Raw genomic sequence first — 53,723 nt, 5'->3', positions numbered from 1 at the left:
AACATTGACTTTTCTTCTCTATGAACAACGCAAGGAGGCCGCCCTTATCAAGGGCGGCAAAGCTTGGCATCATATGAGAAAGAAAATCTTCATAAACTTCTCTTTATCAATTAAACACCGAAATGTCAATGACTTAACGGTAAGATTGGGGGATGCTACCCCCCCCTACCCTACTCAGGTTCAGGACCTGTGTCTAATCCCAATGAAGGTAAGACGTCATGCCTGTTGGTTAAGAGTAACTTGATAAACTCTAGTCTAATTTCCAGGGTTTTGCGAATAGCACCATCGTACGGTCCAAACTTGAGCAAATCAGCAGCGACAACATCCAGTCGATTTCTAATTTGATCGAGAGCCACCTGCTCGTCACTTGCCGGACCGTCGTAGTCTTCTCCTAGCCTGACTTCGTCTTGCCTTAAATCAGCAGCAAAAATAGATGTCATCACCGCCGAAAAAGCTTCGCACTGGCTATAAGTGATAAAATCACGATCAAAGTCTGTTTCTTTAGGATCTGGATCATAGATTACGTTGTCTGTCCAACCTAAGTCCTTGGGGCAGATCGCATAAAAACACCAGGGTCCTGTTTTGACCCCGTCTGGATTTACATCAAAAAACTCTGGCTGAAGCGCATCCACCTGGAAGCGCTCGAAGAGCAACCAAAAACCGTAATCAACGTAATCAGCGTCGTTGATTGCTTCACTTAGTTTCATTTTTTTATTCTTCATTGTTTAAATCCTTTTTTATTTGGTTTTTAAATTCTTGAATTTCTTCTTCCGTGTGTTCATTATCCATCACCTTAAGGATTAATTTCAAATGCTCTCGAAAAATTCCCAATGCCTTTAAGTCTTCTTTACTAAAACTGATAACAGAGGCTACGAGAAGATTCATTACCTTCTTAAAATTTGGAAGTATGCTCTTTGGCAACTCATCAGTAGAGCGTGTATCAATTTTTGAATCTTCACCCTCCAATATAGACATAAAACTGGTTTGTCGCGGATCGACTTGAATTTTTCGCGCTTCGTCAATCCTCAAGAGATTCTCAATTTCATCTATGAATTTATCTTCGCCAGAGATAAACTTTTTGAGTATACGGTTTGTTGTTTTTTTATCAAATTTATTGTCAACCAAAAACTTAATAAATTTTAGTAATGTATTTTTTTTCATTAAAAATTTTCCTTTTAAAGTTAATAAATAATAAATAACATAAAATAAATAATAGTCAATAATTAATTTAAATATTCAAGGAAAATAAATTAAATTTTTAATATTTTTTTAATATTTCAAACAATTAACTCGAAATTAATTTTTATGTTTTATACTAACAATATCAATTTACGATCAAAAGTCACATTTCAGCAAGCCATTCAAGGCACGACTTTTTTAAAAACAAAGGAAAGATATGAAGAAACAAGAAACAAGAGACATTAAAATTCGATTTACGATCGAAGAGTATCAGGAGGTTTGGAAACGGAAGGAAGCGCATCAACTGTCATTTACTGATTACGCACGCATTACAATGCTCGGCAGAGATGCTGCGCGGAAATTTCCGGATCGCAAAGTGCTCGGAGCGATCTTGACGGAACTGGGTAAGCTAAGTTTCAGCATGCAGCAGGTCGCCGCGCTATATCTTTCGGATCCCGCGTCACAGCACCTGTCGCTGAAAGACTTCGAACGCGTGCAGCATAATATAGAAACTATACGCGACTATATAGCGAAGGCGGTACGGCTGTGATCCTTAAACAAACGCGCGTACGTGTGGGAGGCGCCGGGAACCTTCTCGCTCATATTACAAGTCAGCACGGTAACGAGCACGTCGAAATCCTGCATGGGCACCCAAACCTACCATTATCAGGCGATATCATAGCGCGGATGAACAACAGGAAATATGGCAATAGGCATGTCATTATCAGCCCTGAGTTTGATTTAAGTTCAGAGCAATTACATTTTGCCCTCACCCTAATTTTTAGAGAGCTAGACCCAAAACATAGGAGAGCTGATAATTATTTACTCATCAAACACGAAAAGAGCCGCCATGATAAAGAACATGAAGCAGCTCACTTTCACATCATTCTCAATGAAACTACACTTTCCGGTCATCAGCTTGATCACAGGATGTCCTTTTTAAAAAATGAGAAGATTGCTCGCCTCTGCGAACTAAAATTTGGACATCCGGTTATAAAAGGACGGCACAACAAGGCAGTTGTCCGTCAGTTACAAAGTGAGGGGTTTCACTCGGAAGCGGGGTCACTTGTCGACCTCACTAAAGGACCGCCAGCCCGAGCGGCCTTTAGCAGTAAGCAACTACGCACTGCAGAGCGCTTGGGTGTTGATCTGCCAAATATCTATTATCAGATTTCGAGGGCGCCAGATGCAGATGAATTACAACAAACGCTTCTCAAAATTTCAAAGATGAGCGGTATATCATTTAAACAATTATCCACCCCCAACGTATTACTATTACAATATGAAGGGCAAACAATCGTAAACATATTTAAATTTATTAAAAACTTGGAGATACAAAATGACTACATCAAAAAAAATGGAACAGCGCAATTTAGATTTTCAGCGCATCACAATCAAAACTCTGGCACAAATTCACGAACAAATTTGTGAGTTAAACGCCCTCAGCTCTAAAGATCAAACAGATCATCCGATCACGAGTGTTCTTAATAATCTATTACGCCTCGAAGCTGCGGAAATCGACACACAAGAAAAGATTATTGAACTTCTTAAAGCTCATCAAAATCTGCTCGTCGAAAATGAGAAGGACAATCAAAGAATAAAAAAATCCATGTACTACCTAGGCATCGCGCTAAAACAGTTTTCTGATAAACTAGAGAACTTCATTAGAAATCAAAATTAATAGTGATGAATTTGGCTTTACTATAAAGAGTATGAAGCATCACCGCATCACGAACGGATCGGGAACCGGATCGTCGCTGGTGCGCAGCCAGACAGCCTTGGTTGTGGTATAGTCCAGCGCCGCTTCAATCCCGCCTTCGCGACCATGTCCGCTAAGCCCGTGCCCTCCGAATGGGGTCATGGGGCTGACAGCGCGGTAGGTGTTGACCCAGACAATCCCAGACCGAATGCCACGTATCATGCGGTGGGCGCGGGTAAGGTTTTGGGTAAAGACCCCTGCCCCAAGGCCGAATTTGGTGTCATTCGCTTTTGCGAGAGCCTCGGCCTCTGTATCGAACCCGATAACGGACAGGACAGGACCAAAAAATTCATTGCTGAGGCAAGGTGCGTCTTGGGCGTCCGAACAGTCGATGATTGTTGGCGGGAAATAGTTGCCTTCACGATCGAGTGGCGCACCGCCCGTCAACACCTTTGCTCCACACTCTACAGATTGGCGGATCAGATCGACAGCAGTTTCAATTTGGCGTTTGGAACAGAGCGGGCCTACCTCGGTTTCCATAAGGTCAGGTGCACCAATCACAACGGCTTCGGCCTTTTGTGTGAGACGCGCGAGGAAGGTATCCTTGATTGCGTTATGCACGACCAATCTAGAGCCAGCGACGCAGCTCTGTCCCGTGGCTGCGAAAATACCTGACACTTGCGCATTCACCGCGCTTTCAATGTCCGCATCGTCAAACACGATGAACGGTGATTTCCCACCGAGTTCGAGAGAGGTCGAAGCTAGATTTTCAGCCGAATTCCGCACGATTTGGCGGGCCGTAGATGGACCGCCTGTAAACGCAACGTGCGCTACCTTAGGGTGCGACGTCAGCACTGCACCACATTCAGCACCAAAGCCAGTGATGACGTTCAGAACTCCCTTGGGAAACCCTGCCTGATCGAAGATACGAGCAAACTCCAACAAGGGTGCAGGACCTTCCTCGGACGCTTTGAGTACCACAGTGCAGCCTGCCGCCAATGCGGGGCCGACCTTAACCGCCGACAGGAAGAGTTGCGAATTCCAGGGCACGATTGCGGCGACGACACCTATTGGTTCGCGGCGTAGCCACACCTCCATATCAGGTTTGTCGATAGGCAGGTGCGCGCCTTCGATTTTATCAGCGAGGCCTGCATAATAGCGATAATAATCAGCGACATAGGCAATCTGCGCCGATGTTTCGCGAATGATCTTACCTGTGTCTTTGGTCTCTAGTTCAGCAAGTTTAGGCGCATTTTCTGCAATCAAATCTGCCAGTCGATACAGAAGTTTACCTCGCGCCGTTGCGGTCATCAGTGACCATTCAGGCGAATGGAACGCATCATGTGCAGCCTCGACAGCACGGTTCACGTCCTCGGCGCGCGCTTCGGGCATTGTAGCCCAAACCGAGTTGGTCGCTGGATCGCGGCTTTCGAACCGAGCAGAGCCATCGTCAAACGTACCGCCGATATATTGCTGAAACTGCTGCATGTGTCGTCCTTTAGGAAAATGCTGGCATCACGTCCTGAATGAACCGTTCGAGTGACGCCTTTTTCCGATCAAAACTCATTCCGCTGTCAATCCAGAGCGAGTATTCATCATAGCCCATTTTCTCATATCCTTTGATCCGTGAGATAGCGTCTTCGGCCGTCGCTATAACGTTGTCACGCAGCATGGCCTCGGGAGTGTAGAAGGGGTGGGCCGCGATATCCTCATCCGACAGGGTCTCAATCAGGCCCTGAGACACAGGTCGTTCGTTTTTGAACCATGCCCCGAAATAGCAGTAGAACCTATTGATTTCTTCTGCCGCCTGCTGTGCGTCTGCGGCATCAGATGCAATGTATGTGTGGTTCAACAACATAATTTCTGGTCGAGGAACATCCGGAAACTTCGCGCACGCCGCGTTGAAGGTATCCATCAGTTTGATGATCTCTGCCTCACCCTGCCAGAGCGGTGTAACCTGAACGTGGCAGCCATTCGATACCGCAAATTCATGACTGTTCGGGTCGCGAGCTGCGATCCAGATCGGCGGGCCGTCTTTTTGAACGGGTTTGGGCGACGATGTCGTGGCAGGGAATGAATGGAATTGCCCTTCTTGCGCATAATCCCCTTTCCATAGGCCCTTAATCGCGGGCACCAGTTCACGCATCCGCAAGCCCGCTTCCCACGCATCCATGCCGGGCATCATGCGTTCGTATTCGTAGCTGTAAGCTCCGCGTGCAATTCCAAGGTCGAGCCGTCCATCGACAATCATGTCCGTCATCGCAGCTTCACCAGCGAGGCGGATAGGATGCCAAAACGGTGCGATCACAGTGCCCGTGCCGAGCCGCACATTCTTGGTCTGCCGCGCAAGGTCGATCAGGTTAAGAAAAGGGTTCGGTGAAATGGTGAAATCCATTCCGTGGTGTTCACCCGTCCAGACGGCATGCATCCCACCTTCGTCAGCCATTTTCGCCAGCTCAACAAACTGATCATATAGCTCTCTCTGATCCTGATCAGACGAGACGCGCTCCATATGAACGAATAACGAAAAACGCATTTTATTGTCTCCCGTGGGAAATAGGGCGGACCTCGCCGCTCTTGGTGTCGCCGTAATAAATACCGTAGGTGCCCAGTTGTGCTTCGGCCGCGAAACGGCGGAGCATCGTGACGATAGCAGGGTCGCCAACCTTGGCTAATGTCTCCTCGGTCAATGGGACGAACTCACCCTGTTGAGGGGTGTGTGCATCCGTTTGACAGAGGAAACAGATATGTTGGCGTTTGCGATCGCTGTCATCGAACACAGAATAAAGGAATGATGGTTGTGCTTCGACACCGACGGCGTCAAACAAACCACGTAACGTTGCCGAGGCGCCGTTATCTTTGGCTGCTTTTTCAGGCAGGGTTAACCCACCTGACTCATCATTGATCAAGAGCACCTCACCATCGCGTTCAATGAGCGCAGAAACGATCAGATTACCGCTGTGTTCTAGCGCATCAGCGGCAGTAGACGGCGTGACATAGGCGCCCCGTGCATACCCAAGGCCTGGAGCGGTATTGGCATCAAAGGCTCTTACCTCGCCAATAAGAATAACGTGGTCGCCTGCCTCGACGGTCTTAAACATCGCGCAATCGAACCACGCACTTACATCAGCCAAAATAGGACTGCCGTTTGGGCCATCTCTCCAATCCACATCGGCAAAACGATCCTCGACGCGGCTGGCAAACGTGTTCGACAGGGCGATTTGCGTGTCCGCAAGGATGTTCACAGCAAAGCCATTTGCGCCGATAAACGTGTCATAGTTCTTTGATGAATTCGCGAGGCAGACCAACACCAGTGGTGGGTCGAGCGATACAGAGGTGAAAGAGTTCGCGGTAAAGCCCAATGGCGTCCCGTTTCCGTCCTTCGCAGTCACTACGGTCACGCCTGTCATAAAGGTGCCAAAGGCATTGCGCAGGGCACGAGGATCAATGTCGGTCATTGCAGTTCCTTTTGGCTTACAGGGGCATGGAGCCAATCCAGCAAGTGAGTGTTCACCTCGTCGGCCGCCGTTAAGTTTACCATGTGACGATGCCCACGAATGATTACTGCCCGACCGTTTTTAGCCAGCGCTGCCATCGCACGAGACATCTCAGGGGTCGAATTTTGGTCGCCATCGGCTGTTAGGGCGAGGAACGGGCATTCGATTTCGGAAATCCGATCCGCGTAGGTGGCATCACCGTGAGCGAAAGCTGTATATGCAGTTGCATATCCATCTAGATTAACATCAGACAGCCATCCTGCGACTTGATTTCGTGCAGCCTGATCAACTGCACTGTCACCAAACCAACGATCTAATGGTGTTTTCAGGTCTACTTCGCCATCTCGAAGGGTTGATGCGCGCGCGATGACTGCATTGCGCGCGGTGGAATTACGCTTGAAGACCCCGTTTAGAAGGGCAACGCGGGTCACCCTTGAAGGATGCTCAACCGCAAACCCAGCAGCAATCAGCGCCCCCATAGAATGCCCCACCAGCGCGACAGGACCAAGCCCTAGCTCCTCAATCACTTGGCTGCACCACGCCACATAATCAGTCAACGAACTGCCTTCCGGCAAAGAGTCGCTACCGCCATGACCAGGCATATCAACCGCAATAACGCGATAGTCTTTCGCTAGCGCATCGATCTGTGGCCCCCAAGCGGCAGATTGCATTCCAACGCCGTGGACTAGAACCACAGGATCGCCCGCGCCATGGTCACGCAGCGCAACCGTTCGGCCTGACTTAGACAGCCGCAGGGTTTTCGACGTCATGGCCCAACTCCTTGAGGTCTTGATACCGATCACCGATGCGATGGTGTGGACGACCACCGATGGATGCACCCAGTGCGATCAAAATCTCATCCGCCGCAGGTGCATCGCAGACAGAGGTTTGGATCGTTAGGTAGTGTGACCGACGCCCACCGTCATTTTTATCCATAAGCGGGATCAACAGCGGCGCATTCGCCGGCCCCCGTGTATTGCAGAAAGAGAGATAGGATTTAGCACCAACCGCGTTACGGTAATGGTTCCCGAAATGCAGGGTATGGATCAGTGCCGAAGCGTGTTCGACTTCACCATTCAGACCAACAATGGCGGATTTACCGTATCCTTCGACACGCTCACCGCCCCCAGCGGCCTCAATAATCATCTTTGTCAGCATTTCACCCAAGCCGGGCGCGCAATCGCGGATCGCTGGGGATAAATCCTCAACAAATCCCTGCCCTGCCCATGGGTTCCGTATGACAGCCATTGCCGCGATCAGGGTCAAAGGCTGCTCTGCTGCCTTGCCGCCTTCGATCAGCGTATTTTCGACATAGAGAAGCGTCTTTCTGACTTCAGCTGGCATGGCGGATTCCTTTTTTGGCTGTGTTGGTAAATATATGGTATACCATAATACAATATGTCAATCATATCTTGTGAGAACCTTTCGCGATTGCTAACCTCTCCCTTATGACCGAACCCAAAACCGCACTTCTGAAAGTCGCCAAAGCGCCGCAAACCCTGCGTGATATCGTGCAGGAGCGGATGAGAGAGGCAATAATTTCAGGACATTTCGCACCAGGCGAACGGTTGGTGGAACGTCCTTTATGTGAACAACTCGGCGTAAGTAGAACCGTCATCCGCGAAACGATCCGGTTCCTTGAGGCCGAAGGTTTGGTAGAATTGGTGCCTAATCGCGGACCAACGGTTGCTTCACTCGACTGGGATCAGGCAAGGCAGATCTACGACATTCGTCGCCAACTCGAAGGATCAGCCGCCGCGGCCTGCGCTGAGAGGCACGATACCGACTGCGCCAAGTCATTAGGCGATGCGCTGAAACGCATTGGTGAAACCACACATACTGGTGAATGGCCGGAACTGCGTCGGACGACCACACAGTTTTATGAGATCATTTTTGATGCCGCCGGACACAGTGTTGCGTGGGACATTGTTCAGCGGCTCAACGGACGGATCAGCCGTCTACGTGCCCTCACGCTTTCTACTACAGATCGGCCTGTCTCGGGCCTCTCTCGCATGACCGCAATTTATGAAGCAATCCTAAGCCGCGACCCCGAGGCCGCGCGATCTGCCGTACACAATCATATCGATGACGCGTCGCAAACTGCACAACGCTACCTCAAAGCTGAAACAGGAACAGACAATGCCTAAGGCTTACTGGATTGCCCTCGTCACCGTCACTGATCCTGATGCGTATAAAGGGTATCAGGCCATCGCGCCCGCTGCCTTCAACAAATACGGCGGTCGTTTTATTGTCCGTGGCGGCCCCTCAAGTACTGTCGAGGGGGATGAATGGCAGCGCCATGTCGTGATCGAGTTCGACAACATGGAACTCGCGACGGCTTGTTATCATTCCGCTGAATACCAAGAGGCGCGCGGCCATCGCGATGCAGCCGCCACCGCATCCATCGTGATCGTCGAAGGCATGCCCAGCTAATCCGCAAAGGACACCACCATGACAGCATTCGATGAAGACCTGTTCCTGAAAGGGCTAGAGCAGCGCAAGGCAACTCTTGGCGCAGAATATGTCGAGAAGAACCTCGCAGCCGCAGATGATTTCACCCGCCCATTCCAGGAAGCCATGACCGCGTGGTGCTGGGGCTTTGGCTGGGGCGACGATGTCATCGATGCGAAAACGCGCTCGATGATGAACCTGTCTATGATCGGCGCGTTGGGCAAAATGCACGAATGGGAATTGCACTGTCGGGGCGCTATCAATAATGGCGTCACCAAAGAGGAAATTCGCGCGATTATTCATGTGATTGCTATCTATTGCGGTGTACCTCAGGGGCTTGAATGCTTTCGTGCCGCACGAAAGGTTTTTGACAGCCTTAAGGCGGAATAGAGCCTGATTTCGCGGCTTAGGGTTAGGAACGACAAATATGCTGACGGCGATCTGGACGATCTTTGCCTTGATTTGCTGAGGCTTTGTTCTGGCCCGCAAAGGCTTCCCGTCTGAGGCATTTTGGCCATCGGCGGAGCGTTTGAATTACTACATTCTGTTCCCTGCGCTATTGGTGTCGAACCTCGCCAATGCGCCGATCCGCGACCCGCAGATATTGCGGCTCGGTGCATCAGCTGTCACGACAATCATGATTGGGGCTGCAGTTCTCTTTATATTAGGTGCGCTCCGGCCAACACCGACCGCACGATTTGGCCCCGCGCTCCAAGGTGTACTGCGGTTCAACACCTACCTTGCCCTGTCCATTCTTGCGATGGTGGCTGGGATTCAGAGCCTCGAACGAGCGGCCGTATACCTCGCGATTTCGGTCCCTTCGGTCAATATTCTCGCTATCATTGCGCTAAGCGACGGGGTGGTCTGGCGGTCGCCTATAATGTTGGTCAAGAAGGTTGGCATGAACCCATTGGTTTTGGCCTGCATCACTGGCGCCCTCTTGGCGATCACGAACATTGGGCTGCCCTTCGGGTCGGAACAAGTGCTAAAATTGCTCGCCCAAGGAAGCCTTCCCCTCGGTCTACTGTGCGTCGGGGCAGCGCTCCGTCCCTCAGCCCTCGGTCAAGATATTCTCCCGCTCATAGGCAACGCTCTGGCGCGTCTTGTTCTCATGCCCTGTCTAGCCATAGGTGTCGCCTACATCTTTAACTTATCGAGCGCTGAGACCCTCGTTCTACTGGTGTTCTTCACAGTCCCAACCGCGCCTTCATCGTATGTTTTGACGCGCCAAATGGGAGGGGATGGAACATTCATGGCGGGAATTGTGACGTTGCAGACGGTTGGCGCGTTGATCACGATCCCAGTGGTGCTTCACCTTTATGGCGCGTCCTAATCAGAACCAAACACCACTCCCCATTATCCGCCTGATCATCGCAGGCTGCCCTGACACGCCAAGACGCGCAAAGATCACTTTTGACGTGCTGCGGGCTGTTTCTTCGGTCCAGCCTAACACCTCAGCCGCGCTGCGCAGGGTATGACCATCACAGAGTTGCGCCAACAATCGCGCTTCGCTGCGGCTCAATCCGAAGTGCCCTGCAATTCTATCATTCGACAATGCGCTGGCGGTTAATACATTGCGAAGAAACCCAACCACCTTAGGTCCGTCGGATTGATCCTGACGCGAAAGCACCAGTTCAGCATTGGGCAACTGTACCTTAACAGGCTCATCACTGACCAACGCCGTCGCAAATCCAGAACGAAACCCCTGAGCCGCGTCGGCATCGCGAAGTTCTAAACGCCGCCGGTCCATAATTCGAAGTCCTTCTCGGTCACTCCAATCCTGCGCCGCTACGGATAGCGACTGCACAACACCCGACCGATCAAATACGATCCAACCCGCACCGAGCCGCCCTGCAATCGTGTCAGATAGCCCAGCTTCCGCGCGTTCGTCGCCTAGCATCATCGACATTTGCGCTGCCTGTCCCAAGAATGGAGTGAGGGCGGAGAGAAGCTGACCATCTGCGCTGCGAAAATCTTTGCGATGCGCCCCACGATGAAGCCAGACCGTCACATGCGACGCCGCATCAATCCGAGCCTTTACCACCCGCAGGAAACCCTTGGTCCAGTCGGTCAGAGGTAGACCATCTTGGGCATAGACACGGTCAATCCGAAGCCGTCCGCGAAGGGGTGCATCAATAACAGGACAATCACCACGCGTCCAAAGCTCTCCGCTTTCTCTATCAATACAAAGCCCCGCACCATCCGCCTGTGTGATGGTGCAAAACTGATCCAGGAACATCGCCCAAGGTTGCTCACCCTTTGCCGCTGCGTCGGCAAAGAGCGATTTAGTCAGCTCTGTCTGGTCATCAAAACGGGCCATAACATTAGTTACCCCCCATTTGGGAGGTACGCCAGTACAATCTTACGTTTATCGCTGATCAAAACTTGCACCAAAGCGATTCGAGTATGACCCAAAAGACTTTGACCCACCTACAGCGCCTTGAAGCTGAAAGCATTCACATCCTTCGCGAAGTTGTCGCGGAAGCTGAAAACCCCGTAATGCTCTATTCTGTCGGCAAAGACTCTGCCGTCATGCTGCATTTGGCTAAGAAGGCATTTTACCCTGCCCCGCCGCCGTTCCCGCTTTTGCACGTAGATACCACTTGGAAATTCCGTGACATGTACGCGCTGCGCGACAAAGCCGCGAAAGACGCAGGCATGGAGCTGCTGGTTTACCAAAATCCCGAAGCGGCTGAGCGTGGCATCAACCCGTTCGACCACGGCGGACTTCATACCGATATGTGGAAGACCGAGGGTCTTAAACAGGCCTTGGATAAATACGGTTTCGACGTTGCTTTTGGTGGCGCACGCCGTGACGAAGAGAAATCCCGCGCCAAAGAGCGTGTATTCTCTTTCCGCTCGGCCAACCACCGTTGGGACCCGAAAAGCCAACGTCCGGAACTTTGGCGCCTCTACAATGCGCGCAAAGCCAAAGGCGAAAGCGTCCGCGTGTTTCCGATTTCTAACTGGACCGAGTTGGACATCTGGCAATACATCCACCTTGAGGGGATCGAGATTGTTCCGCTCTACTTCTCGGCACCGCGCCCGACCGTCGAACGCGATGGCCTAACCATCATGGTGGACGATGATCGCTTCCCGCTGCGTGATGGCGAGACCCCTGTGATGAAATCCGTAAGGTTCCGTACACTGGGTTGTTATCCACTGACTGGCGCAGTTGAGAGCACCGCAACCACCCTATCCGAAGTTATTCAAGAAATGCTTCTGACGACGACATCCGAACGTCAGGGCCGCGCGATCGACCACGATCAAGCTGCTTCGATGGAGAAGAAAAAGCAGGAAGGCTACTTCTAAGCCCCTGCCCGTCAGTCCGTTTCAACACATTTCACACCCCAAAGGTGACCCGCTATGACGACCGAACCTATTTATAAAACAGACGCGCTTATTGCCGAAAACATTGATGCCTATCTTGAGGCGCACCAGCACAAAACCATGCTGCGTTTCATCACCTGTGGCTCTGTTGACGATGGTAAATCCACGCTGATTGGACGCCTGCTCTATGACAGCAAGATGATCTTTGAAGATCAGCTTGCAACGCTTGAAGCAGACAGCAAACGCGTGGGCACCCAAGGCGGCGAGATTGACTTTGCCCTCCTCGTCGACGGCCTCGCAGCGGAGCGCGAACAAGGCATCACAATCGACGTTGCCTATCGTTTTTTTGCTACTGAAAAGCGCAAGTTCATCGTAGCCGACACCCCGGGGCACGAACAATACACACGCAACATGGTCACCGGCGCATCCACAGCCGACCTCGCCGTTATTTTGATCGACGCGCGCAAAGGCGTTCTGACCCAGACTCGTCGCCATAGCTATCTGGTGAACCTGATCGGCATTCGGCACGTCGTTCTTGCCGTGAACAAGATGGATCTTATCGGTTACGACAAAGCGACCTTTGACAACATCGTCGCGGAATACGGCGAATTCGCACGTTCTATCGGTATCGAAGACTTTACGGCCATTCCGATCTCTGGCTTCAAAGGCGACAACATTACTGAGCCGAGCGAGTTCACCCCATGGTATTCGGGCCCTGCCCTGCTGCCATTCCTTGAATCCGTTGAGGTGGACGTTACCGCGGATCAAGAGCAACCCTTCCGCCTTCCAGTTCAGTGGGTAAACCGCCCGAACCTCGATTTCCGCGGGTTTGCAGGCATGATCGCGAGCGGCACCGTCCGCCCTGGGGATCAGGTGCGCGTTTTGCCGTCGGGCAAGACATCCACCGTTTCGCGGGTCGTGAGCCTTGAGGGTGATCGTGATCTGGCAGTTGCAGGTGAATCCGTGACCATCACGCTGGCCGATGAAATTGACTGTTCTCGTGGTCAGGTGATCGTGGCAGCGCAAGCGCCATTGGAAGTCGCTGACCAGTTTGAATCCACCCTCGTTTGGATGGGCGAGACAGAGATGGTCCCGGGTCGTGCCTATTGGCTCAAGATAGGCACTCAGACCGTTTCGGCGACCATTCATCAGCCGAAATACGAGGTAAATATCAATACCCAAGAGCATCTGGCGACAAAAACGCTGGACCTAAACGCGATTGGTGTGGCGAACATCACCACTGACCGAGAAATCCCATTTGCAGCATATGCAGATAACCGCGACCTCGGCGGGTTCATTTTAATCGACAAGATCACAAATCATACCGTTGCGGCTGGCATGATCCACTTTGCGCTGCGTCGTGCACAGAACATTCATTGGCAAGCAACTGACATTGGTCGTGATCACCACGCCTCAATGAAGCACCAGAAACCTGCCGTCCTTTGGCTGACGGGTCTGTCAGGGTCGGGCAAATCGACAATCGCAAACATCGTTGAAAAGAAACTCGCACGGATGAACCGTCACACGTTCCTCTTGGATGGTGACAACGTACGCCACGGCCTGAACAAAGACCTCGGCTTTACTGAAGCGGACCGTATCGAAAACATCCGCCGCGTGGGTGAAGTGGCCAAACTCATGACTGACGCGGGTCTGATCGTCATCACTGCATTTATCTCTCCGTTCCGATCAGAGCGCGACATGGTGCGTGGCATGATGCAGCCGGGCGAGTTCGTTGAAGTGTTCGTTGATACCCCGCTCGAAGTGGCTGAAGCACGCGACGTCAAAGGCCTCTACGCCAAGGCTCGTTCTGGCCAGCTGAAGAACTTCACGGGCATCGATAGCCCATATGAAGCACCTGAAAATGCCGAAATGCGGATCGATACAACGCAGATGACCCCCGAAGAGGCCGCTGATCTCATCATCGCGCGTTTGATCCCGTAAGCAGATCACAAATACTAACAAAAAAGGGCGGCCCGAACGAGCCGCCCTTTCTGTTTGGGAGGACGAGAGATTATTCCGACAGAGTGAAAGGTGCGGAGTATTTGTCTACATTCTCCGGAGTGATCATGAGGCAGTCGAAAAGCTGTTTTTCTTCAGCAACCAGACGCTCGCCGGTCTTGATGAAGTGGTCAGCTTGGCGCACTGCTTCCGCGGAGAAGATAGCAACTGGCTGAAGAACCGAGTATGCCAGCTCGCCCGAACGGATTGCATCTGCTGCGTCCGGCGAACCGTCGAAGCCACCCACAACCACGCCATCCATACGACCTGCTTCTTTCAGAGCAGCGATCGCACCAAGAGCCATTTCGTCGTTACCAGCGATAACAGCATTGATCGTGTCATTTGCCTGGATGAGCGACTGCATTTTGGTGTAGCCCATGGTGCGGTCCCAGTTTGCAACTTCTTCAGCCAGCTTTACCATGTCAGGATACTGCGAAATTACAGTTTCGTAACCGTTCGAACGGGTCGCTGCGTTGTTGTCAGCCGGGTGGCCGAAGAACTCAACGTAGTTGCCTTCGCCGCCAGTCAGATCAACCCATTGCATCGCGCCGAGTGCCGCACCCTGTGCGTTGTTGGAAACCAGCTGAGCGATTGCAAGGCCGGATTCGTTGATTTCAGCGTTGACGAGGAAGACCGGGATACCAGCGTCGATTGCTTTCCGAACAGCGCCGATGGAACCGTCAGCGTTTGCAGGGTCAAGGATGATTGCAGCTGCTTGGTTGGTGATCGCGGTGTCGATCAGAGTGCTTTCGGTGTTGGTGTCACCTTTATGCGCCGCAACGGTTGCTTCGTAGCCGAGGCCTTCTGCAGTTGCTTTTGCAACTTCACCTTCGGTGAACCAGTAAGGGTTTGCTGGGTCGTTGACGATGATCGAGATCAGGCCTTCAGCCCAAGCCGAACCAGCCATCAGAGGCAGGGTAGCAACAGCAGCGAGCAAAGCGCGTTTGGTGATTTTTGTCATTTTGGTCTCCCTTTGGGGTTGGTGGTGCCGGAGGTCCGGCGTTTCTCCGCGGGCGGGGTCTCCTCGTCCCCGCGCCGACGAAATTTTACGGTGGGTTAGCGACGCTTTGCCCCGCCGTATTGGATGGAGTTCAACAGAACAGCGAGAACAATCACTGCGCCTGTGAACACGGTCTGCCAGTAGGAGGACACGCCAATAATAACGAGACCATCCGACAAGAAGCCGATTACGAAAGCACCGAGCATAGTGCCAAGAATGTTGCCGCGACCACCGGTCAACGCTGCGCCCCCAATCACAACCGCCGCAATTGCAGTCAGTTCGTAGGTGGTACCTGCAGTCGGACCAGCAGATGTCAGCTGAGAGCTAAGAACGAGGCCGGCGATGGCCGCACAAATCCCTGAAAGCATGTAAACAGAGACCTGGACCCGTTTGACTGGAACGCCCGAGAGTTCCGCCGCACGTTCGTTGCCACCCGATGCATAGAGCCAGCGACCAAAAGCGGTGCGCGCCAAGAGAAGTGCCGCAGCAATGGCGACGATAGCCAGGACGATTACGCCGATAGGCACGTTGAAAAGGCGGTTGAAGCCGAGCCAATCGAAGCCTGTATTTCCAAGGCCATCTTCGCCGGAAAGATTATTATAGGTCAAACCGTTGGTCATTAGGAGTGCTGCGCCACGGGCCACATAAAGCGATCCCAGTGTTGCAACGAATGCCGGTACTTTGAACCGAGCAATCAGAATGCCATTCACCAGTCCAACAAAGGCTCCCAACGCCATTGTCAGAATAACGACTGCCCAAACTGGCGGGAACAGAATGATACCCAGTGATGGAATTTCCACGCCTTGCATGAGGTAACCAGCGAAAACTCCTGAAAGGCCAAGAACTGAACCAACGGACAAGTCGATCCCGCCATTCAGAATAACCAGCAGCATCCCAATCGCGAGAAGGCCAAAGATAGCGACGTGGTTCGCCATAATCAGGAAGTTACCGACCGATGCGTAGTTCGGTGATAAGGTAGAAAAGGTGATAATGATCGCGATCAGCGCAAAGAATGCACGACCCTCGAGCAAAATATGACCGAGATTGAATCCGCGCTTAGCTTTAGCAGCTTTGGTTTTCGCGGAGGCTGTCGTATCCGACATCGTGTGAACTCCTTGCAGTCTATCAGGCGACCAATGACTCGCCTGAGGCAGCCATGATTGCTTCTTTTGTTGTATCGTGGGTGAATTCAGCCGAAATCTGTCCGCGCCGCATCACGATGATACGGTGTGCAATAGACAAACATTCGCTAACTTCAGACGTCGTATAGAGAACGGCTAGGCCCTCTTTGGCGCGGTCAGCCAGAAGCTTGAAAACTTCTGCCTTGGCGCCGATATCAATACCTCGGCTGGGTTCATCGAGCAGAATGACCGACGGGTTGGTGACGAGCATCTTGCCGATGACAACCTTTTGCTGGTTGCCGCCCGACAGCGATCCAATCGCAGCGTTTGGACCATCAGTCTTCACGGTCACATCACGAATGGAGTCTACGATGATTTGGTTTTCGTCAGACACCGAGGTGAACAACCGCTTTGTAAAATTCGCGATTGAGGCGAGTGACAGATTGCGACCAACGGTCATGGTTTGAACCAGACCATCGCGCTGACGATCCTCGGGCACGAGAACCAGACCTTCATTGATGCGTTCCGCAATCGTAAGGCCTGACACATTGTCACCGTGCAAGAGCACGCGCCCTGCGGTGTTTTTCAAACGGCCAGCGGCACACTCCAACAGTTCCGTGCGGCCAGCGCCCATCAGACCGTAGATACAAACGATCTCGCCCGCTTTGACTTCGATGTTGAGACTATCGACAGCGATGCCTTTGCCGCTCGACGTCGGCACCGTCAGGTTTTCGATGGTCAGGGCCGGAGTGCCAAAGTCATAGCCCACTGGCGGTGTGCCGAGGTCAAAGTTCTCACCGACCATGTTCACCACGATCCATTCCAGATCGATCTCAGCCCGAGGTGCATATGCAGTCATATTGCCATCACGCAGAACGACAGCGTGGTCAGTAATGGTCAGCGCTTCTTCTAGGTGGTGAGAGATGTAAACGATCGAAACGCCGCGGGCCTTTAGGTCGTGGATGACCTTGAACAGAACCTCAACTTCGGAGGCTGATAGCGCAGACGTCGGTTCGTCCATGATCAGGATGCGAGCGTCAACGGAAAGGGCGCGTGCAATCTCAACGATCTGCTGCTGGCCAAGGCGTAGGTCTTCGACCTTTGCCAGAGGATCAATGTCCTCTTCCAATTCTTCCATCAGGATACGTGTCTGGCGCTCCTCTTCGGCGTAGTCGACGCCAAAGGCCCCCATAATTTCGCGGCCCATAAAGATGTTGTCGCGCACGGTCATGTTGGGAGCGAGCGACAGCTCTTGGTGAATGATGCAAATCCCCATTTCTTGCGCTTCGGTGGTCGAGTTCAGCTCAACCGCTTTACCATCAAGGATGATTTCACCCGTCGTCGGCTTTTGAACGCCCGACAGAATTTTCATCAGGGTCGATTTGCCCGCGCCGTTCTCACCGAAGAGAGTTGTCACCTGTCCACGGTGGACGTCAAAGTTCACACCTTTCAGGGCTTGAACCGCACCAAAGGATTTCGCCACATTGCGCGCCGCAAGAACGACTTCAATGTTGTCTGGCTTTGACTGCGGGATATCTACTGGGCTTGGGTGCTGCATTACTTCACCTCGAACGAAACGGGCGTGATCAGCCAGTTTTTCGGGTTGATCAGAGTAAAGACGCCTGTGACCTCGATGGTTTTGCCCATCAACGTGTCACGATCCAAATCAACGAGGGTTGCCGACGACATCGCGCGGTTCAGTCCAGAGCCGGCATCCTGAAATTCGATTTGATTGGTGAACTGACCAAAGTTGATATCACCTGGGAAGTCGCGCAGATCAGTACCGTTGATTGCGGGGCCGCTCTGAATGCGGATTTTTGTGCCTTCGGGCATACCGTCGACTAAAACTTCGTAAACGCCGTTACGACCTTCACCCACAACGCCCGTGAGCTTCACCGCAACGATGCCGCCGATAGCAGTCGGCGTGCCGAATTCAGCAATTGCGCCTGCCTTGTCAGCGGCCAGCGCATCAGCGAGGGCAACAGCGTCGGGTGCACGGTCAACAATGAGGTCGCGAATGCGCGGGAAGTTCTCAACACCATATGCATCGGGATTGAATCCGGCCTGACGAGAGTCTTGATCAGAACCAATCCGAACGACCGTTGTGTCCCATGCGATTGCGCCAACAACGGTCACGACACACAGCGGTAGCACCCACTTCATACGGTTGGTGCGATTTTTTGTCTGACGTGTTGTACCGGCGTTCGCCATTCTTCAGTGCCCTCGTATATCGGACAGGAATTCCTGCCGCTTAGTCTCAGTCCATCAGCACCAACGAGGTGCAGCATTCAGGCCATCCATGGTCGGCGTCCTGACATTTCTAACGTTAGGAAGTGATCGCGATTCAGCGTCGCGAGCCACTCCTCCCCATTTTGCCCACTGGGTCGAGCCTCCTTCGATTCTCCCAGCAAAACTTGGCGTTCGAGCAGCATTGGCGTCTCGAAGTTGAATTGACCATAAGTGAAAAAAATTACGTTGTCTGCAAAAAAAATCACACAATGAAAATTTCCTGTGCTATTCAGACTGCAGAGGATCATATGCCAAAGCGACGTGAAATCGCGGTGACCCTTTGCGGGAGACGCCCACCAGATAGTGTCTGGAAAGGGCTCTGACGTTGGCAAAAGACAAGGGGAGCGCGGGTCACGAATCAAACCGCGAAACGTGCTCTGGGAGGAAATGACGTGACTGTAACCAAAGACATTATTGTCGGGATCGATGCTGGGACTTCTGTGATCAAAGCGGTGGCTTTTGATCGCAAGGGTGTTCAGCTGAACGCGTCTTCTGTCCGTAACAAATATACAATGGGTGCCGACGGTGCCGCGACCCAGTCTTTGTCCCAAACATGGGACGACTGTGCTGCTGCTTTGCGTGGCCTCACTGATAAGATTGAGAACTTTACCGAACGTGTTGGCGCTGTCGGTGTGACGGCGCAGGGTGATGGAACTTGGCTCATTGATGCGGAGGGCAAGCCCGTTTGTGACGCATGGCTGTGGCTTGATGCCCGCGCTGCACCAACGGTGGCTGAATTGTCCGCAAAAGACACCGATCAGGCACGATTTGCAGCGACGGGAACAGGTCTGAACACCTGTCAGCAGGGTGCACAACTTGCACACATGGATCGTCATCATCCTGAGATTTTGGACAAGGCTGCAACCGCGCTGCACTGTAAAGATTGGCTCTACTTCAATCTCACCGGCGTGCGGGCAACCGATCCATCAGAGGCGAGCTTTACCTTTGGCGATTTTCGCACACGAGACTTTAGCGACTCGGTGATAGAGGCGCTTGGATTAACGCATCGCCGTCACCTTCTTCCGCAAATAATCGACGGCACTACGATCACTCACCCGCTGACTGGTGAAGCGGCTGCTGCGACAGGGTTGCTGGAAGGCACACCAATTTCGCTCGGCTATGTTGATATGGTGATGACCGCTCTCGGTGCGGGAGTTCATACAGGAGAAACAGGGCCGGCATGTTCCACCGTCGGATCGACGGGCGTTCACATGCGGTCGGTTGATAAGGCCGATGTGCACCTAAACGACAACCGCACAGGCTATGTGATTTGCCTGCCCGTCCCAGATCGCGTGACACAAGTTCAAACCAATATGGCAGCGACGCTCAACCTCGATTGGGCGCTACAAGTCGCCGAAGACCTGATTGCGGAAATGGGCGATCGCCCGACGCATGCGGAACTCGTGGCCAAAATCGATGGCTGGATGCAAAAGTCCGAAATTGGTGCGCTGGTCTATCACCCTTACATTTCCGAATCTGGCGAACGTGGCCCATTCGTGGATGCCAACGCCCGCGCAAGCCTCATCGGCCTGAATACAAATCACCGTTTTGCGGACATCGTTCGGGCCGTGATCGAAGGTTTGGGCATGGCAGCCCGCGATTGCTATTCTGCGATGGGCGAGATGCCGACCGAGCTGCGGTTGACGGGCGGTGCTGCACGTTCTGCTGCGCTCCGCGCAGTTTTGGCCGGGGCACTAAATACTTCTGTGCGCGTTTCTAACCGCGACGAAGCAGGTGCCGCAGGCTGCGCGATGATGGCTGCGGTCGCGATTGGTGCTTACGACACGATGGAAGACTGCATCGCAGAATGGACAACGCCTCTTCTTGGGGTGGCAGAACAACCGGACCCGAAACTGGTCCAAGCATACGACACTTTATTTGAAACCTATCGCCAGACACGGGTCGCGCTCGCGCCTGTTTGGGGACGGTTTACGCAGCCCGCCCAATAGGGCCTGCGCTGACACACGAAAGGCAAGACAATGACGGCAATTCAAGATGTAGATCTGTTCGTGATCGGTGGTGGCATTAACGGTGCCGGTATCGCTCGTGACGCAGCGGGGCGCGGGCTGAGCGTTGTTCTCTGCGAAAAAGACGATCTCGCCGAAGGTACCTCGTCCCGTTCGGGCAAGTTGGTGCACGGTGGTTTGCGCTACCTTGAATATTACGAATTCCGGTTGGTCCGCGAAGCCCTGATCGAACGTGAAGTTTTGATGAACGCGGCACCGCATATCATCTGGCCACTACGCTTTGTTCTGCCGCACTCTCCGCAAGACCGTCCTGCCTGGTTGGTACGCCTTGGCCTGTTCCTTTATGACCACCTCGGCGGTCGTCAGAAGCTCCCGGGTACCCGCATGCTGAACCTGCGTCGCGATCCCGAAGGTGCACCGTTGCTGGATCAATACACCCGTGGTTTCGAATACTCTGACTGCTGGGTAGATGATGCACGTCTCGTTGTACTTAACGCAGTCGATGCCGCCGAACGTGGTGCAACCGTCCTAACCCGTTCGCCCGCTGTCTCTGCGCGTCGTGAAAACGGTCAATGGATTGTCACCACGCAGAATACGATCACAGGCGAAAAACGTGACTATCGCGCAAAGGTTCTGGTGAACGCCGCTGGCCCTTGGGTGACGGATGTTCTGACCCGCGTTGCTGGATCGAACTCCACCCGCAATGTTCGCTTGGTGAAGGGATCCCACATTATCACAAAGAAATTCTGGGACGGTCCGAACTGCTACCTCGTCCAGAACCATGATAAGCGTGTGATCTTTATCAACCCCTATGAGGGGGACAAAGCGTTGATCGGCACCACCGACATTTCCTACGAAGGCCGCGCCGAAGACGTGACGTGTGATGACGGTGAAGTCGAATATCTGCTGAATGCCGTGAACCGTTACTTCAAGGAAAAGCTGACCAAAGATGACGTGATCGAGACATTCTCTGGCGTTCGCCCGCTCTTTGACGACGGCAAAGGCAACCCTTCTGCTGTCACACGTGACTACGTGTTCGACCTCGACACCACGGGAGGTGCGCCGCTCCTGAATATCTTTGGTGGCAAAATCACCACATTCCGTGAACTTGCAGAGCGCGGAATGCATCAAATTGCCAAGTTCTTTCCAAATATCAAAGGTGATTGGACCGCTAATGCCACGCTCCCTGGAGGGGATATGAAAGACGCCGATTACGATCAGTTCCGCCAGAAACTAAAGGTCGACTACCCATGGATGCCGCGCGCCTTGCGTGAATACTATGGTCGTCGATATGGCACGCGGACCGCGATGATTGTTGGCTCAGCGACCTCTCTAGATGGTCTGGGTCGTCACTTTGGCGGAACGCTTTTTGAGGCCGAGGCCCGTTATCTCGTTGCGCACGAATGGGCGCTGACGGCTGAGGATATAACATGGCGCCGCACCAAACATCGTCTGGACCTGAGCGAAGCAGAAGAAGCTGCTTTTGCGGAATGGTTCACCACTGTAGCTGTCGAGGCAGCGTAAATGGCTCTCTCACTCTCTCTCAATACCAATCCGTTGGTAAACCGTTTCGCTGAACCGAAGGACCTCATTGAAACGACTGCACGGGACTTACGCATCCGTGACCTTCAGCTCACGCATGAGTTCATCAACCCGAGCTGGCCCGCGCCCGTCATTCGCCGCCTGACCCGCGAAATGGACCGCGCCTGTCAGCGCACCGGTGTCCGCTGCGCGTCGGGCATGACGGGTCCCTATGGTCGTCTAAACCACTTTGGCCACCCCGATGCGGATGTGCGCCGTTACTACGTCGACTGGTTCAAAACCTTTGCCGACATCATCGGCGATCTGGGCGGCAAATCAGTCGGCACTCAGTTCGCGATTTTTACCTTCAAAGACTTTGACGACCCTCAACGCCGCGAGGACCTGATCCAGATCGCGATTGATTGCTGGGCCGAAGTCGCTGAACACGCCAAAGGCGCGGGTCTCGATTACGTTTATTGGGAACCCATGTCTGTGGGTCGCGAATTTGGCGAAACGATTGCTGAGTGCATGAAACTACAAGACCGTCTGACAGCCGCTGATATGGCCATTCCGATGTGGATGATGGCCGATATCGACCACGGCGACGTCACATCGTCTAACCCTGACGACACGGACCCCTATGCTTGGGCGCGCGCTGTGCCAAAGGTCAGCCCGATCATTCATATCAAACAGTCGATGATGGATAAGTCAGGCCATCGCCCCTTTACCGCTGAGTTCAATGCGAAAGGTGCGATCCAGCCTGAACCGCTCCTGAAGGCTCTGGCCGAAGGCGGCGCGGTCAATAACGAAATTTGCCTAGAACTTTCTTTCAAAGAGCGGGAACCGAACGATCGACAAGTCATTCCCCAGATTGCCGAAAGCATCGCATTTTGGGCGCCTCACCTTGATACCGGCGAACAGTATCTGAATGTCTAAGACCACTGGCGGCACCTCAACGACAAAGCGCGACTTGCTCGCATGGCGTGATGCCGCCATTAATCCTGCAAACAATCCGCGGGGCAAGACATTCATATGACGACACTCTCAACATTCGGCTTTGCCACCGCATCCGAGATCACTTTCGGCAGGGGAACAGCGTTTGGGTCGATTGGGCGGATCGCGACCCTTAGCCGACATGCACTAGTCGTGACGGGCGCTACGCCTGATCGTGCGGGATGGTTGATTGATGGTCTAAACTCCCGTGGGATCGCGACGACGGTCTTTTCAGTTACCAAGGAGCCTGACGTTGACCTGATCGCCGCTGGGATTTTGGCAGCTGATGGCTGTGACGTTGTCACCGCCGTAGGCGGCGGTGCCGCAATTGATGCAGGCAAGGCAGTCGCAGCACTGGTCCCTGCAAAAGGCGACATGATGGATTACCTCGAGGTTGTGGGCAAAGGCCTACCACTCGAGACGCACCCCCTGCCCTTTGTCGCAATACCAACGACTGCGGGAACGGGTGCCGAGGCGACGCGGAACGCCGTGATCAATGTCCCGTCACATCGGCGCAAGGTCTCGCTGCGCGACACTCGGATGCTGCCTCGGCTTGCGATTATTGATCCTGCACTCACCGATAATTGCCCCAAGCCAATCACTCTGGCCTCTGGCCTTGATGCTGTGACGCAGGTGATTGAGCCCTACATTTGCAGCCGCGCGAACCCTATGACGGATGCCCTCTGCCGTGACGCAATTCCACGCGGGATGAAGGCGCTTGTTCGTTTGATGGAGGGTGAGGACCCAAACGCGAGAGATGATCTGGCCCTGACGAGCCTCTATGGTGGGATTGCCCTCGCCAATGCAGGGCTTGGCGTGGTGCATGGATTGGCTGGTCCTTTGGGTGGTTTGTCGAATGCCGCGCACGGCGCCATCTGCGGAGCACTTCTGCCGCACGGCTTAACCATGAATGAAACGCAGAGCGGCGGTCAAACACGGATCACCGAAGTCAGACAGTGGATTGCTGCCTCGTTAAATTGCGACAGTGAAATAGCTTTTGAAAAACTAGAACAATGGTCTAAGTCCAACGGACTATTTGGGTTGGATGCACTTGGCGTGTCAGAGGAGGACCGCCATCAAGCCGCACAAGACGCCGCAACATCGTCATCGATGAAAGCCAATCCCGTTGAGCTGACGACTGCGCATCTGGCGGAAATAATGGAAAAGGCGCGTTAAGCGTCAACTGGAGAGGATAACATGGCGCGTGAGCGGCAAGGTCAAGACGGTGAGCATAGCCTCGCTATTCGTGCAGCATGGCTCCACTACGTGGGCGGATTAACCCAATCAGCCGTCGCAAAAAAACTTGGCGTACCCTCAGTTAAAGCACACCGCCTCATCGCGAAAGCGGTCGCAGAAGGCGCAGTTAAAGTCAGCATTGATGGTGACATCGTCGAATGCATCGAGCTCGAAGAACAACTGATCGAAAAATACAGTCTACAAAGCTGTGAGATTGCCCCTGACCTCAGCGAAGAAGGCGTTCCATTTCGAGCACTGGCCATGGCGGGCGCGGGTCGTTTGCGCCGATGGCTAGAGGCTGGCAAACACACCACAATCGGCGTCGGCCACGGTAGAACACTGGCCGCATCCGTCCGCGCGATGCCGCATTTCGAAACTCAAGGGCTGCGGTTCGTGTCCCTCTTGGGCGGTTTGACCCGTAACTTCTCAGCCAACCCTCACGACGTTATGCACCTTTTGGCGGAAAAAACGAACGCGCAGGCCTATGTGATGCCCGTGCCGTTCTTTGCCAACACCGAAGAGGATCGTCAGGTTCTGTTGTCCCAAAATGGTGTGAAAGAAGTCTTTGAACTGGCCGAAAATTCTACGTTGAAGATCGTTGGGATCGGCACGGCTGAGGTCGATACGCAGCTCGTAAACTCTGGCATGATTGAACCCTCCGAGATCGCGCAGATCAAAGAAGCAGGTGCCGCGGGCGAAATGCTCGGCCACTTCTTTGCAGATGACGGGTCGGTGCTGGAAACGCCACTGACGTCGCGCACTCTAGCCGTTTCGATGGAGAAAGGTCGGACGGACCGCATTGTTGCCTTGGCGGGCGGACCGAATAAGGTCAAAGCCCTACGTGCGGTTCTGCGGTCTGGTCGACTGTCTGGTCTTATCACCGACGAACGAACAGCACGCGAGCTCCTGAAATAGAGACGGCGGCCCGAAGGCCGCCGTAACCCAACACACGAAGAGAGAGAGTCGTGTCGGGTGTTCCTTAGAGGATTTTCTGGCCAGTTGCGGCCCAATCCTTTGCGAACTGTTCGAGACCTTTGTCAGTCAGAACGTGGTTCGCTAGCGATTTGATAACAGACGGCGGGATGGTCGACACATCAGCACCAGCCAATGCAGCGTCCTTAACATGGTTCGCAGTGCGGATAGACGCCGCGAGGATTTCCGTCGCGAAACCGTAGTTGTCGTAGATTTCACGGATGTCGCGGATCAGGTCCATGCCATCGATATTGATATCGTCCAGCCGGCCGACAAAAGGCGAGATATAAGTTGCGCCCGCTTTAGCAGCCAACAGAGCCTGGTTCGCGCTAAAGCACAGGGTCACGTTGGTCTTGATGCCTTTGTTGCTGAAGTAACGGCAAGCCTTCAGCCCATCTAGCGTCAGCGGCAGTTTGATAACAACGTTTTCAGCGATCTGAGCGAGGTGGTCACCTTCGGCAACCATGCCATCGTAGTCCATCGCAGCGACTTCTGCCGAAACAGGGCCGTCCACGAAGGAACAGATTTCAGCGATGACTTCTTTGAAGTCACGGCCAGATTTCGCAATCAGCGACGGATTTGTGGTCACACCATCCAATAGGCCGTAATCGTTGAGTTCTTTGATGTCGGCAACAACAGCGGTATCGACGAAGAATTTCATTTTGTTTTCCCTAATTAACCCAAAAGCACGTTCGCACGGGCGACGATGGCATCAGCGGTGATGCCGAATTTTTTATAAAGGTCCTCAATCGGGGCAGAGGCACCAAAGGTGGTCATGCCCATCACGTCGTCCTCGGAGGCGACATAGCGTGTCCAACCGAACTTTGCGGCCGCCTCAATTGCGATGCGGGGCGCGGTTCCCAGAACCTCTGCTCGATAGTCTGCAGATTGCGCGTCGAACAATTCCCAGCTAGGCATCGAAACTACAGCAACCGATTTACCGTCCGCGTGCAGACGTTCTGCGGCGGCAACTGCAATCTCGACCTCGGTGCCGGTGGCAAGGATCGTCAAGTCGCGGCCTTCGCCAAAGTGACTAATGACATAGGCACCTTTGGCCGATAGGTTCTCGCCTGTCTCCGAAAAACGTAGCTGAGGAACGTTCTGACGCGACAGCGCGAGGAGCGACGGCGTCTTACGCGACTTCGCAGCAATTTCCCAACATTCGAGCGTTTCGATGACATCTGCAGGACGGAAGACAAAGAGGTTAGGCATAGCACGCAGCGAAGCCAGATGCTCGACCGGCTGGTGGGTGGGACCATCCTCACCAAGACCGATGGAGTCGTGTGTCATCACATAGATGGTGCCAACTTCCATCAGAGCAGACAGGCGGATCGCGTTGCGAACATAGTCCGAGAATACCATGAACGTGCCGCCATACGGCATCAGGCTGCCGTGGTTGTTCATTCCGTTCATCGCTGCACCCATTGCGAATTCACGAATGCCATACCCAATGTATCGGCCTGCTTTTTCGCGGGTAAATTGGCTATCGACCGCAGGAACGCGTGTCAGGTTAGAGCCAGTTAAGTCAGCCGAGCCACCGATCATTTCAGGCAGGACAGGTGTCAGAACTTCCAACGCCATCTGGCTCGCCTTACGGGTCGCAACCTTTTTCGGGTCAGCAAAGAGCGCGGCGCGGGCATTGGCGATAGCGACATCGAGGGCTGCAGGCATTTCACCGGACATACGACGGGTGAACTCTGCGGCATGTTCGGATGCAGAAACACGGGCTTCCCATGCTTCACGTGCAGCCGCGCCACGGGTGCCGATGGCCGCCCATTGGGCCGATAAGTCGGCCGGAATTTCGAACGGGGCCGAAGACCAGCCAAGCGTATCTTTCGCCAGCTGGCCTTCGTCCGCTCCAAGCGGGGAACCATGGGAGGAGGAGGTTCCCGCTTTATTCGGAGATCCAAAACCAATCACGGTTTTCATCGCGATCAGAGAGGGTTTGTCTGTGACGGCTTTCGCCGCATTGATCGCAGCATCTAGTTCGGCCGCGTTATGCCCATCACAGGATTGAACGTGCCAACCGCAAGCCGCGAGGCGAGCTGGAACGTCTTCGGAGAACGACACGGAAGTCGCACCATCAATAGTGATCTCGTTGTCATCATATAGGACGACGAGTTTGCCGAGGCCAAGGTGACCTGCGAGGCTGATCGCTTCCTGGCCAATGCCTTCTTGAAGGCAACCGTCACCCAGAAAAACGTAAGTGTTGTGATCAACGAGGTCAGAGCCGAACTCTTCGGCCAGCGCCTTTTCTGCAATCGCCATACCAACAGCCGCTGCAATGCCCTGCCCCAACGGACCCGTTGTGGTTTCGATCCCTTTGGCGTGACCGAACTCCGGGTGACCTGCTGTCTTCGCGCCCATTTGACGGAAGTTACGGATTTGATCGATGGTCATGTCCTCATAGCCGCTCAGATGCAGCACGGAATAGAGCAGCATCGAAGCATGGCCATTCGAAAGAACCAGTCGGTCGCGATCCGCCCAATCAGGGTTTTTTGCGTCGAACTTTAGGTGATTGCGAAACAGGACAGTCGCCGCATCAGCCATGCCCATCGGCGCACCTGGGTGGCCCGAATTTGCAGCGTTTACCGCGTCAATCGATAGAGCGCGGATACAATTGGCGAGAGCGAAATGTTCGGGATCAAGCGCAGCTTTGGCAGCAACGAAGTCAACATGGTTCGAATCTTTTGGCATCGAATTGGTCCTCCTGTTGGGGCGTGTCGTAACGATGCCTCGCAAAAATCACAATATAAAATCACAAAATCACAAAATTTTTGTTGTAAAATGTTGCTCGGCTGTTAGAACTATCACATCGCGCGCAACTGCTTTAAACAGGTGGTCGACGTGTGAACCGGAGGAGTTTCGTTTGAAACGCGAAGAACGCAGACAAGCAATCATGGACTTATTGGTCCAGTTAGGTGCCGTTGATCTAGACGATCTGGCGCAGCGGTTTGATGTGTCGAAAATGACGATCCACCGCGATCTTGATGATCTTGAAAACTTGGGGCTTCTACGTAAAATTCGTGGCGGTGCCACCATTGAATCCGGCACCCAATTCGAAGCGGACTACCGTTACCGTGCCCTGCAAAACGTCGACGTGAAACGGGCGGTTGCGGATAAAGCGGCGAGCCTGATCGAACCGGGTATGACTGTCCTGATCAATGACGGTACAACGGCTGGCCTTATGGCGGACGCGATTGTTAACATTCGCCCATTGACTGTGATAACTAACAATTTGGCTGCGATTAACACACTGACCGATGTGCAAGGTGTGAACTTGATCGCACTTGGCGGTACTTACAGTTGCAAGTTCAACGGTTTTTTTGGGATGATGACCGAAGAGAGCCTATCTCGCCTACAGGTCGACATCGCCTTTCTATCAACACCCGCCGTCAATGGTCTGACCTGCTATCACATGGATGAAAGCGTCACACGCTGCAAAAGGGCGATGATCGATGCTGGGGCTAAAGTTGTCCTACTAGCTGACGGTAAAAAATTTGGCCGCACAGCCCTGCATCACCTCTCTGATATGACCGCGTTCGATACTGTCGTTACGCTGGATCTAGACCTTCAACATGCTGCACCGCTTCGTGAGGCGGGCATCGAAATTCTGAACGCAAAGGACTAACCTATGGCCCAATTCTGGATTGGAACCAGCTGGAAAATGAACAAAACCTTGGCCGAGGCCAAGGTTTTTGCAAAGGCCCTCGTCGAAGCAGATGCGGCAAGTGATGATCGCATCCAGCGATTTGTTATCCCGTCTTTCACCAACGTGCGTGAGGTCAAGCAGATCCTCGAAGATACCTCGGTCAAAGTCGGCGCACAGAACATGCACTGGGCAGACGGTGGCGCGTGGACGGGCGAAGTGTCGCCCCTCATGCTCAAAGACTGTAACCTTGATATTGTTGAACTCGGTCACTCTGAACGTCGTGAACATTTCGGCGAAACCGACGAAACCGTCGGCCGCAAGACTGAAGCCGCAGTTCGTCATGGTTTGATCCCGTTGATCTGCATTGGTGAAACACTTGCAGAACGCGAAGCAGGGCGCGCCCAAGAAGTCATCGAAGCGCAAGTGCGCGGCGCACTTAGTGATCTGACTGACGACCAGAAATCCGCGCCGATCCTGCTGGCCTATGAGCCCGTTTGGGCGATTGGCGTGAACGGCATCCCTGCAACGTCTGATTATGCCGACGCACGTCAGGCAGAGATCATCGCTGTGTCCGAAGAGGTTTTAGGCCGCAAAGTTCCTTGTCTCTACGGTGGCTCGGTCAATCCTAAGAACTGTGAAGAACTCATCCAATGCCCGCATATCGACGGCCTCTTTATTGGTCGTTCCGCGTGGAGAGTTGAGGGTTACCTCGACATCCTCGCAAAATGCGGCGCTAAAATCTGACTCTAGGAGAAAACCATGAAAGTAGCACTCGCAGGCGATAGCGCTGGTGAAGGCCTCGCAAGAACCCTCGCTGACCACTTGGCAGCAAAATACGAAGTTACCTTTGTGCCGATGTCGGCCGCTGGTGAATTCTACGCCAACCTGTCCGACCACGTCGCTTCCCAGGTTGTAGCTGGCGAATTTGACCGTGCCATCCTGTGCTGCGGCACTGGCATCGGCGTTTGCCTCGCGGCGAACAAAGTGCCAGGCATCCGCGCAGCACAAACCCACGACACCTATTCCGCTGGGAAGGCCGCAACATCAAACAACGCGCAAATCATCACCATGGGTGCACGCGTGATCGGTGCAGAACTGGCGAAAGACATCGCAGAGGCATTCCTCTCGGCGTCTTTCGATCCAGAAGGCAAATCGGCAAGCAACGTCGATGCGATCAACGCAGTTGATGCGAAATACAATAAGGGCTGATTTGCAGCAGACGTTTATTGTGACTTTGTAGAGCCGAGAAAAGCCTGAACTAAAACGTATGTGTATTTTGTTAAGTTTAACCGCTCACACGTCTTAGTAATCCTTAGCAAACAATTAGTTTGGCAGCGGACCGGCTAAGCAGCCTCACTCTCAAAGTCCTAGAGGTCAGGCGCCGCGTCGATCCGCAAATCCCAGTTTGGGGCAACATCCATGAGCTGTTTGATCCGAGGGCCCAGCCACCATACCGCAAAAGACGGTGACACTCGCATGATGCAATGGCGGTTTTCCCGCTGCCGCTGAATTGCAGACCGCACGTCGCGCATCATCCGAAAGGCTTGGGTTGTCGTTTGGAATAGGCGTTCCCCATCGAGGGTCAACAAAAGCCGCCGCTTTTCCCGGCGGAACAGGCGTACCCTAAACTGCTGTTCGATCTGCCTAATCTGCGGGCTCACAGCCGAAAGTGAGACACCCAATTCTTCAGCCGCTTTAGATACACCACCTAGACGTGCCACGGCTTCGAAATAATTCGTCGCATTAAGGTTCAGATCATGTGCCATAACGATTGATCTAATTGAATTTGACAACGCTGAATAGCCTCGCGCTTCGTAGTTTGAATTCCAGATCAAACTGATATGGTTCCGGCCAAGAAAGAGGAGATACCCATGAAACTTCTGCGTGTCGGTCCGGTTGGACAAGAAAAACCCGCCATTCTGGACGACAAAGGCACGATCCGCGATCTAAGCAGGCATGTATCCGATTTCGCGGGACCATCGGTAGGTTTTGAAGCGTTGAACGCGATCCGTGCTATTGATCTCAGCACTCTGCCCGTTATCGAGAACCCTGATCGTATCGGGGCCTGCCTCGCCTCGGTTCCAAACTTTTATTGTATTGGACTAAACTACGCCAAACATGCCGCTGAGGCGGGCATGGACGCCCCCAAAGAACCAATCATTTTTAGCAAGGCCTCATCAGCGCTTTCGGGCCCGTTTGATCCTGTCATCATCCCGCGCCAGTCGACGAAGACCGATTGGGAAGTCGAATTGGGCGTGGTGATTGGCAAGGCGGCATCTTACGTCTCAGAGGCTGATGCACTGTCCTATGTAGCGGGCTACTGCACCGTAAACGACGTGTCGGAACGCGCGTTTCAAATCGAAAAGGGTGGCCAATGGATCAAAGGTAAATCCGCGCCAAGCTTTGGCCCGGTTGGCCCCTATCTTGTGACTGCGGACGAGGTACCTGATCCGCAGAACCTATCGCTATCGCTTTCGCTCAACGGCGCGACTGTGCAAGATTCAAATACCTCGGACATGATCTTTGGCGTCGCTGAAATCGTATCCTATATGAGCCAGTTCATGATGCTTCTGCCCGGCGATATTATCGCCACTGGTACCCCATCAGGCGTCGGCATGGGTATGAAACCACAGCGGTTCCTTGTTGAAGGCGATGTGATGGAGCTGGAGGTCGAAGGCCTTGGTCGTCAATGGCAACAGGCGACAAACGCGCAGTAACATCGAGCCTTAAGGGACAACTAAGATGGTCAAGCTAGACGTGATTTCGGACCCGATTTGCCCATGGTGCTATATCGGCAAGACCCACCTTGATCGTGCCTTGGCGAAACGTCCTGACCATGGGTTCGTGATCGAATGGCATCCGTTTCAATTGAACCCCACAATGCCACCCGAAGGCATGGATCGCCGTGCCTATCTCGAGACAAAATTCGGCGGACCCGAGGGCGCAACACGCGCCTATGCGCCCGTCGTTCAAGCCGCCGCCAAGGCAGGACTGTCAATAAATTTTGACAGCATCAAGACGACACCCAACACGATAGACGCCCATCGGCTCATCCACTGGGCTGGTCAAAAAGGCTGCCAAACTGAGGTCGTGGATAGGCTCTTTGACGCTTATTTTGTAGCGGGGAAAAACATTGGGGACCACGCGATTTTGGCCGATATTGCAGAGGCCAGCGGACTGGATCGGGCAGAGGTTATAGACAATCTCGACAGCGATCACGATCTCACAGAAACCCGCGCACGCGATAGCCATGTTCGCAAATTGGGCGTGAGTTCTGTGCCGACATTTATCGTCTTGAACCAACATGTTGTTTCGGGCGCACAACCGCCCGAAACTTGGATCTCAATCATCGACCAAATCGCGGCTCAAACCTGAGGGTTAGAGCACCTGATTGACCACACCCCGCAGACGTTCAGCTGTACCTGACACGTCGTAGAGTTTGTCCAGACCAAAGAGGCCCAAACGGAAGGTGCGGAAATCTGCCGGCTCGTCACACTGCAGCGGCACACCTGCCGCAATCTGCATGCCGAGGGCGGCGAATTTCTTGCCGTTCTGAATGTCTGGATCGTCGGTGTAGCTCACCACCACACCGGGCGCGCCAAAGCCGTCCGCCGCAACAGATTTGATCCCCTTTTCGCGCAGCATATCGCGAACCGCATTCCCCAATTCCCATTGAGCGTCACGCAGTTTTTCAAAGCCATAGTCGCGGGTCTCAAGCATGGTGTCGCGAAACGCCCGAAGCGCATCTGTCGGCATGGTCGCGTGATAGGCATGACCACCATTTTCATAAGCTTCCATGATGGAAGACCATTTCTTGAGATCGATGGCAAAGGAGTTCGACGTGGTCGCATCCAACCGCTCCTTCGCGCGGTTCGACATCATGACCAAGCCAGCCGACGGCGAAGCCGACCAGCCCTTTTGCGGGGCCGAGATCAACACATCGACACCCGTCGCCGCCATGTCGACCCAAACACAGCCCGAGGCGATACAATCAAGGACCATCAGCGCCCCAACCTCATGCGCGGCTGCCGCCAATTGCGTGATGTAGTCATCTGGCAGGATAATCCCCGCGCTCGTCTCCACATGGGGCGCAAAAACCACATCTGGACGCGCATCGCGGATCGCTTGAGTTACCTCTTCTATCGGTGCAGGTGCAAAAGGCGCGCGGGTTTCATTCCCCGCCTGACGTGCCTTGAACACGGTCGTTTTCGCGGTGAATTGGCCCGCGTCGAAAATCTGGGTCCAACGATAAGAGAACCATCCATTACGCACGATCAGCGCATGTGCGCCCGCTCCAAACTGACGCGCCACGGCCTCCATGCCGTAGGTCCCGCCACCCGGCACGAGGGCCACCTGATCGGCCTTGTAGACATCCTTGAGCATGCCGGAAATGTCCCGCATGACCTGCTGAAACACCGCCGACATGTGATTGAGCGACCGATCGGTAAAGACCACCGAGAATTCCATCAAGCCATCGGGATCTACGTGGGTATGTGCCATAAGTGCCTCCTATATTGCGCAGAAGGTATGGGACCTTGCGGGCCAGTGGCAAGGGGGCGCGGCACTTTGGCTGTGACTTATAGGCTGAGAGCTCACGTTATCGGGCATTTAGGGGGATTTTCGGACCTATCCTCTTGCGCCACTGTCTGGGGATGCGACTTGGGTCTAGCGTCTCGCCATACTCAACGCGGTTCCTGAAATTGACACTCTTCCTTGAAATTGCCTTCGGGCTCTCCCTCCTGCTGATCATAAGTGGCTACCTCATGGACCTCGGCGCCATTCGCGGCGGCATTGAGGGGGCAAATGGCCTGCCTATCTTTATGATGGCCATGATCTCCTTTGTGGGGTCCTTCCCCGTCGCCGTCATCGCCTGGATTTTTGGGGGTTGGGGATATGCCTGGCCGATTTTCCTCGGCACGGTTCCATACCACCTCGGGCTCGTCTTTATCCTCGTCAAGCACCTCGAATTTGTAGGGCGCCGCAGGACACGCGCGAGGGAGCGGCGGTCCAGATATTGAGCATTTCTCCAATAAGTTGAAATTGGGTTCGTTTGGGGATTTTGAGCCGATGGACGTCCGGCACAGTCGGCAGGGTGATGGATTACTGAGTTAAGCACGGCGGTAAACTCTGATCGGATGCAATCTTAAATGCCCAATTGGGCGCCAAGCCACGCGAAACTGATCGCCAGTCTTGCCTCTCCTAGGCCCCAACTAATGAGAACCCGAGCAATCTGAGGCCAGTTCATCTGCGAGGGCGCGCCTCTTGCGAGAGACATCAGCTTCTGCCTCAGACAGGTAGCGCTCGGCCAAATCTCGGCGCAGGACGCGCTCCTCCGTCAGGCTAATGTGTCTGAGGGCGACGTCGAAGACCTCCATGCTGCGCCCGTCAGCAAGCATCTCTCGCATGAGTGCCATAAGCTGCACTTGAAGTTGCGACTGCGACTGCATCTCGGACTGGACGTCCTGTGAGGCACGCGCGACAAGGAAGCGCCTAGCCTCGGCCCCTGCGAGGTTGAGCGCTGAGGCAGGGATGTTACCCTCCTCCCAACCGAAACTCCGTAGCACAACTCCCAGAAATTCGATCAGGAGCGCGTCTCCGACGTCACCGCGCAGCCCGTGGCGTCTCGCGTTTTGCGATGACGTCGCCCTGCCCCGATCCGTCCTCGGGCCAGTCGACTTTAACGCGTTGCGGCGGTTCGCAGAAATTTGGGCCTGGGTTGCCATCACGCAGGCTCGTGCTCATTAGCCTTGCGCGCACTCACGATACGCTGAAAATCTTCCAGCATGCGGCGGCGCTGGCCCGTGAGCTTTATGACCTTCTCGTCGTGCATACCGTAGCCCGAGGCGTTGAGGTGCGCGCGAGACAGTAAGATTTGCAGGTCAATGTCGCGACCCGCTAGCACCTTCTTGGCTCGCGCGACCTCCGCCTTATTACCCGAAAGCAAATCGCGGGCTGTTTTGGTCGCCAATTCGACGTCGGGCAGGTGCGTGCGAGGCTTCGCCTCGCGGGACAGCTCCTCAAAGTTAGACGTCTTCTGCCCCGTAAAGGCGTCTATTACCTCGTGAAACAGCCTGCCCCTGATGGACGCGTCGCGCATTGAGGCGTGGCGCTGAATGTCCCACTCGACGTGCGCCAATTGCGCGATGAGGAGATGTTCATAATCCGTCGCTGGCGAAAAGGCCTCGGCTAGGGCTTCAAGGAGTTTGTCGAAAGACCCATGCAACTCATCTGGCATAGGAACCCGAGGAGGCAGGAGCTCCCACTTTCGGAAAGTTTGGAAGACGGAAGTCGGCTTGGAGGAATTAGGCATTTGGTCACCCATTTGGCTGTCGATCGCCTAAGGGTGGCAAGAGGTGTGGGGTCGCGTCCAGACTAAATCTTGTGTAGTTTGTAGGAAAAATTCCGTTATGTGGTGTTACTCATTTGACACTGTGGATGCGGATGCCTGGGGCGTCGTCCGGCGAGCCGATGAATTCGATGCCCGCGGCTTCAAGAGTTTTGACAATTGTTTCAAGGTTACCACTACGGCTAGATGGCACATCATTTGTTGCCTCGTACCTGATTAGGGTACGCATCGAAACTCCGGAAAGGTCAGCCAAGCGTTCTATCGACCAACATAACGCGTTTCTCGCAGCACGCAGTTGAGAACCTGTTGCAATCGTCATTTTAGTGGCATAAATTGTGACACATTAGCGAACATTCATCACCTTCCAATTGGCGTACCGAAATCCAACGGCTACACGGCGCATATGCACCAGGCACGATACGCGCATATTACGCCGACCTAGAGGCCTTTGTCGACTGGTGTCTCGCCAATGGTGAGGAGCCCTTCCCCACAGATACGGACGTCCTCTGCGAATACATCGCGCATGTTGGACAGACCAAGTCCATCTCGACGGTGAAGCGGCGCCTCTACGCCATCCGCAAAATGCACAAACTCTTCAGGCTTCCCGATCCGACGGCAGACGAGGCGGTCAACATAGCTTTCAGGCGGGTTAGGCGCGCAAAATTAGCGAGGCCCAGACAGGCACGCGGCATCACTGCCGACGATCTGAGGAGTTTTATAGCAACTGAACCGGATACGCCAATTGGCTTGAGAAACAGCGCAATGCTGGCCCTGGGGTATGAACTCCTCACAAGACGTATGGAATTGATATCACTCACGACCGAAGACGTTACTTTCCAATCTGATGGGACACTTAAGGTCGTTATACGACGTGGGAAATCCGATCCCTTTGGAATGGGCAGAATTGGTTACACATCCAAAGAAACCGCCGAAAAACTCAAGGCGTGGATTGAGTGGCGCGGACCTGATATATTTTGGCTATTCTGCCCCATATATAAAAATAAACCCATTAATAGAGATTTAAGTCCAACGACGGTTAAGAGAATAATAAAAAATGCAGCGAAAAGAACCGGCTATGACCAAGCCACTGTAAGTGAGTTTAAAGGTCACTCGCTCCGAGTAGGAGCCGCACAAGAACTCCTACAGCGCGGATACGATACGGTTGCGATTATGCGTGCAGGTGGGTGGAAAACTGTTGCTGTTCTTGCGCGCTATTTGGAAAATGCATCACAAAATGTCTGGAAATAAAATTTAAATAGATTTAACAGAAATTAAATTAAGGAGAAAATCATGATCCTCGATAAAATCGACCTTGAACGAACTTAAAGATCTTCAAGATAAAGTAGCCATCGCAATTTTTGACTACAAGAAACGCCAGAAGGCGGAGGCACGCGCGGCCGCCGTTGCAGCGGCCCGGTCTTTTGGGTTTAGCCTGGAAGAGGTCCTTGGCGAGAGCAAGACGAGACGGGCGTCCAAAGTAGCGCCAAAATATGCACACCCGGAAAACGCAGAGCTCACTTGGACGGGCCGTGGCCGCAAACCAAAATGGATTGAGGCCGCACTCGCCTCAGGCAAGAGCCTGAAAGACCTCGAACTTTAATCTTATACGGCCCCTTGGTATCTTTACGAGGGGCCGAATTTTCTAATAACTCTAGGTCTGAGAAGAGTGTCGCACAAAGCGGCATATTTGGATCGGTAGACCGTGAAACCAACAAACACACTCGGCATTTTGAATGCCATAATGACTGCCCATACACTCAACAGTGCCTGGGATAAGTTATGTGAGGCGATGGCGAGTTACGGCTTCACTCGCCTGATGTACGGCCGCAGCCACTTCACTGTCGGGAAAAACCTGGGCGATGAAGCCGACTACATGGTCCTCAGCAACCACGACCCGGAATATTTTGACTTCTTTATTCGGACGGGACTGTTCAAGCGTTCGCCGTTTTTCCTTTGGTCTTTTGAAAACACCGGCTTCGTAAGCTGGTCCACCCTATTTAATTTGCCAAAGAACATATTGGCCAATTCAAACGAACTCCTCGAGGCTAATACTCGGTTTGGAGTGACGGCCGGATATACCGCTAGTTTTCCCAATGCGTTAGCAGGTCAAAAGTCAGTTGCATCAATTTGCTCAAGACAGGGAACGACCCAGCACGACGTAGACTTCATCTGGAATTCACACAGACAAGACCTGGAGGCCATCTGGAACGCCTTTGATCTCAAAGCCAGGTCCCTACCCTTCCCCTCAAGTGAGGGGAGGCTCACGGCCAAACAGCGTGAAATTTTACGCTGGGTAGCGAGCGGAAAAACGGGCCAGGAAATATCAATTATTCTTGGCGTTACAAACTCAACCTTCGAGAAACATTTGAAATCGGCTCGGAACGCACTCGACGTGTTAACCACGGCGCAAGCTGTCGCAAAACTCTCGTTCCTAAACCAACTTCACGTCGACCAAGACAGTGAAGAACGGGTTCTGTCTGAATTTGCTAAATTTTCAGCTGCCGGAACGAACGGTTAACAAAGACCATAGCTAAGAGGAGGACGACAGTCCCACCTAGATCGCCCAGCAAGAACCCTAGTAATTGCTCAATATCATCATCGAATGAGAATGCCGCGCGATAGGCAACAATATGGCCAATAGAATTAAAGACTGAGCCAACGCCAGCGAGCAATATTAGCATCCGCCATGTCACGGTCTGAGTTCCACCCTCAAAATATGAATTTTGGCCGGCTAAACTGAAAACTTCGAAGGCTATGAAGCAGGAAACTCCACCGACCACAGCACCCTGAAGAATGACACCCAAGGGAAGATGCAAGGTCGCCAGGAAGTACATGCCAAAGACTTCACCGAGCACGAGCGGAAGAATCGAGCGATACCCGAACAGCCAAACTCCGATAACTCGAACTCCATGGGGCAGAAACAAGAGGGCACCGACTAATGTCGGAGCAATGAAAGCGTCCTGTATGGGGCGCGTAATGTACTGCATCACGGCAAAGGCTACCACATAAGCAGCGAAAACGCTTAGTTCAGGTGAAACCGTCTTTAAGGTTAGTTCAAGCCGTTTCATTGATAACCATCCGCCTAATCTCTATCCATGATTAGGCAGAACTAAGCCCGGGCACACCTGCGGAAATCCTCAGTCGGTAGAGGACATAAGCTGTAAATGCCCGATAACGGGGCTTATCGGAACCCACAAGTTACTAATGATAAGAAGTTTATGAGTTTCAACAGTTGTATTCTTTACATCACAAAATCAGCCGAAAAAACAATCTTAAGGAGAAATCTAGTTCATTTCGGTAAAACTGTTTTTCTTCGGTCTGCGCACAAAAAACATGCGCAGGTGCGAGGCTTTAATAATACCGGAGTGCATACACTTAAAGAGCAGCACAAATCCAAAAAACGATCCTAAGCATAGGCCATCATTTTGATGGAATACCACACCCAGAAAAACTGGAAGCGCCGCCATTGGGAGAATGATAGCTGTGGCTAGTGGGTTTGCCAACTGCTTTGAAATACTTCCGTCCGAGAGTATCATTCGGCTCCACATGATGACGTGGTGGAGGTGCAGATAATCGGGGCGATCCGAGCGCATTTTCCTCATCCGGCACCGAAAAATTGAATGCCCGACATCGGCAATGAGCCAGATAATGAAACAAAATTAAATGATCTGGCTTTTGTAAATAAATATGTAAAAAAAATAAACTGCATGTATATATCCGCAGCGTCTTCTGATCACAAAATTTAAAAGATTTAGGACCAAAATTTTTTGTAACTTTCAATAAAAACGACTTAGAATAAGCCTTCACGTCCCAATAACAAAAATATACTGATGATTAAAATTCACTAATTGTGTTGAAGTACAACATGTAGGAATCTCAAGCCGAAATTATATTCATACAAAAAGCTACGCTAGCTCCTAAAATAATACCGGCAATAATTTCAATTATTGTGTGCCCCATGCGCTCTCGCAATTTGTGAAAGTCAGACAAGCTAGCAGTTAATTTATTGATGGCCTCTGCGTGATAGCCCACATGAAGCCGTAGACCATTTGCATCCAGCAATACAATAAGCCCAAAGGCCATGGCCACCCCGAAACTAGGATGGTCAAATCCCTCTTTCAGCGCGACGAGCGTAACTATGCTGCTCACGATCGCGCTATGATTGCTGGGCAACCCACCATTTCCAATAAGACCGAATGCTAGTTTTTTTACTTTAAAACTATTTACAATAAACTTTAAAAGCCCAGCAACGAACCAGGTCAAAAACGGCGTAAATGTATAAGACAAGTCCATCATCACCCCACTGAAGGCCAAAGCACCAAAATACTTACAGAGCCCCATAAAAAAATAGTCAACAATAGTTGCCAATCTGACGTCAAAGCATCAGTTGGCGATTCGCCACCGTCAAGAACATCGACGATATACCAGTATCGGAACAAACCGAAAACAACAAATGGCACAGTAACTGCCAAATCAGGTTTTACAGACATTACATACATGCTGTAATATATCATAGCACCAGTAGCGGAAATTAAAGCATACCGATCCATGAGCGAAACAGAATATGTTTCCAACACTTTACGTCCTTCTAAACCGCTATTGCTGATTTCTTGTCGCCGTTTAATAGCAGCCAGATAAAGAGCCAAACATAGGGAAGTGATTAGCATCCACGAGGAACTCGGTAATTGGATTGCGGTAGTGCCCGCAGCCACCCGCAGCACAAAACCAACGGCTATTACAAAAATATCGATTACTGGCATATGCTTTAATACAAACGTGTAGGCGAAATTCAGTAACAAATATAATACAATTATTATAAAAACTTCTACGTTAATAAAATACCCAAAAGTCAGAACAACATATAAGAACGCAAGAAGCAATAAAGCGAATTTCTGCGATACCAGACCCGCTGCCAAAGGACGAGTTTTGGATTTAACCGGGTGGCGGCGATCACGATCTATGTCTATGAAATCATTCAGAACATATGTTGCTGACGAAGCTAAACAAAACATCACTGATGCTATCATACAGTCTATAATTTTGGGAAATTCCGTCATCATTCCCGAAAAAATCAACGGCGCCAAAACAAACAAATTCTTAATCCAATGTTTGGGGCGCAATAGCTTAAAAAGCCCTGAATATGTATTCATAATATGAATCCCGTGTGTCTATACTTTAGTCAATAATTTTTCTACAATCGCGACGTATGTTTCCTCAAATTTGATATTAGAAAATTTTCTAAGTACCAAACCACGAACATCATCCCGAGAGGCGCGTCTCCGTTCACCTTGAGCCCTACGTATCGCATCAATTAATGAGGTTGATGATGCTGGCTCGCACAATTGACCAATTGCAGTTTTCAGTATGGCCTCCCGGACACCTGGCATATTAGAGGTAACGGGTATTGCTCCGAACGTCATAGCTTCAAGTTGCACCATACCAAAGGCCTCGTATCTATTAGTGCTTGGAAGTAATAAAATGTCGATCTCCTTATAAAAATTTATGAGCTCTTCATCACTTAACTTACCTAAAAGCCTAATATTTTCTCCTAACGAAGCAATATCATTCTTAATTTCATTATATATAGATCCTCCAGCTACACCTTCATAATCACCGGCCAACCAAAAATGGAAGCCTTCGCCCCTCAAAACCTTTGCAGCTTGAATAATTGTCTCAATGCCTTTCTCACGAACGAACCTACCTACAAAGCCACAAATTAGTGGTCTATCGTTGGTTGTTTTAGTCAAACTATATGGCATTTTCTCGAAACGATTTGGGGGCGCTACCTCAACAATTTTTGCTTCAAGCCCTTCTAATAATTTTGATTCTGAAGCGTAGTCCTGACTTAATACAACGATTGTGTCCGAGCGTTTTAACGCGAAGCGCATAGATAGCCTCACACACACGACGGCAATACGACTTAGCAAACTACCAACAATTGCTAAATCACACTGGTATGTTACGATTAAAGGCTTGTTCGTCAATATACCAAACAATCCGCATTCAAGCATTGGCAAATGCAGATTAACGATATCAACCTGACTAGATAAAGCTCTGAATTTTCTAATAAAATCAAATGAAACATATCCTTTATCCAAAAAAAATAAAGGTTCAGATCTTATTATCGTATAGCCTTCGAAATCCTCCATTTGTGGAAGATCAGCCCGATGTTTACCCGTTAAAACCGTGACATCGTACTGTTTTGAGAGTTCCCTAGCGAGATTTCTAGTATACTCGCTTACACCACTCACATATGGATAAAAATAATTTACGACAATCAATACCCGTTTCTTTTTCATAATTTTAACTTTTACCTACAATAACGATGCCACACATGATTAACGCAATTCCCAATAGCTTCGTAATACTCGGAACTTCTCCCAAAAACAACAATGCCAATACTAACGTATATAGGTATACAATAGACAAAGTTGGCTGTAACTTAGTTAGCTCCATGTATTTGAGTAAATAAGTCCAAAGAAATATTGGGGCAACATAACAAATACCGCCTAGCCAGATATTTGGATTTTTAATTGCGGAAGTAAAAATAATTAATAAAGGATCAGTGTGGTTCAATTGATCACTAAGCCGCTTAAGAAATATTCCTCCTGCTGCAGCTATCAAAGCCCCTATATTTATTATTATGAACTGTACAAATGTCATCGTGCAGAAAGCATTAAAAGAAAGTTAGGATTGTATTGACCCTCAATTAGCTGGTTATTTGATAGCTCATCATTAAATACATTAAATAAGTTGTGTGACATAGAGACTGGATCTTCACATTTGATAGTATCGATTCCTTAGTACTGTATATCAATTATTGCGAGCCTGGAAGCTTATTTTTGTTATCGCCAGGAATAGTTTGCGATTATCTCCTGAAAGCCCCAGTGATTTCGGAGAAGCAGTTAACCAATCACCGCTGACTGTGATTTTAGACCAGCCACTAGGTACTTTGAATTGTAGCGCGTTTTGATTTGCATTCGATCGCCCTAGCAGCTCGCCATCACTAGTTCTAGCGCTAACCGTTCCAGTTAAAGGGGGACTAAAACTCCAATACTCAAGTGTTAAGTTATATTCTGCGCCATCAGTATTAAAAATTTCTAATTCAAAATTGTTATCTGTCCAGCAATGGTCTACCTCACAATCATACCAATTCTTACCATGTGAGACTAACGGTAATTCATTTGCCCGGTACAGTTGGTAATCAGCCGTTTCCGAAATCAGTTCACCTCTAGTCGTATCAAGCCTCGACGACCCAGTTGCAGAGCCCCGGGCCTTAACCAACCAATCAACTTTATTCGCATTCATCAATGTATTGTTGACCGAATTTCGCCAATACCCCCCCCTCAAAATGTCGCTACTAATTTCTGGCATCAAGACCTGCGCACCCTTGTCATGTACTAATAACGTTAAATAGTGGCCCTTAAGAAACTTTTCCGTGCTTATCCAAGCGCTATCATCTATTAGTACAGTTTCGCCGGGCATGATGTGTGAAATGATGGAGTTAATACCAAAGTCGATCCCTCTTTTGTCCATTGAACCATAAAGCTGCATTACCGCATTGGCACTGAATTGAACTGAGATAATGGTGAGACAGGTAAACATGCTAACGCCAAAAATTGTAAAAATCAGGTTAACAAATTTGGCTTCCCTGATATACTCAATTCTAAATAACTTTAACACCGCAACAGCCACAATGTAGCTCCAAGCCGGACCAATTAAGTGCACAATTTTATGTTCGCCGTATTGGTACTCTTTGGTAATAACATATAGTACTGCGATGGAAGATAACGCAATTAGGCTAAATGTAGCCGATCTTGAGTCTTTCTGAAGGAGCAGATAAATACCCCCACAAAATGTCAAGAGCGTACCTAAAACTACCGACATTAACGACACATCACCCGCCATTAACAGACCAGAAATGAAACTCCCTATCCATAGCCATGTGGCGTGATGAAGATACCAACTAAACCATTCCCCCCCTGTGGAAATATCTGAAAAAAACAAAAGGTTTTTAATCGCCTGAAAGACAGTTATATTTGCAGATAGAAAAAGAACAATGAGAATAAATGTTGCCAAAACAAGGCTCATTAATACCTTAAGCTTCGAAATAGCTAGAAGGCGCTCAAACGAAAAAATAAAAAATATAAACAGCCCTGTGTAGAAAACAGACTCAGCATAGAAATGTGCACCAATCGCAGCCCATCCAGCCATCACACCATAGCGGTAAAAAATTTGAATATCTTTGCGAAGCGCCACCGCAACGACCATTAGTAACGCCGATTCTCCCATGACTGTAGCTAAGTTACTATTTATTAAAGCGCCCACCGCACCTGTTGATAGCACTAAGACTAGGGCAAACGCGTTGCGCCAAGTCTTTGGTGTTGGCAATAACCTTACCGCAAACCAAACGATGGTAGCCCAGTAAACGAATAATAAATAAAGGCCATTTGCCGTATTCACTGGTGAGAAATACTGTAACCAACCCGCCAGTGTATAAGTACCGCCTCGGTACAGCGGACAATCATAGCCTATCCAACCTCCGCCTTCTCCACATACACCCAACCCCCATCTTTCGTTAATTACATCCCTTGCAACAAATAGGGGCGATTCCAGTGACCATAGCATACCCTGATAATATACAATTGAGTCATGATTACTGGCTTCTAAAAGCCAAAATTTATCCATATGAAACGTGAAATAAATTGCAATTATTACAATGATTTGCACTAAAAACAACGAGAAACTTTGTTTTAGAATTTCAGCTATCACGGCCATATCAACACGCCTAATATGCAGGACCGTCACAATCGCTGAAGAAGCCGCAAAAATAGGATAAAGTACATTTCCAGAAATGAATTGGTTGGCATTTAAAAAAATAAGTAAGACAATGGTCAACCCAAAAACGTAGCGTATCTCAATTGGAAAACGCTCCAACCATGATATTTTACATATATGAGATACGGAAAAGATCAGACCGTTGAATAAAATCAAGCCAATTAATGTACTAATAACAATAAATAAATTATCACTCATTGATCATGTCCTATCGTTACTTAGGGAATCGTTATACAAGCTTTTCATCCTCGACAAGCTCAACAAACTGAACCTTTTAACTCACCACGCATGTGTTCAACGCAAACACGACGATGAGTGCAGCCAGAATACCGGCCCTACAGGCGCCTTCTGTCCGTCGCCGAATGAAATAGAACTTAAAACCGCTTTGAGCTTACGATACTCAGCCTCATCTGTGTGGTTAATTTTACAACCAAGAGTTTAAGACTGCGATAAATGCACGATAGCGAGGCTTGTAACGCTCGGCGACATCAGCACGTACTGAGCACACGGTCGTAAACCTGCACTGTTTGGCGAGCGCACTTTTCCCAAGTGAACTGCCGAGCACGTGACAGTCCCTTTACAACCAGGTCTCGCCTTACGGCCTCTTCACGTGCCAATGTAACCATTGCCTCGGAAAGCGCGGGCACGCTTAATGCGTCGACAAACAAAGCTGCATCACCAGCCACTTCGGGTAATGAAGTCGCGTTCGACGTAATCACCGGTGTTTGACTTGCGAATCCCTCCAGAACAGGCAACCCAAAACCTTCAAGTAAAGACGGGAAAAGGAGCGCGGTGGCCCGTTGCATCAGGACACGCTTTGCCAGTTCACCTACATTTTGCAACCACCGGATTTCTCCATCCGAGCCATTAGCTATCAGGCGAGCGACTAAAGCATCTGCTCCCCAACCATTGCGCCCCACAATAAGCAACGGAGTTTCCTTGCGCAACGCCGGAGGCAAGGCCTCATGGGCATCTAAAATGCGTTCGATATTTTTTCGCGGCTGAAGTGTGCCTACGAATAAGAAGAAACGATCAGGCAAATTCAGATCAGCAACAATATGCTCCACTTTGTCGTCAGACAGACGTTCGAAATAACATTCGTCGACACCCAGTGGAATTACAGAAATTTTATCAGCATCAATACCAAAATAGCGAACAATTTCATATTTTGAAAACTCTGAAATTGTTACAATATGATCGGCCCAATGGCCGCTCTTACGCCACATCCAATTTTTAAGTTTTCGCGCACGTTGGCTTGTCCACTGAGGATGCGATAAGGGAATTGCATCCATCAAAGTCGCAACGACCGGGATCTGCTTGAAACGTGGCGTATAGTGGTCGGGTGAATGAAATATATCGATGGAAGAAGTCATAGACGAGGTTCCGAAGAAACTCATACCAGAAACGGCTGACCAAGAAGCCTCAAAGCGGTAGCTAGGCAAATTCTTAACTTGATAACCGTCGAGAGTAGAACTGCCACTCGAACCAAAAACCACGGGCATAAGCTGCTGAACCTCAGCGCATGATGCTAAATTTCGGTATAATTCTTTAGAATAGTAACCAATTCCATCCATGTGACTATTCTGCTGAAGCCGAAACCAAACTGTCGAACCAAAGCCAACCTTCATATCATATCATCAATCATCCAAGTCAGTGTCTCTGCTAAGGACATGTTTTTCAATCGCCCCACGCAACCAATCAGCTTGTCAGGATTACCACACAATCGGCGCACCTCGTTCGCTCGCACAAAGGCTGGATTTACCTGAACGTCCAATCTATGCCCTGTAATCTGCTCTAAAGTGGCAATCACTTGCTTCAACGTATAGGGGTGGCCTGTGCACACATTGTACACTTGCCCCGGCAGACCATTGGTAAGCAAACCTAAGTAAGCATCACAAATCATCCGGACGTCATTGAACTCACGCTCTACATGCAAATTACCCAACTCAATAATTCGGTCTCGACGGGCAAAATGGTGTACCAATTTGGGTATCAGAAATTGTTGCCCCTGCCCCACTCCTGTATAGTTGAAAGGCCTAGCGATCACCAGCGGCACACGATCTCCATACGTTAGAGCCATATGCTCCATAGCAAGTTTGCTGTTGGCATAATGGTTCACTGGGTATGGCTGCTGCGTCTCAGTTATCGGCGATGTAATACAGTTTCCATAAACATTTGCGCTACTAGCCAGCAGAACTTTTTTTGGTTTCACGGGCAAGGCTGCCAAGGCGGCTAACAAATTTAGCGTTCCCAGCACATTAACATTATAAAAAGCTATCTCATCAACGTGAGCCACAAAACTGATCGCGGCCAAATGTACCACCGCCGTGGGGCGCACTTGCGCCACCTCGTCACACACAGCACTCTTGTCAGTAAGATCGGCAGCCAGTGGCCATACTGTATGACCTAAAGACTCTGCCACTTTTCTAAAGTAGCGCCCAGTAAAACCGTTCGCGCCAGTTGCCAAAATATGCATAGACTCTTTCAATTGGCCCCCCATTGGGCAAGCAACACGCCCTCAAATATCTCCCCTGGAGCCAAAACAACTGCTTTACTCACACACACCGGCTCTACACATAAAAATTTTTGCCAATCACCTGGTGGCAAATCGGTAAAATTACGAGAACCAATTCTGCCAGGGTTCCACACCATCCACTCCCTAAAGCCTACAGCTTGCAACCTAACGGTATGGGTCCCAACATCAAATTGTAGCATTCCAGTGTTGGGATAGAGTTGTTCTATCCCAGATTCGTCAAATCTGAGGCTACCGGGCACATTACCCAAGCCTACCAGGTGGGCTTCTTGCAAGCTAGCAATACGCCAATACGGATGAAGACCGCCAGTCCAAGGCATAGGCTGCGCACCCAAATTGCTTACCCTCAGCACTATGCGCAGTTCATCTGAGACTAAAAAAGCCTCGAGCTCCAAAGATGCGTCATGAAGCCAATCAGTGGCTGAATCAACCGGTAATTCAAGTTTGTAGACCACGCCACATTGGTTAATATCTTCCCAACGCCGCAGCAGCTTCCATGTCCGATTACGAGCAAAGCCGTGCTTATCAAAACATCCATAGTTTGCAAACTGAGGGAACAACACTGGCACACCACCGCGAACCGGTTTATCGTCGGCCACTGATAGAGGTGAAGCGTAAAGCAATTCTTTTATATCACTTGTTTTTGCACTAACTATCTGCGCACCAAAAGCTAAATCCAAAATCCCCAACATTAATAGTTCCAATTAGAATGAAAAGCCGACTTGGTTTCTACGCAGATCAGCCTCCACCATCATACCGCACAGCTGCTCCAGCGTGGTCTTGGGCTCCCATCCAAGCTTCGCCTTGGCGTGCGAAGGATCACCAATCAATAATTCTACTTCAGCTGGCCGATAAAACTTCGGGTTAATGCGCATGACCGTTTTACCTGTGCCGATATCAACAGCGGTTTCTTTTTCTTCACTACCTTTGAACTCCACCTCTACGCCAACGCCCTTGAAAGCCATACGCACAAAATCACGCACGGTCTCAGTGCGGTTGGTGGCCAGCACAAATGTATCGGGCTCATCTACCTGCAGCATACGCCACATTCCCTCAACATACTCTTTTGCAAACCCCCAGTCACGCTTGGCATCAAGATTTCCTAACTCCAGACAGTCCAACTGGCCGAGCTTGATTTTGGCCACGCTATCGGTTATTTTCCGGGTAACGAACTCGCGACCCCGCAGAGGGCTCTCATGGTTGAACAAAATACCACTGGCTCCAAAGATGCCATAGCTCTCGCGATAGTTTATGGTCATCCAATGTGCATAAAGCTTGGCCACACCATAGGGGCTGCGAGGGTAAAAAGGCGTGCTCTCAATTTGAGGCACGGCCTGCACTTTACCGAACATCTCGGAGGTGCTAGCTTGATAAAAGCGGATCTTGGGATTGACCAACCGAATAGCTTCGAGCAAATTAAGGCACCCAATACCAGTAATGTGCGCGGTAGTACTTGGCTGATCAAACGACACTCCCACAAAGCTTTGGGCGGCCAAGTTATAAATTTCGTTCGGTTCTACCTTTTGAACCAAAGCGATGCTGGCACCCAAATCGGTCAGATCGTATTCGAGCAAATTCATCTCGGGGTGATTGTGAATGCCCAACTCTTCGATTCGCCAGAAGTTGACCGAACTCGTTCGCCGATATGTACCAAAAACTCGATAGCCTTTTTCGAGCAGTAATTGAGCCAAGTAAGCTCCGTCTTGACCAGTAATTCCTGTAATGATCGCTGATTTCATACCCTAATTTTTCCCTAACTAGTTCTTGTTTTGAGGTCTAAAAGTTGTGCGAATTGAGCTGCGCTCTGTTTCCAACTTAACCATGGCATATCTGAAGTACGTGGATGTTGACCTTTTTCTTCGAGGCTCATCCACTCTAACAACGATTTTGCAAGCCCATGCGGAGTTCCATCAAAATAATAGGCGAAATCTTGCGCAACTTCGCGAAAAACGGGAATATCATTTGCTATCAATGGGACCCCGTATTGGGCTGCTTCGATGAGAGGTAAGCCAAAACCTTCCGCTAAAGATCCTGCAATGACGCATTTAGCAGACTTATATAATAAGTCCAAGTCATCGTCAGTTGCATTTTTCAGCCAAAATAGCCTGTTATTTAGTTCTGGGTGTGATTCAATACGACCCACCAACTCGGACACATTCCAACCTTCTTTTCCGACAATAACATATGCCACATTCGTATCTGCTAACCATAACGCGTCAAAAGCATCAAGAATAAGAGCATGATTCTTGCGTGGCTCAAGCGTACCAACACTCATAAAATACCCAGAGTTGAGAAGATCCTTTGGCACAGTTGTGTCAGATATACTATCACTTTTTTGGAAATTGGGAAAATCTGCACCAAGATGGAAGTAATTGATATCTGCGCATGAGCTGTGCCCCCCCAAAACTTCGTCGCTATAGAAATCCAGTTCATCCGCAACTGTTTTCGATATACAAATAACCCTATCAAAATCTAAAACTCTTCTTACCCAGCTTTCAAATAATGGTGCAAAATGAGGGTGTTCTGACCAAAATTCTGGAAACTTTATGGGAATTAAATCGTATAAGACTCCGACAAGGTGCACCCCAATGGCCTGGTAACGACTTAGGCAATTTAAGGTCTCATTCGAAAATTCTAAGTCAAGATTTAAACTTATAAAAATGTCTCCAGCTTGAGGCGAAATAACTTCTCTATCCTGAATGTCATGTGAAGCGTTAGTTATATCATTCACGAAAGTAATCGATTTGAAATAAGATTTTTTATTTAGCTCAGGACGCTCCAGTGCAAATGACGTAACAAAGATGATATCGTATACTGGTTCGATAACCTGCTCTAGGTTAGTAGCCAGTGATTTTACAACGCGCTGGATGCCTGTTTTCGCATCTACGAATTCAAGATTAGCAATATCGATATATATTTTTTTTCTGTCATATTTTTGCGGAAAATTATCTGCAGTGTTTTTTGCCAACTCAATTAACATCTGCTCAGAAACGATTGCATTATTTAATTTTTGTTCAAATGCGTCTATTAAATCATCCAAAGAAAATGCACTACGATCATAATTTGACACTGATCCAATTTTTTCAAGTGCATCCAAAGTTTTCAAAGAAACCTGATCCCAATTAAATAATTCAATCATTTTTTTTGCATGGCTGGCGAACTTAGTCCGCCATTTGCTATCGGTGAGAGCGAATTGTAAGGTGGCTGAAATATCGTTGGTTGAATATGGATTGAATGTTGCCTCTTTAAGACCAATAACTTCAGGCAGACTAGATAAATTACTGCAAATACACACGGCTCCACAGGCCATAGCCTCTAATGTAGGCAGGCCGAAGCCCTCATGTGTGCTCGCCAAAATGTGTATTGCACAGCTACTATACAGTGCAGCGAGTTCAATATCATTTACATGCCCTAAAAAGCGGAAATCTTCGTTTGTCAATCCACAATCAGAAGCAGTTTTCAGCAACATTTCTTGTTCAAATGGCGGGATGTCACCAGAAAAAACTAGAGAATATTTTTGACGTAATTTAGTCTCCATTTTGCTGTACGATATGATAATACTATTGAGGTTTTTACGAACATCAGCCCCACCACAATAAAAAATGAATTCACGCTCGATTTTAAATTTATTAATAATTGAATTTTTTGTTTCTATATTTAAGTTTGAGTTAAAGGTCGTCTGATCATAGCCACAGCCAATATTTTCCAAATGACCTTCGTAGCCTTTTAAAATTTCTCTGACTTCTTCAGTGGATGACTGTGAAATTGTGAGCAAAGCGCTAGCTTTTTGCAAATCATCAAGTTTGTCATTATAAAAATCTAATAACTTCGTATTCGAGCCAATGTAATGTTCTTTTTGGAGATATGGAATAAAATCATACGAGATTATGGCAGTTGGGAAATCACCAATGGCAGTAACACAGTTATTGCTAAAACCTTCGAAAAATGTTGTTATCAATACCACATCAGGCTGCAGTGAACTAATAAAAGCCAAATATGTATCTTGTGCTAATTGGTAGTTAAGTTTGTTTTCATCATCATTCAGATGCGTGACTCCGGTTGGAAACCAAGTTCGACATTTGATTTTTGCCGCAAAGATTTTATATCTCTCTTTTAACTTCTTCGCACTCTCTTGATATTGCCCGTTGAACACCAATATATATTCGTGCTTGTTATCAGTGCTTAACATGTGATCTATCAAGTTAACTACATACCGACCAATTCCCCTTCTCGAGCTTTCCGATTGCGCGCCTTGCATGTCAATTAAAATTTTCATCTCAGCTTACTTCCTGCAAAGTTTATTAAAAATTTCGGTCGCATACGGTGACAACATTTTTCTTGTTATTTTTGCATCGGAAAGATTTAATGATGGTAAGTTACTAAGATCGCGCATTCCAAATAGACTTGATTTGATTTTTTTTTCAAAGTATGGAAAATTTCGCAGTAAAACTTTAATGTTTGCGACAATCTTTGGGTACCGTAATAAAAATAAAATAAAGTATTTCAGGAGTTTAAAACAGCGCCGTTTGATAATGGCTGGGAATGCCTTTAATTTGCGAGAAATCCACCTCAAAGGAGAAGTAAGCCGCCAGGAGTTACTCGCTTCTAATTCAGCAATCCTTTTCGAAAGTTCAATAGAGCGATTATAGTAAACATGGTTCGTATAACTTAGATGTTTAAAGTTGTTTGAAAGTTCAAATAACTCCTGTTCCGCAATCTCTGCGCGATTGGCTTCCTCTTTTGCGCGATTGGCTTCCTCTTTTGCGCGATGGGCATCCTCCTCGATCTTAACAATCTGATATTGTTTTACGTCATCCAATATGCTTACAGGATATTTAAAACATTGCCCCAATTCTGCGCGTTCATTTGCAATATAAAATCTATTCAGGCCATCCGCGTAAACTAGTCTGTATCGGTTATTTATTAAGATGTATTCCCATTGTGAATGAGTTTCCACCTGTCTATCAGGAAGCATTGCTTCCAAGACGATTATCCAGGGCCTGAAAATGTTCAAATCCAGTCCCTGAAGGACTCTCTTTTCAAAACCTTCAACATCGATCTTTAAAAAGTGTATTGGCTGGTCTGCGATGAGCACTTCAGACAAAATACTATTGAGTGTCCGACATGGAACTGATATTTTTTGATACATTTCCCGCGGAAAATCAGAAAGTGCTAGGTAGTTCTCATCGGAGGTCGACCTTCCAGAGTTTCCATCGTCTATAATATGGATTATAGAATCGGGTTTATTTTCATTCGAAACTATACAGGATATATTTATGTCGTTGTTTCGTTCTTTTACCAGAGCGGAAAAGGCTTCTGGGGATGGTTCGATATTTATACCGTTCCAATTTTTATCGTAGAAAATCTTTGTTACGTTATCCTCAATGGGCCAACTCGCTCCGACATCAATATAAAATCCATTTTCGACATCTTTTAGTGCACGATATAAAATATAGTCTTCATAATTTTGAGCATAGGATATGAATGTCATTTTCTTTTCCTTTTTATCAAAATATTTGGTTCATTCCAGGAACATCCCTCAAATAAATTTTTGCTTATATTAATGACACTGAAAACAAGAGCTAAGTCTCGCCATTCATAATTAATATCTAAGTGCGTGTTACTATTCGTGAGTGCCGTTTGAACCGAATAAGTCCCCACACCAAAATTTGCGGCAAACGAAATTACAAACTGATATTCGTCACCAGGAATTGAATCGCTAATAACTTGTTTTGTATGCCATGTGTTTGTTCCATACATTACTTGACCGAGCCTGTCCTTTATACCATAGCCAAGCACCAAGCATTTAATCGCACCGTATACTTTAATCTTTATTCGTAATTCGACATCCTCGCCAACACCGACGCATTCAACCACCTCACCTTTACTATTGTGCAAGCTTATTGCATGAACCCTAGCTTCTCCAGTACCAGAACTAGTACGTTTTTTACCATCATCGAGCTGTGTCACCTCGATTGTACTGTTTTCCTTTTCTGCAATAAGTGCATTGTAAAAATCGAAAACTTCCTCAGGGTTACCATCTTTAATTATTGTACCTTTTTCCAATAAAATGGCTCGATCACAAAGAGTCTGAATAGCGCTGCGATCATGAGAAACTATGAGCAAAGATGTTCCAAGTTCCCGAAACTCTCGAATTCTGGCGAAGCTCTTGTGTTGAAAATAAGCATCTCCCACAGATAATGCCTCGTCAACAATGAGGATCTCAGGTCGCCAAGCAGTCGCAACAGCGAAGGCTACACGCACCTGCATCCCACTTGAATAGGTTCGGACAGGTTCGTCAAAATATTCGCCAATTTCTGCAAAGTCCTCTATTTGCGGCATAGCAAGTTCAATCTGACGTAACGAAAAACCCATTAAGCCAGCAGAGTTAATCACATTCTGACGTCCTGTCAGCTCAGGATTAAAACCCATACCCAATTCGAGGATGGAAGATATTCGACCATTAACATTGATCTTGCCCTCCGTCTGCTGCAAGGTTCCGGTTATCAACTTCAACAAAGTACTTTTTCCTGCACCGTTTTGACCCACGATACCAATTGCAGCACCTTGCTGAACGTCGAAACTAATATTTCGTAAAACCCAGACTTCTTCGGCGGGCTTAAATTTAAAACCAAACCAACCGGCAATACGGTAAAACTCGCTCGAGTACGATCTAAAGGCTTTACCCAGCTTGCTAACACTCAGTACACTCACAACACATCCACCATATCTTCGCTAGAACGGCGAAATAGAAGTAAAGCCAGAGTCAGCAATAAAATAGATAAAATACCAAGTACAGCTAGACCGCCCGCCGGAGGCAACTGCCCGTACACGATCACGTCGTGATAAGCATGTACGAAATGATATAGCGGATTGGCGCTCAGCAAATGCCGGAAAGCTTCAGGGATAATGCTTTCAGGATATACAATTGGTGTAAACCAAAACAACATCTGTAGACTTATAGGTACTACTTGAGCCACATCACGGATAAAGACATTCAAAACACCTAGAACAAGTCCGATTCCCAACGAAAAAGCGGCAAGCAGCATGGTTAGCGGCACCAAACAGAAAAGTACCAATTTAAAAGCATGTCCAAGAACC

General features: G+C 50.0%; 56 protein-coding genes and 1 pseudogene (1 of these 57 only partly in view). 24 read left to right on the top strand and 33 right to left on the bottom strand.

Annotated features, from left to right (window positions below):
- Positions 1 to 170: 170 nt before the first annotated feature.
- The gene (locus tag BSK21_RS15750; protein ID WP_067546642.1) at positions 171 to 722 is read right to left on the bottom strand and encodes a hypothetical protein; all 552 of its coding nucleotides are present in this window, start codon (positions 720 to 722) and stop codon (positions 171 to 173) included.
- Complete coding sequence (locus tag BSK21_RS15745; RefSeq protein WP_067546645.1) at positions 712 to 1,161, bottom strand: hypothetical protein; 450 nt, start codon at positions 1,159 to 1,161, stop codon at positions 712 to 714. The genes BSK21_RS15750 and BSK21_RS15745 overlap by 11 nt, the downstream gene beginning before the upstream one ends.
- A 235-nt stretch (positions 1,162 to 1,396) precedes the next feature.
- Here BSK21_RS15745 and BSK21_RS15740 point away from each other — a divergent pair, with 235 nt between their 5' ends.
- The 3 genes from BSK21_RS15740 to BSK21_RS15735 are packed head-to-tail and all read left to right on the top strand — an operon-like array spanning position 1,397 to position 2,860.
- Complete coding sequence (locus BSK21_RS15740) at positions 1,397 to 1,729, top strand: hypothetical protein (RefSeq protein WP_067546648.1); 333 nt, start codon at positions 1,397 to 1,399, stop codon at positions 1,727 to 1,729.
- Positions 1,726 to 2,610, top strand: a complete 885-nt coding sequence (locus tag BSK21_RS15995; protein ID WP_156529516.1) for a hypothetical protein — start codon at positions 1,726 to 1,728, stop codon at positions 2,608 to 2,610. The genes BSK21_RS15740 and BSK21_RS15995 overlap by 4 nt, the downstream gene beginning before the upstream one ends.
- Positions 2,519 to 2,860, top strand: a complete 342-nt coding sequence (locus BSK21_RS15735) for a hypothetical protein (RefSeq protein ID WP_156894222.1) — start codon at positions 2,519 to 2,521, stop codon at positions 2,858 to 2,860. Before BSK21_RS15995 ends, BSK21_RS15735 begins: the two co-directional genes overlap by 92 nt.
- Positions 2,861 to 2,899: 39 nt before the next feature.
- Here BSK21_RS15735 and BSK21_RS15730 read toward each other — a convergent pair whose 3' ends face one another.
- Genes BSK21_RS15730 through BSK21_RS15710 form a run of 5 tightly spaced genes read right to left on the bottom strand, consistent with a single transcriptional unit; the run spans position 2,900 to position 7,719 of the window.
- Entirely contained in the window at positions 2,900 to 4,366 is a 1,467-nt protein-coding gene (locus tag BSK21_RS15730) for an aldehyde dehydrogenase (RefSeq protein ID WP_067546654.1), read from the bottom strand.
- 10 nt (positions 4,367 to 4,376) lie between these two features.
- Positions 4,377 to 5,414, bottom strand: a complete 1,038-nt coding sequence (locus BSK21_RS15725; RefSeq protein ID WP_067546657.1) for an LLM class flavin-dependent oxidoreductase — start codon at positions 5,412 to 5,414, stop codon at positions 4,377 to 4,379.
- A 1-nt stretch (position 5,415) separates the two neighbouring features.
- Positions 5,416 to 6,336, bottom strand: a complete 921-nt coding sequence (locus BSK21_RS16090; protein WP_067546659.1) for a flavin reductase — start codon at positions 6,334 to 6,336, stop codon at positions 5,416 to 5,418.
- Complete coding sequence (locus BSK21_RS16085) at positions 6,333 to 7,145, bottom strand: alpha/beta fold hydrolase (protein WP_067546662.1); 813 nt, start codon at positions 7,143 to 7,145, stop codon at positions 6,333 to 6,335. Before BSK21_RS16085 ends, BSK21_RS16090 begins: the two co-directional genes overlap by 4 nt.
- Positions 7,117 to 7,719 (bottom strand): amino acid synthesis family protein, encoded by a 603-nt coding sequence (locus tag BSK21_RS15710; protein ID WP_067546665.1) that lies wholly within the window; start codon positions 7,717 to 7,719, stop codon positions 7,117 to 7,119. The genes BSK21_RS16085 and BSK21_RS15710 overlap by 29 nt, the downstream gene beginning before the upstream one ends.
- A 104-nt stretch (positions 7,720 to 7,823) precedes the next feature.
- Here BSK21_RS15710 and BSK21_RS15705 point away from each other — a divergent pair, with 104 nt between their 5' ends.
- The 4 genes from BSK21_RS15705 to BSK21_RS15690 all read left to right on the top strand — a co-directional run bounded on the left by BSK21_RS15705 (position 7,824) and on the right by BSK21_RS15690 (position 10,159).
- Positions 7,824 to 8,522: a GntR family transcriptional regulator gene (locus BSK21_RS15705; protein WP_067546668.1), complete on the top strand. Its 699-nt coding sequence runs from the start codon at positions 7,824 to 7,826 to the stop codon at positions 8,520 to 8,522.
- Complete coding sequence (locus BSK21_RS15700) at positions 8,515 to 8,808, top strand: DUF1330 domain-containing protein (protein WP_067546671.1); 294 nt, start codon at positions 8,515 to 8,517, stop codon at positions 8,806 to 8,808. The genes BSK21_RS15705 and BSK21_RS15700 overlap by 8 nt, the downstream gene beginning before the upstream one ends.
- 18 nt (positions 8,809 to 8,826) lie before the next feature.
- On the top strand, positions 8,827 to 9,216 hold the full coding sequence (locus tag BSK21_RS15695) for a carboxymuconolactone decarboxylase family protein (protein ID WP_067546675.1): 390 nt from the start codon (positions 8,827 to 8,829) through the stop codon (positions 9,214 to 9,216).
- Positions 9,217 to 9,355: 139 nt separating this feature from the next.
- Positions 9,356 to 10,159, top strand: coding sequence for an AEC family transporter (locus tag BSK21_RS15690; protein ID WP_318254744.1), 804 nt, complete (start codon positions 9,356 to 9,358; stop codon positions 10,157 to 10,159).
- Here BSK21_RS15690 and BSK21_RS15685 read toward each other — a convergent pair whose 3' ends face one another.
- Positions 10,160 to 11,146 (bottom strand): hypothetical protein, encoded by a 987-nt coding sequence (locus BSK21_RS15685; protein WP_067546677.1) that lies wholly within the window; start codon positions 11,144 to 11,146, stop codon positions 10,160 to 10,162.
- An 86-nt stretch (positions 11,147 to 11,232) separates the two neighbouring features.
- Here BSK21_RS15685 and cysD point away from each other — a divergent pair, with 86 nt between their 5' ends.
- Complete coding sequence (cysD, locus tag BSK21_RS15680; RefSeq protein ID WP_067546680.1) at positions 11,233 to 12,138, top strand: sulfate adenylyltransferase subunit CysD; 906 nt, start codon at positions 11,233 to 11,235, stop codon at positions 12,136 to 12,138.
- A 54-nt stretch (positions 12,139 to 12,192) separates the two neighbouring features.
- Positions 12,193 to 14,097 carry a sulfate adenylyltransferase subunit CysN gene (gene cysN, locus BSK21_RS15675; RefSeq protein WP_067546683.1) on the top strand — a complete coding sequence of 635 codons (1,905 nt, stop codon included), beginning with the start codon at positions 12,193 to 12,195 and terminating at the stop codon, positions 14,095 to 14,097.
- A gap of 70 nt (positions 14,098 to 14,167) precedes the next feature.
- On the opposite strand, the gene BSK21_RS15670 is transcribed toward cysN, so the two are convergent.
- The 4 genes from BSK21_RS15670 to BSK21_RS15655 all read right to left on the bottom strand — a co-directional run bounded on the left by BSK21_RS15670 (position 14,168) and on the right by BSK21_RS15655 (position 18,486).
- Positions 14,168 to 15,115: a D-ribose ABC transporter substrate-binding protein gene (locus BSK21_RS15670; protein ID WP_067546686.1), complete on the bottom strand. Its 948-nt coding sequence runs from the start codon at positions 15,113 to 15,115 to the stop codon at positions 14,168 to 14,170.
- A 95-nt stretch (positions 15,116 to 15,210) separates the two neighbouring features.
- Entirely contained in the window at positions 15,211 to 16,257 is a 1,047-nt protein-coding gene (locus BSK21_RS15665) for an ABC transporter permease (RefSeq protein ID WP_067546689.1), read from the bottom strand.
- Positions 16,258 to 16,279: 22 nt separating this feature from the next.
- Complete coding sequence (locus tag BSK21_RS15660; RefSeq protein WP_067546692.1) at positions 16,280 to 17,833, bottom strand: sugar ABC transporter ATP-binding protein; 1,554 nt, start codon at positions 17,831 to 17,833, stop codon at positions 16,280 to 16,282.
- Positions 17,833 to 18,486 carry a DUF2291 family protein gene (locus BSK21_RS15655; RefSeq protein WP_067546695.1) on the bottom strand — a complete coding sequence of 218 codons (654 nt, stop codon included), beginning with the start codon at positions 18,484 to 18,486 and terminating at the stop codon, positions 17,833 to 17,835. The genes BSK21_RS15660 and BSK21_RS15655 overlap by 1 nt, the downstream gene beginning before the upstream one ends.
- Positions 18,487 to 18,956: 470 nt before the next feature.
- Here BSK21_RS15655 and BSK21_RS15645 point away from each other — a divergent pair, with 470 nt between their 5' ends.
- The 5 genes from BSK21_RS15645 (at position 18,957) to BSK21_RS15625 (ending at position 25,196) form a co-directional block, all read left to right on the top strand.
- Complete coding sequence (locus BSK21_RS15645) at positions 18,957 to 20,513, top strand: FGGY-family carbohydrate kinase (RefSeq protein WP_067546700.1); 1,557 nt, start codon at positions 18,957 to 18,959, stop codon at positions 20,511 to 20,513.
- A gap of 30 nt (positions 20,514 to 20,543) precedes the next feature.
- Positions 20,544 to 22,055, top strand: coding sequence for a glycerol-3-phosphate dehydrogenase (locus tag BSK21_RS15640; RefSeq protein ID WP_067546703.1), 1,512 nt, complete (start codon positions 20,544 to 20,546; stop codon positions 22,053 to 22,055).
- Complete coding sequence (locus BSK21_RS15635; protein ID WP_067546706.1) at positions 22,056 to 22,988, top strand: sugar phosphate isomerase/epimerase; 933 nt, start codon at positions 22,056 to 22,058, stop codon at positions 22,986 to 22,988.
- Between the two features lie 96 nt (positions 22,989 to 23,084).
- Positions 23,085 to 24,221 carry an iron-containing alcohol dehydrogenase gene (locus BSK21_RS15630; RefSeq protein ID WP_067546709.1) on the top strand — a complete coding sequence of 379 codons (1,137 nt, stop codon included), beginning with the start codon at positions 23,085 to 23,087 and terminating at the stop codon, positions 24,219 to 24,221.
- A gap of 21 nt (positions 24,222 to 24,242) precedes the next feature.
- Positions 24,243 to 25,196 (top strand): sugar-binding transcriptional regulator, encoded by a 954-nt coding sequence (locus BSK21_RS15625; RefSeq protein ID WP_067546713.1) that lies wholly within the window; start codon positions 24,243 to 24,245, stop codon positions 25,194 to 25,196.
- A 64-nt stretch (positions 25,197 to 25,260) separates the two neighbouring features.
- On the opposite strand, the gene fsa is transcribed toward BSK21_RS15625, so the two are convergent.
- Both fsa and tkt read right to left on the bottom strand, forming a co-directional pair.
- Positions 25,261 to 25,914, bottom strand: a complete 654-nt coding sequence (gene fsa, locus BSK21_RS15620; RefSeq protein WP_067546716.1) for a fructose-6-phosphate aldolase — start codon at positions 25,912 to 25,914, stop codon at positions 25,261 to 25,263.
- Between the two features lie 14 nt (positions 25,915 to 25,928).
- Positions 25,929 to 27,950 carry a transketolase gene (tkt, locus tag BSK21_RS15615; RefSeq protein ID WP_074039087.1) on the bottom strand — a complete coding sequence of 674 codons (2,022 nt, stop codon included), beginning with the start codon at positions 27,948 to 27,950 and terminating at the stop codon, positions 25,929 to 25,931.
- A 172-nt stretch (positions 27,951 to 28,122) separates the two neighbouring features.
- Here tkt and BSK21_RS15610 point away from each other — a divergent pair, with 172 nt between their 5' ends.
- Genes BSK21_RS15610 through BSK21_RS15600 form a run of 3 tightly spaced genes read left to right on the top strand, consistent with a single transcriptional unit; the run spans position 28,123 to position 30,114 of the window.
- Positions 28,123 to 28,884, top strand: coding sequence for a DeoR/GlpR family DNA-binding transcription regulator (locus BSK21_RS15610; protein WP_067546719.1), 762 nt, complete (start codon positions 28,123 to 28,125; stop codon positions 28,882 to 28,884).
- A gap of 3 nt (positions 28,885 to 28,887) precedes the next feature.
- Positions 28,888 to 29,649, top strand: a complete 762-nt coding sequence (locus BSK21_RS15605) for a triose-phosphate isomerase (RefSeq protein ID WP_074039086.1) — start codon at positions 28,888 to 28,890, stop codon at positions 29,647 to 29,649.
- A 15-nt stretch (positions 29,650 to 29,664) separates the two neighbouring features.
- Entirely contained in the window at positions 29,665 to 30,114 is a 450-nt protein-coding gene (locus tag BSK21_RS15600; RefSeq protein ID WP_067546722.1) for an RpiB/LacA/LacB family sugar-phosphate isomerase, read from the top strand.
- Between the two features lie 158 nt (positions 30,115 to 30,272).
- Here BSK21_RS15600 and BSK21_RS15595 read toward each other — a convergent pair whose 3' ends face one another.
- Positions 30,273 to 30,671 (bottom strand): LysR family transcriptional regulator, encoded by a 399-nt coding sequence (locus tag BSK21_RS15595; RefSeq protein ID WP_082959369.1) that lies wholly within the window; start codon positions 30,669 to 30,671, stop codon positions 30,273 to 30,275.
- Between the two features lie 105 nt (positions 30,672 to 30,776).
- On the opposite strand from BSK21_RS15595, the gene BSK21_RS15590 reads away from it, so the two are divergent.
- On the top strand, positions 30,777 to 31,622 hold the full coding sequence (locus BSK21_RS15590) for a fumarylacetoacetate hydrolase family protein (RefSeq protein WP_067546725.1): 846 nt from the start codon (positions 30,777 to 30,779) through the stop codon (positions 31,620 to 31,622).
- A 25-nt stretch (positions 31,623 to 31,647) separates the two neighbouring features.
- Positions 31,648 to 32,280 carry a DsbA family oxidoreductase gene (locus BSK21_RS15585; protein ID WP_067546728.1) on the top strand — a complete coding sequence of 211 codons (633 nt, stop codon included), beginning with the start codon at positions 31,648 to 31,650 and terminating at the stop codon, positions 32,278 to 32,280.
- A 3-nt stretch (positions 32,281 to 32,283) separates the two neighbouring features.
- Here the strand turns inward: BSK21_RS15585 and BSK21_RS15580 are convergent, their stop codons facing one another.
- Positions 32,284 to 33,405 (bottom strand): aminotransferase class V-fold PLP-dependent enzyme, encoded by a 1,122-nt coding sequence (locus BSK21_RS15580; protein ID WP_067546731.1) that lies wholly within the window; start codon positions 33,403 to 33,405, stop codon positions 32,284 to 32,286.
- 200 nt (positions 33,406 to 33,605) lie between these two features.
- On the opposite strand from BSK21_RS15580, the gene BSK21_RS15575 reads away from it, so the two are divergent.
- Positions 33,606 to 33,923 carry a hypothetical protein gene (locus BSK21_RS15575; protein ID WP_156529517.1) on the top strand — a complete coding sequence of 106 codons (318 nt, stop codon included), beginning with the start codon at positions 33,606 to 33,608 and terminating at the stop codon, positions 33,921 to 33,923.
- 192 nt (positions 33,924 to 34,115) lie between these two features.
- Here the strand turns inward: BSK21_RS15575 and BSK21_RS15570 are convergent, their stop codons facing one another.
- Both BSK21_RS15570 and BSK21_RS15565 read right to left on the bottom strand, forming a co-directional pair.
- The gene (locus tag BSK21_RS15570; protein WP_067546737.1) at positions 34,116 to 34,628 is read right to left on the bottom strand and encodes a hypothetical protein; all 513 of its coding nucleotides are present in this window, start codon (positions 34,626 to 34,628) and stop codon (positions 34,116 to 34,118) included.
- A complete protein-coding gene (locus BSK21_RS15565; protein ID WP_156529518.1) occupies positions 34,628 to 35,140 on the bottom strand; it encodes a hypothetical protein in 513 nt (170 codons plus the stop codon). The genes BSK21_RS15570 and BSK21_RS15565 overlap by 1 nt, the downstream gene beginning before the upstream one ends.
- Positions 35,141 to 35,593: 453 nt before the next feature.
- Between BSK21_RS15565 and BSK21_RS16270 the strand changes: the two are divergent.
- From BSK21_RS16270 to BSK21_RS15545, 4 genes and pseudogenes are all read left to right on the top strand, one after another.
- Positions 35,594 to 35,830, top strand: a pseudogene (locus BSK21_RS16270) (site-specific integrase); the annotation flags it as partial.
- Between the two features lie 3 nt (positions 35,831 to 35,833).
- The gene (locus tag BSK21_RS15555) at positions 35,834 to 36,499 is read left to right on the top strand and encodes a tyrosine-type recombinase/integrase (RefSeq protein ID WP_067546746.1); all 666 of its coding nucleotides are present in this window, start codon (positions 35,834 to 35,836) and stop codon (positions 36,497 to 36,499) included.
- A gap of 64 nt (positions 36,500 to 36,563) precedes the next feature.
- A complete protein-coding gene (locus tag BSK21_RS15550; protein ID WP_231924699.1) occupies positions 36,564 to 36,851 on the top strand; it encodes an H-NS family nucleoid-associated regulatory protein in 288 nt (95 codons plus the stop codon).
- A gap of 141 nt (positions 36,852 to 36,992) precedes the next feature.
- Complete coding sequence (locus tag BSK21_RS15545; RefSeq protein ID WP_082959370.1) at positions 36,993 to 37,769, top strand: LuxR family transcriptional regulator; 777 nt, start codon at positions 36,993 to 36,995, stop codon at positions 37,767 to 37,769.
- On the opposite strand, the gene BSK21_RS15540 is transcribed toward BSK21_RS15545, so the two are convergent.
- The 15 genes from BSK21_RS15540 to BSK21_RS15470 form a co-directional block, all read right to left on the bottom strand.
- Positions 37,738 to 38,319 carry a hypothetical protein gene (locus BSK21_RS15540; RefSeq protein ID WP_067546755.1) on the bottom strand — a complete coding sequence of 194 codons (582 nt, stop codon included), beginning with the start codon at positions 38,317 to 38,319 and terminating at the stop codon, positions 37,738 to 37,740. The two genes, BSK21_RS15545 and BSK21_RS15540, sit on opposite strands and share 32 nt — an antisense overlap.
- A 216-nt stretch (positions 38,320 to 38,535) precedes the next feature.
- The gene (locus tag BSK21_RS15535; protein ID WP_067546758.1) at positions 38,536 to 38,844 is read right to left on the bottom strand and encodes a hypothetical protein; all 309 of its coding nucleotides are present in this window, start codon (positions 38,842 to 38,844) and stop codon (positions 38,536 to 38,538) included.
- A 283-nt stretch (positions 38,845 to 39,127) separates the two neighbouring features.
- Entirely contained in the window at positions 39,128 to 39,547 is a 420-nt protein-coding gene (locus tag BSK21_RS15530) for a divergent PAP2 family protein (protein ID WP_067546761.1), read from the bottom strand.
- Positions 39,547 to 40,401 carry a decaprenyl-phosphate phosphoribosyltransferase gene (locus BSK21_RS15525; protein ID WP_067546764.1) on the bottom strand — a complete coding sequence of 285 codons (855 nt, stop codon included), beginning with the start codon at positions 40,399 to 40,401 and terminating at the stop codon, positions 39,547 to 39,549. The genes BSK21_RS15530 and BSK21_RS15525 overlap by 1 nt, the downstream gene beginning before the upstream one ends.
- Positions 40,402 to 40,419: 18 nt before the next feature.
- Positions 40,420 to 41,550, bottom strand: a complete 1,131-nt coding sequence (locus tag BSK21_RS15520; RefSeq protein WP_067546767.1) for a glycosyltransferase family 4 protein — start codon at positions 41,548 to 41,550, stop codon at positions 40,420 to 40,422.
- A gap of 4 nt (positions 41,551 to 41,554) precedes the next feature.
- On the bottom strand, positions 41,555 to 41,914 hold the full coding sequence (locus BSK21_RS15515; RefSeq protein WP_067546770.1) for an EamA family transporter: 360 nt from the start codon (positions 41,912 to 41,914) through the stop codon (positions 41,555 to 41,557).
- A gap of 150 nt (positions 41,915 to 42,064) precedes the next feature.
- Positions 42,065 to 44,287, bottom strand: a complete 2,223-nt coding sequence (locus BSK21_RS15510) for a hypothetical protein (RefSeq protein ID WP_067546773.1) — start codon at positions 44,285 to 44,287, stop codon at positions 42,065 to 42,067.
- 290 nt (positions 44,288 to 44,577) lie between these two features.
- Complete coding sequence (locus tag BSK21_RS15505; protein ID WP_197498084.1) at positions 44,578 to 45,663, bottom strand: glycosyltransferase family 1 protein; 1,086 nt, start codon at positions 45,661 to 45,663, stop codon at positions 44,578 to 44,580.
- Positions 45,664 to 45,713: 50 nt separating this feature from the next.
- Positions 45,714 to 46,565, bottom strand: a complete 852-nt coding sequence (locus tag BSK21_RS15500; protein ID WP_067547085.1) for a GDP-mannose 4,6-dehydratase — start codon at positions 46,563 to 46,565, stop codon at positions 45,714 to 45,716.
- A gap of 8 nt (positions 46,566 to 46,573) precedes the next feature.
- Positions 46,574 to 47,326, bottom strand: a complete 753-nt coding sequence (locus BSK21_RS15495) for a hypothetical protein (RefSeq protein ID WP_198039387.1) — start codon at positions 47,324 to 47,326, stop codon at positions 46,574 to 46,576.
- Positions 47,327 to 48,361, bottom strand: a complete 1,035-nt coding sequence (gene gmd, locus BSK21_RS15490) for a GDP-mannose 4,6-dehydratase (RefSeq protein WP_067546782.1) — start codon at positions 48,359 to 48,361, stop codon at positions 47,327 to 47,329.
- A gap of 14 nt (positions 48,362 to 48,375) precedes the next feature.
- A complete protein-coding gene (locus BSK21_RS15485) occupies positions 48,376 to 50,898 on the bottom strand; it encodes a glycosyltransferase family 1 protein (RefSeq protein ID WP_067546785.1) in 2,523 nt (840 codons plus the stop codon).
- A 6-nt stretch (positions 50,899 to 50,904) separates the two neighbouring features.
- The gene (locus BSK21_RS15480) at positions 50,905 to 52,113 is read right to left on the bottom strand and encodes an FkbM family methyltransferase (RefSeq protein ID WP_074039084.1); all 1,209 of its coding nucleotides are present in this window, start codon (positions 52,111 to 52,113) and stop codon (positions 50,905 to 50,907) included.
- Positions 52,110 to 53,336: an ABC transporter ATP-binding protein gene (locus tag BSK21_RS15475; RefSeq protein WP_067546792.1), complete on the bottom strand. Its 1,227-nt coding sequence runs from the start codon at positions 53,334 to 53,336 to the stop codon at positions 52,110 to 52,112. The genes BSK21_RS15480 and BSK21_RS15475 overlap by 4 nt, the downstream gene beginning before the upstream one ends.
- Positions 53,333 to 53,723, bottom strand: partial view of an ABC transporter permease gene (locus tag BSK21_RS15470; RefSeq protein ID WP_067546795.1) — the final stretch only. The gene runs 395 nt beyond the window's last position; only the last 391 of its 786 coding nucleotides appear in the window; the start codon falls outside the window, past its right edge; its stop codon occupies positions 53,333 to 53,335. The genes BSK21_RS15475 and BSK21_RS15470 overlap by 4 nt, the downstream gene beginning before the upstream one ends.

Source organism: Marivivens sp. JLT3646, assembly GCF_001908835.1.
Taxonomy (GTDB): domain Bacteria; phylum Pseudomonadota; class Alphaproteobacteria; order Rhodobacterales; family Rhodobacteraceae; genus Marivivens; species Marivivens geojensis.
This window is presented reverse-complemented; position numbering and strand designations above follow the sequence as displayed.

Coding starts and splice junctions, on each gene's coding strand:
- BSK21_RS15500 (WP_067547085.1), bottom strand. CDS start 46,565: ATGCATATTTTGGCAACTGGCGCGAACGGTTTTACTGGGCGCTACTTT.
- BSK21_RS15545 (WP_082959370.1), top strand. CDS start 36,993: ATGACTGCCCATACACTCAACAGTGCCTGGGATAAGTTATGTGAGGCG.
- BSK21_RS15700 (WP_067546671.1), top strand. CDS start 8,515: ATGCCTAAGGCTTACTGGATTGCCCTCGTCACCGTCACTGATCCTGAT.
- BSK21_RS15625 (WP_067546713.1), top strand. CDS start 24,243: ATGGCGCGTGAGCGGCAAGGTCAAGACGGTGAGCATAGCCTCGCTATT.
- fsa (WP_067546716.1), bottom strand. CDS start 25,914: ATGAAATTCTTCGTCGATACCGCTGTTGTTGCCGACATCAAAGAACTC.
- BSK21_RS15555 (WP_067546746.1), top strand. CDS start 35,834: ATGCACAAACTCTTCAGGCTTCCCGATCCGACGGCAGACGAGGCGGTC.
- BSK21_RS15750 (WP_067546642.1), bottom strand. CDS start 722: ATGAAGAATAAAAAAATGAAACTAAGTGAAGCAATCAACGACGCTGAT.
- BSK21_RS15540 (WP_067546755.1), bottom strand. CDS start 38,319: ATGAAACGGCTTGAACTAACCTTAAAGACGGTTTCACCTGAACTAAGC.
- BSK21_RS15480 (WP_074039084.1), bottom strand. CDS start 52,113: ATGACATTCATATCCTATGCTCAAAATTATGAAGACTATATTTTATAT.
- BSK21_RS15725 (WP_067546657.1), bottom strand. CDS start 5,414: ATGCGTTTTTCGTTATTCGTTCATATGGAGCGCGTCTCGTCTGATCAG.
- BSK21_RS16085 (WP_067546662.1), bottom strand. CDS start 7,145: ATGACGTCGAAAACCCTGCGGCTGTCTAAGTCAGGCCGAACGGTTGCG.
- BSK21_RS15735 (WP_156894222.1), top strand. CDS start 2,519: ATGACTACATCAAAAAAAATGGAACAGCGCAATTTAGATTTTCAGCGC.
- BSK21_RS15530 (WP_067546761.1), bottom strand. CDS start 39,547: ATGATGGACTTGTCTTATACATTTACGCCGTTTTTGACCTGGTTCGTT.
- BSK21_RS15565 (WP_156529518.1), bottom strand. CDS start 35,140: ATGCCAGATGAGTTGCATGGGTCTTTCGACAAACTCCTTGAAGCCCTA.
- BSK21_RS15585 (WP_067546728.1), top strand. CDS start 31,648: ATGGTCAAGCTAGACGTGATTTCGGACCCGATTTGCCCATGGTGCTAT.
- cysD (WP_067546680.1), top strand. CDS start 11,233: ATGACCCAAAAGACTTTGACCCACCTACAGCGCCTTGAAGCTGAAAGC.
- BSK21_RS15745 (WP_067546645.1), bottom strand. CDS start 1,161: ATGAAAAAAAATACATTACTAAAATTTATTAAGTTTTTGGTTGACAAT.
- BSK21_RS15695 (WP_067546675.1), top strand. CDS start 8,827: ATGACAGCATTCGATGAAGACCTGTTCCTGAAAGGGCTAGAGCAGCGC.
- tkt (WP_074039087.1), bottom strand. CDS start 27,950: ATGCCAAAAGATTCGAACCATGTTGACTTCGTTGCTGCCAAAGCTGCG.
- BSK21_RS15520 (WP_067546767.1), bottom strand. CDS start 41,550: ATGAAAAAGAAACGGGTATTGATTGTCGTAAATTATTTTTATCCATAT.
- BSK21_RS15510 (WP_067546773.1), bottom strand. CDS start 44,287: ATGAGTGATAATTTATTTATTGTTATTAGTACATTAATTGGCTTGATT.
- gmd (WP_067546782.1), bottom strand. CDS start 48,361: ATGAAATCAGCGATCATTACAGGAATTACTGGTCAAGACGGAGCTTAC.
- BSK21_RS15705 (WP_067546668.1), top strand. CDS start 7,824: ATGACCGAACCCAAAACCGCACTTCTGAAAGTCGCCAAAGCGCCGCAA.
- BSK21_RS15655 (WP_067546695.1), bottom strand. CDS start 18,486: ATGGCGAACGCCGGTACAACACGTCAGACAAAAAATCGCACCAACCGT.
- BSK21_RS15630 (WP_067546709.1), top strand. CDS start 23,085: ATGACGACACTCTCAACATTCGGCTTTGCCACCGCATCCGAGATCACT.
- BSK21_RS15635 (WP_067546706.1), top strand. CDS start 22,056: ATGGCTCTCTCACTCTCTCTCAATACCAATCCGTTGGTAAACCGTTTC.
- BSK21_RS15710 (WP_067546665.1), bottom strand. CDS start 7,719: ATGCCAGCTGAAGTCAGAAAGACGCTTCTCTATGTCGAAAATACGCTG.
- BSK21_RS15740 (WP_067546648.1), top strand. CDS start 1,397: ATGAAGAAACAAGAAACAAGAGACATTAAAATTCGATTTACGATCGAA.
- BSK21_RS15590 (WP_067546725.1), top strand. CDS start 30,777: ATGAAACTTCTGCGTGTCGGTCCGGTTGGACAAGAAAAACCCGCCATT.
- BSK21_RS16090 (WP_067546659.1), bottom strand. CDS start 6,336: ATGACCGACATTGATCCTCGTGCCCTGCGCAATGCCTTTGGCACCTTT.
- BSK21_RS15685 (WP_067546677.1), bottom strand. CDS start 11,146: ATGGCCCGTTTTGATGACCAGACAGAGCTGACTAAATCGCTCTTTGCC.
- BSK21_RS15580 (WP_067546731.1), bottom strand. CDS start 33,405: ATGGCACATACCCACGTAGATCCCGATGGCTTGATGGAATTCTCGGTG.
- BSK21_RS15485 (WP_067546785.1), bottom strand. CDS start 50,898: ATGAAAATTTTAATTGACATGCAAGGCGCGCAATCGGAAAGCTCGAGA.
- BSK21_RS15640 (WP_067546703.1), top strand. CDS start 20,544: ATGACGGCAATTCAAGATGTAGATCTGTTCGTGATCGGTGGTGGCATT.
- BSK21_RS15505 (WP_197498084.1), bottom strand. CDS start 45,663: ATGGATGGAATTGGTTACTATTCTAAAGAATTATACCGAAATTTAGCA.
- BSK21_RS15535 (WP_067546758.1), bottom strand. CDS start 38,844: ATGCGCTCGGATCGCCCCGATTATCTGCACCTCCACCACGTCATCATG.
- BSK21_RS15605 (WP_074039086.1), top strand. CDS start 28,888: ATGGCCCAATTCTGGATTGGAACCAGCTGGAAAATGAACAAAACCTTG.
- BSK21_RS15595 (WP_082959369.1), bottom strand. CDS start 30,671: ATGGCACATGATCTGAACCTTAATGCGACGAATTATTTCGAAGCCGTG.
- BSK21_RS15525 (WP_067546764.1), bottom strand. CDS start 40,401: ATGAATACATATTCAGGGCTTTTTAAGCTATTGCGCCCCAAACATTGG.
- BSK21_RS15665 (WP_067546689.1), bottom strand. CDS start 16,257: ATGTCGGATACGACAGCCTCCGCGAAAACCAAAGCTGCTAAAGCTAAG.
- BSK21_RS15515 (WP_067546770.1), bottom strand. CDS start 41,914: ATGACATTTGTACAGTTCATAATAATAAATATAGGGGCTTTGATAGCT.
- BSK21_RS15660 (WP_067546692.1), bottom strand. CDS start 17,833: ATGCAGCACCCAAGCCCAGTAGATATCCCGCAGTCAAAGCCAGACAAC.
- BSK21_RS15670 (WP_067546686.1), bottom strand. CDS start 15,115: ATGACAAAAATCACCAAACGCGCTTTGCTCGCTGCTGTTGCTACCCTG.
- BSK21_RS15600 (WP_067546722.1), top strand. CDS start 29,665: ATGAAAGTAGCACTCGCAGGCGATAGCGCTGGTGAAGGCCTCGCAAGA.
- BSK21_RS15570 (WP_067546737.1), bottom strand. CDS start 34,628: ATGGCAACCCAGGCCCAAATTTCTGCGAACCGCCGCAACGCGTTAAAG.
- cysN (WP_067546683.1), top strand. CDS start 12,193: ATGACGACCGAACCTATTTATAAAACAGACGCGCTTATTGCCGAAAAC.
- BSK21_RS15730 (WP_067546654.1), bottom strand. CDS start 4,366: ATGCAGCAGTTTCAGCAATATATCGGCGGTACGTTTGACGATGGCTCT.